The following is a 41101-nucleotide window of genomic DNA, read 5'->3' as shown; positions in this document are numbered from 1 at the left end:
CGCCGTGTCGCTCTCTGTAGAACGATTCCATTGGCACCCGTACGGATAGCATTCCCGTCGGCGCTGCCGCCATCTCAAGTTCTGACGCTCCCCATCCACATCGGGCGATGCCGGCTCTTGCCAGGGCACGGGGAAACCATTCTCGTAGCCACCAAGTTGCTTTCCCGAGCCGCTTCACGACGTTGGCCCATGTGGTGTATCTAGCGAACCGCGCGGCAACCTGCCGCCCGCAGGGCGCGAAGCGAAGCCGTTGACTTCGCGGCTGACTCTTCGCCGCTGTCCAAGAAGATAGGGCGGGATTCCCGTGGCATCGGATATCCCTGAATTGTCATCAGACGGGCGGTCAAGTCGGCGAACAGCCCCAGGTCTTTGGTCCAATGCCGAAAACCTTGATGCACACGAGGTCCTTCTACAGATCCAGCCTTCGCGATCATCGGGGCACTTCGCGGTCTCAGGCTGTGAGGACGTGCCGCACGGCGGGGGCGACGATCTCCCCGAATCGTCGGATGGAATCGTGGACCATCTGCTGTGGCATACCCCCGAGGTCGACCTGGCCGAGGAAGCGGTCGACGCCCAGCTCGGCACGTAGGTCCAGGATTTTCTCCGCGACCTGTAAGGGTTCGCCGACCATGAGCGCACCGCGTCGTGCCGCCAGCTCGACGGTGCTCGGATAATCCAGGTGCCAGCCTCGACCACCGTTCGTCACGGGCGAAAGATACCGCTGATAGTAGGGATAGAACTCGTCGACCGCGTGTCCGGGTGTCTCTCCCACATAGAAATGGCTTGTGATCCCGACGCGCAGCTGTTCCTCGGAGTGCCCTGCGGCGCTTCCGGCAGCGCGGTAGAGGTCGATGAGGCGCTTGGCGTGGTCGAGGGTCCCACCGATGAACCCTAGAGCCATCGGAAGTCCGAGCTGCCCGGCACGTTGGGCGCTCGCGGGCGTTCCGCCGACGGCGACCCAGACCGGGAGTGCACCGTGAGCTCGGGGGTTTACTCTCGCGTCGTACAGGGAGGGCCGGTGCTGGCCGTGCCATGTTACCTTGTCTTCATCGCGCAGCCTCAGTAATAGGCCCAGCTTTTCGGTGTACAGCTCGTCGAGCTGGTGGATGTTCTCGCCGAACAACGCGAAGGGCTCGGCGAACGCGCTGCGCCCGGCGTAGATCTCCGCCCTGCCATGGCTGATGAGGTCAAGCGTGGCGAAGTCTTGATAGACGCGAACGGGGTCGAGCACGCTAAGAACCGTTGCTGTGGTGGTGAGTCTGATCCTGCTGGTCGCCTGCGCGATCGCGGCGAGGTTGATCGCTGGTGACGACACGGCGAACTGGCGGCTGTGGTGCTCGCCGATGCCGAAGACGTCGAGCCCGTGCCGTTCGGCGGCGATGCCGTAGCTGATGATGTCATCGATACGGCTCGCGGCGGTTGCGCCGTCGCCGGGATAGATATCGGCAAGGGTGAAGACCCCGAGCTCCATGATGGTTGTCCTTAATGGTGTGGGCCGGTGCGGAGACGGAAGTGTCCCCGCACCGGCTGTAAGGGTTAGTCGATCGAGATGACGAGCTTGCCAAGCGTGCCAGCTGCAAAGTGTCCGAGGGCGTCCGGAGCTTCGTCCAGGTTGTATATCCGCTGAACAGTCACGGTCGTGTGCCCCTCAGCGTGGTTGCGAGCCACCCGCTGCAGGGTCGCAGTCGTTGGATTCGCGTAGATCGGCACTACGCGGATGCCCGCGACTGGCAGCTGATGCGGGTCCATTACCAGTGTGGAGACAAGCACCCCGCCGGGCTTCACTGCAGAGGACAGGGCAACTGGGTCCCCGGCGAAGTGCAGGACCGCGTCGACGCCCTCCGGATGCAGCTCGCGTACCTGAGTAGACACGTCGCCGGTGTAGTCCACGGTGCTCGCGGCGCCGAGATCGCGGACCTTGGCGACTTCCTCCCTGGCGTGCGCGGTGGCGACGGCGTGAGCGCCCGCGTTGACGGCGAGCTGAAGCGCCTGCTGACCAACCCCGCCGGTGGCGCCTGCGATCAGCACAGTCGAGCCCTCGCTGATGCCGGCCGCGTCAAAGGAGTCGGCCGCCGCGGTGCCGGCCAGCCCCAATGCAGCCGCCTCGGTGAAGTCGACGCCCTCAGGGATGCGGGCGATGCCCATCGACGTCGGCACGGTCACATACTCGCCGAACGATCCGTCACCGAGGACATCCTTGATGACGACCCCAAAGACACGTTCACCGATCGAAAAGCCCGCTACGCCGTCGCCGAGGGCGTCTATAGTGCCGGCGAAGTCCTTGCCGACGACGACCGGGAACCGATGCTCCATCATTCCCTTTAGTCGGCTGTTCGCCACCGATATATCGAATCCGTTGATCGAGGCCGCCCGCACCTGGACTCGGACCTCGCCTGGCCTAGGCTCGGGCATATCCACTTCAGTCACTTCAGGACCTCGGTCGAACCCGGTCAGTACGACAGCTTTCATGTTCCTGCCTTTCAGTCGGCCATGTGGTTATAAGAGTGGAGCAGTTGCTCCGATTGAAGCCAACGACAGAACCGGAGCAAATATTCCAGATTGATACAATGGCACTATGGATGAGATGAGCCCTGCGGATGCCAAGCCGCTACGTGCGGATGCCGAGCGCAACCGGCAGGCGATCATCTGTGCTGCCGGGCGCGTCTTGGCGGAGGAGGGCACCGCGGTCACGCTGGAGCACATCGCCGATACGGCTGGTGTCGGTGTTGGCACCATTTACCGCCGATTCGCCTCGATTGACGAGCTGGTCGCTGTGGTGCTTGAAGCGAAGATGACTCGCTATGCTGATCGCACCGAGCATGCCGCCAACCAGGCCCTCACTGAGCCGTGGGGAGCTTTCGCCGACTATGTGATGTACATGTTGGAGCAACAGGCCACTGATCTGGCCTTCAGCGAAGTCGTCTTGAACCCGAACACCGCGACGGCGCTGTTTCGCAGCGAAATCCGCCGCGCGCTGCACGCCTCTGTCCTGCTCGTCGACCGCGTCAAGGAGGCCGGGGCGGTTCGGGGTGACTTCGATCACAGCGACCTGTACCTTCTGCTCAACGCCAATGCAGGACTCATCCGGGGCGTCGACGGTGCGAAGTCGGGTGAATGGCGACGGTTTGGGTGCTACATGCTCCAAGCATTCCGAGAAATGGGCACGGAACCGCTTCCACCTCTCCCGTCGACGAGCCAGACCACCGGGCGTGCGAGCCGACTGCGTCGTGTCTGAGACGAGTGTCTATGACCTGTTAGGTAACTCTGCCAGCGGCAGTCTGGTGGCCCTGCGGCCCGTAAGGCCGAGACAACTGCCGACGACGTCGGCACGGGACAAGGCGGTGTCAACCGAGCTGCTGCCTGCCGCATCTCATTGATCATCACGTGGATGCGCCGCCCCACCCAGTTCTAGGGGTCCTCCGGCTTGCCAGATGCACGCGTGATGCCTGCCCGATAGATCAGTCGGTGACCGTCAGGGGAGCCGATGGTGCCGACGGTGACATGAGCGGTTGTCGCGCTCGTGGAATGGAAGTCAGAACGAGTATGGCCCGAAGCGCCCCCAGGCAATGAAGGCAGCGACAAGAAACAGGGCTGCGTTGAAGGTGATGGACCCCGGCTCGCGACGACGGAAGTGGGTCAATGCCGCCAGCCCCATGACCGCAGCCAGGCCCGTCGCGGCGAGTGGGGTCAGCAGTGGGGTGATTCCGAGCGCAGCGGGCAATATCAGTCCCACAGCTCCCAGGAGCTCTACGACACCGATGAACCGCACTGTCATCGGCGAGGAGTCCTCGACCCACGGCAGCATGTGTGCCAACTTCTCCTTGGGCTGGGCTGCCTTCATAATGCCGGCCGCCGCGAACATCAGCGCCAAGACGATCTGCAAGACCCACAAGATCACGTTCACTTCTGATTGCCTCCTGACTAGCGGAGCGATCGCTCCGATTACGCAGAGCATATCATCAGAAGTGGAGCAAATATTCCAGTTACTCGCTGGAAACCGCCCATCTGTTTCCGCGCGATATGACGGATATGCCGCAGCCGGCCGGTTCGGTGCCGACGCCCGATCGGCTCTCGTTGTCATCCCAAGGTTCGAAACATTGCTTTGGGTGCGGTCTGGTGCGAGGTATCTGCTCTCGTGACTCATCTCATGGTCTTGCGCCCGCGATAGGCGCGGACGTGTGCTCGGTTGGCGCAGTTGCCGGTGTCGCAGTAGAGCTTCGAGCGGTTCTTGGAGAGGTCGATGAGGACGGCTTCGCAGTCATCCCCGGCGCAGATTCGGAGTCGATTCAGTTCCTTCGAGCGGATGACGTCGACGAACGCCATCGCTGCCTCCGTGCCGATGCGTTCCGCGAGCGGGGCCTCCGGCGTGGTTGCGTGCAGGTGCCAGTCCCAATGGTCATGCTTGACGAGGTGGGGGAGTGTGCGCGATTCGCGCAGGATCTCGTTGATGAGCGCAACCGCCTCGTCTTCTGTGGCGTCCCACAGGGTCCTGAGGCGCGACCGCAGCGCGCGCACCGAGGCGAGTTCGTCGTCGTGCACGCGGGAACCTGCGAATTCCTCCTCCTTGAGGAAGTGGTCCAGGTCGGCGGCGGTGTTCACATGGTCGACGCCGTCGGGGTCGAGCGTGTTGACGAGGTTGACGACGCTGCGCAACGCGACTTCGGTGTCGTGGGCGAACATTACCCGTCTCCCTTTCTGGTGCGTCCCAGATGGTGCATTAACCCGGATGTCGATCGGCGTGTCGTTCGACGTTGAGGTGCCTCTTGTCCAGCCGATCGACCCTGCGAAGAGCCGGCCACGAATCGGAGCCCCTCGGCGAGCGCCAGCGCAACGTTGACTTCACGCATCATTCGGCATACCGTACTGATGTACGGCATATCGTACCAGAGTTCATGAATACGAATGCGACCATGAAACGAATGCGACGAGAAGGGGGATCCGACGATGACCCGTAGAACCCAGCATCCGCACCACACCACACAGGAGCAGGCCGACAGGGCGCAGGAGCTCCTTGACGCACGGGAACGCCGAGAACGTCCAGGCCGCCCGCTCGCAGAAGCGGGACGATCAGCGCCTCGCTGAAGCGTCCAACGCATGAGCAGACCCCGGGCCGACCCGATACGAGATCGGGGCAGGATGGGCAGTGGCGACAGTTCGATCAAGGCTGCCCTCACCGGCATGGCCACAGAAGCTTCCATCGTCGGGCTCTCGCACGACGTCGACCAAGGCATCACGGTCGAGCGCGACCAGTGGGGCAGAGCCTCCGAAAGGACGGCTACCACCTGCTCCGCGGGACTCAGCATTTGGGATGGATACCAGCGATAATCTTCTAGCTCGTGCCGGACGTCCCGCGGCATCGGACTCTCGGCAGGCAGGCTGAGCACGAAATACCGTCACCTCGTCGTCGGCGGCGGCATGCTGTTGATGACCGCGGTCGGCCGCCGGCAATCCCGGGGACGCCTGATGCTTCCGGTCCTGCTGGGCCGTCTTCGCGCTTGCCGGCCCGGCGGCTTTAGGTCTCGACGTGTGGGAGGAACAGGCCCGCCTGAGCGGATTGAACTCGCCGGAGGGGTCTCATCCGGCAGGCCGGGGCAGGGCGCCCGGGGTCGGTGACCCCGGCGCCGCCCACACGACCGCGTCGACTGCCCTGCGGTTGGCTTTGAGCCTTATCTGCTCCATGCGCTCTCAGCAGTCAGACCCAATCCCTCAGATCCCAACGTCGACTTCCGGGCCCTTCTTGGCCGATCGTGCGGCACGGGCACGGGGCAACCGAGTCATCAGGGCCGACACGGCGATCCAACCACACTGTGGGCAATTGGGCCGATCACAAGCGGCACGATGACGGCTGGTGGTGTCGATTAACCGTTCGAAAAATGGTGGTCAGGCTGTGGAGGCGCTGGTGAGGGCGGTGAGCGCGTCGAGCTGGGCCGGCTCCAGATCGACGTCTGCGGCCGAGGCATTGGCGCGGAGCTCGTCGATCGTCTCGGCGCCGACGATGGCGGATGCGACAGCCGGGCGGAAGAGCAGCCAGGCCAGCGAGACCTGATACGGCGCCAGTCCCCAGGCGCGGCTGAGCCGGTCGACTTCCCGGGCGACGGCGATCTCGGCCTCGGAGAATCCGGGTCCGGCGAAGCGCTGGTCGCCGGCAACATCCCGGTCGAGAACCCGAAGGTCCGCGAGCAGACCGCCGTGCAGGGGCGCATAGGGGACGATCGACAAACCGAACTGGCGGCAGGCTGGCGCGAGCTCGCGTTCGGCTGCCCTGTCGATGAGGTTGTACTTCACCTGGGTCGCGACGGGTGCCTGCAGCCGGCGATCGTCGGCGGTCCATAAGGCGTGGGTGACCTGCCATGCGGGATGGTTGGACAAACCGGCATAGCGGATCTTGCCCTGCCGAATCAGATCGTCGTACACCGCGAGGGTCTGCTCTAGCGGAGTGTTGGGGTCTGGATTGTGTGCGTAGTAGAGGTCGATGTAGTCGGTCTCCAAACGGCGCAGGCTGGTCTCGACCTGGCGGATGACGTGTCGGCGCGAAAGGCCGCCGTCGTTGATGCCGGGTCCGATATGCCCGTGCGACTTGGTGGCGATCACCACATCGTCGCGACGCCCGCGGAGTGCGCGGCCAAGGATCCGCTCAGCGGGCTCACGGTCGGCAGCGGCCGGGGCGCCCGGCCGGTCGAAGACCGGCATGTTGCCGTACACATCGGCGGTGTCGACGAAGTTGATGCCGAGGTCCAGCGCTGCGTCCACGACGCGACCGGCGTCCTGCGCATTCGGCGCCACACCGAACGTGGCCGTGCCGAGACAGATCCGCGACACCTTGACGCCGGTCGAACCCAGGACGGAGTACTGCATGGGCAACTTCCTTCTGTTAGTGATGGCGGGTGGCGGACGGCCTCTGGCCTTGAAGACTAACCGACTGGTAAGTTTCCGTCAACGGTGCCGGAAAACCGTGCCGGAATGTTGTGAGAGAGGTGATGGCCGTGCCGAGTGCCACAGGGTCCGCAGCCCGGGGTCCCTATCGCGCCGGGATCCGTCGGCGGGAACAGATCATCGCCGTCGCCATGGCGGTTTTCGGAGAGCATGGCTTCGCGGGCGGCTCGCTCCGCACCATCGCCGAACGCGTCGGGGTGTCCCATGCCGCGCTGCTGCAGCACTTCGGAAGCAAGGAGGGCCTTCTGGCGGCCGTGCTGCAGGAATGGGACCGCCAAACCGTAGAGACCGGACTCGCCGACGTCTCGGGGCTCGGCTACTTCCGACGGCTGCCTGAGGTCATGGGCGCACATCTGCACAACCGCGGCCTGCTCGAGCTGTTCACCACCATCGCCGCCGAAGCCTCCAGCCCCGCCCACCCGGCCCACGGCTTCATCCGGCGCCGCTACACCGACAACCTCGCCACGCTCTCGGCACACCTGCAGCAGGCCGTCGACGCCGGCGACGTCGCGCCACTCAGTCCTGCGGAGATCAACATCGAAGCGCGCCTTCTCACCGCCGTCCTGGACGGGATCGGGCTGCAATGGCTTCTCGACCCCTCGACCGATGTCGTCGCCAGCGTCACCGTCTACATCACCCGCACGATCGCGGACTGGGGTGAAGTAACCCGCTGAGACTCCAAGGGGTGCTGATCAAGGCTGGCGGCTACTCCCGCCGGGAACGAACAAGCTGTGGCATGCGCCAGGCCAATTGTATGAACGGCGAGCCCGGTCGGCACAGCAACAGGGCGCCCGAGCTGCACTAGGACCTTACCTTCGCCCAAGGGGTTCCGAGCCCAAACGGTCTTGCCCCTCAACGACACGGCTAGCCCAATCCAACAGACCCCCAGTGCCCTGGGCTGGGGCACCGGCTGCGCCACGGGACCAATGGAAGCCAAACAGAGCGCCTCGTTTCCATTGGTGTGGGCTGGCCGCTCGAGCGTTCGGGGTGCCCTCAATCCCGCCGCGCCCGGGATTTACCTTCGGTTGCGCCTCCGGCACGCTCGGGCGATCACCCTTGGACGTTGACGCTGCACCCTCATTCCATATACCGTATAGCCATACGGGAATCTGAATGAAAGGATGTCGACGGTGGACCGAAAAGTGGACCGGGAGGCGTTTGAGCGAGGCCTTCGTGAGGCGATGCCCTACACCAACATCCCCACGCTGTTGCTGTTGCTTCACCAGTTCACAGGCGACGATCGCTGGCTCGCCGAGCCATTTCAGCCGGAACGGAGTCGCGGTCTCGACGACAATGACTCTGGGGGTCTCGCACCGGAGATCCAGCGTCAGGTGCACGAGGCCGCCGCCGAGGCGATCATGGGCTGGTACGAAGGGAATCCGATCGCGAAGCCGACTCTGACCGGTGACGAGCTCATCAAGATGATGACGGTCACCGAGGCGGAGCCGATTCCAGCCGACTACGCGTCAGTAATGGTCGACAAACTCGCCAGATACGCTGGTTCTGCCTCCGAGCCAATCGAAGTCAAGGATGGCTTCCGTGCATTGATCGTCGGTGCCGGGATGTCCGGTGTGGCGGCAGCGATCAAACTGGAGCAGGCCGGCGTTCCGCACGTGATTGTCGAAAAGCAGGACCGAGCTGGCGGGGTCTGGTCGTCGCACCGCTACCCGGGAGCCGGGGTTGACACTCCCGGGCACCTGTACTCTTATACGTTCGCGCCGGGCGACTGGTCGATGTACTTCCCCCTGCAGGAGGAGATCCAGGGGTACTTCCAGCGGGTTGCCGAAGAGTCTGGGGTCGCTGAGAGGGTCCGTTTCGGCACAGAGTGCCTCAGCTCCCGCTATGACGAGGAGACGCACACCTGGCATTCCACGCTCCGCAATCCGGACGGAACCGAAGAGACCCTGATCAGCAACATCCTCATCACCGCGGTGGGCACGTTCACGACTCCTAAGCGTCCCGCGATTCCCGGGCTGGATACGTTTGAGGGTCCCGTGGTCCACACCGCCCGCTGGGACTCCGACGTGGATCTCCAGGGCAAGCGCGTTGCTGTGATCGGCAATGGTGCGAGCGCGATGCAGCTGGTCCCAGCCATCGCGGACACCGTCGGCCACCTGACGGTCTTCCAGCGGTCCAAGCAGTGGGCCGCACCATTCGAGAAGTTTCATAAGAAGGTACCCGAGCCGCTCCGGTTCCTCCTCCGCGAGGTGCCGCATTATGAGTGGCTGTGGCGGCTTCGGCTCAGTTGGATCTTCGACAGCGCCGTCTACGAAGCCCTGCAGAAGGACCCCAACTGGGAGCACCCCGAGCGATCCATGAACGCCAAGAATGATCGGCATCGGCGCTTCTTCATCCGCTATATCAACGAGCAACTAGAGGATCGGCCGGACCTGATCCCGAAGGTGACCCCCGACTTTCCACCTTTCGGCAAGCGGATGCTCTTGGATAACGGATGGTACAAGGCGCTCACTCGACCCGATGTCACTCTCATCGATGAAGGGGTCGCGCGTATCGACGGCAACCGGATCTACAGCTCGGGCGGCCAGGAGGCTGAAGTCGACGTCTTGATCCTGGCCACAGGCTATGACGTCGTCCGATACCTGTCCCCGGTCGAACTGATCGGGCGCGACGGCGTCAGCATCCGAGAGGCGTGGGACGACATCGACTCGCGCGCTTACCTCGGGACAGTTGTCCCCGGTTTTCCCAATTTCTTCATGCTCTACGGACCCAATACGCAGCTCGGCCACGGCGGCAGCTTCATATTCATCGTGGAATGCCAGATCGACTACGTCCTCAGTGCGCTGCGAGCAATGTCGGAGAACTCGATCGACGTGGTCGAGTGCCGCGAGGATGTGTACGACAAGTACAACGAGACGATCCAGGCGATGCACCAGAACATGATCTGGAGTCATCCCGGGATGTCCACCTACTTCCGCAATGAACGCGGGCGGATCATCACCCAGAACCCGTGGACGCTCGCAGACTTCTGGGCCTTGACCCGGTCCGCCGACCTCCAGTCGGACTATTCCACGCTGGAGGAGAAGCAGAAGCTCGAGAGGGTCTGAGCATACAAGGTGAAGACGGGATCAGTGCGGACAGGAGGAAGGATTTTTGACCAAGTCTGAACGGACTGCGGTGGTCGCCGGCGTGGGCGAGACGGAGTTCGCGCGTCACTCCGACCGCGCGGACGAGGAATGGATCGCTGAGGCGATCGCGATTGCCCTGGAGGATGCGGGGCTGACGCGCGACCGTGTCGATGGACTTGTGGTCGCTACGATCTCCATCCCGGACGATTCCGCGCATATCGCCGAGCATCTGGGATTCGAGCTGAACTTTGTGATGAAGGCCGACTACGGGGGGGCCAGCACACTTGCGGGTATCGCCCGCGCTCGCGCCGCTATAGAGGCTGGCCTCGCGGACGTGGTGGTCGTCGCGGCCGGTGGCAACCGTATCGACCTCCCAGCTCTTAGCCACGACCGAAGGACTGCCCCGTGGGACTACAGCCTGCGAAACTGGGTTGCACCGTTCGGATACGCTGAGCCGAATGGGTTCTTCGGCATGATCCAGCGCCGACACATGTCCGAGCATGGCACAACTCTCGAACAGCTCGGCAAGATCGCGGTGACCTTTCGGGATCACGCGCGGCTCAATCCCCGCGCCCTCCTGCGTGAGCCTATGACGATCCAGGACTATTTGGACTCCCGCCTCATCGCCGACCCGATCCGCCGCGCTGACTGTGTCATGCGATGTGCGGGCGGTGCCGCGGTCGTGGTGTGCGCCGACGCGATCGCGCGGGGACTGGCGAAGCCCCCGGTCTACATGCGCAGCTATGGCGAGCGGGTCAACCATCAGACGCGCGGTCCCGATCATCAGCGCACCGAGACCGGCTTCTCGGTGCTGGCCGACCGGATCTTCCATCGAGATTCTCGCGCCGACATGCACTTCGCCCAGCTCTATGACGACTACCCCATCGCAGTGTTGATGATGCTCGAAGACCTTGGCTTCGCCAAGAAGGGCGGCGGTGGGGCCTTCATCGAAAGGACGGATATCTCCATCGGTGGCGACTTCCCGTTGAACACGGGCGGTGGCCAGCTCTCGATCGGGCAGCCGAGTCTGGCCGGCGGCGCGATCCATGTCGTGGAAGCTGTGCACCAACTCAGAGGAGAAGCGGGCGAGCGTCAGGTGGACGGCGCAGCTCTAGGTCTTGTGACAGGCATCGGGATGCTGTCTTACTCGGGGAACCTCGCGATGGTGTGCGGGGCAGTCCTCGGGACGGAGGAGGCTGCATGAGCGAGCGACCCCGACCCACACCGGTCTCTTGGGATCGGGAATTCTGGGATGCGGCCGCAGAAGGTCGCCTCGTCGCTCAGAGCTGTCGCGACTGTGGGCGCCTGCAGCACTATCCCCGCCCAGCCTGCATCGACTGCCTCAGCCAATCTCGCGATTGGGTGACGTTGAGCGGGCTCGGCACCGTATGGAGCTTCTCTATCGTGCGCCAGGTCACGAGCCAGGCGTTTGCGCACGAAGTACCGTTCGTCCTCGCCGACGTCCAACTGGACGAAGGACTGCGGTTCATGTCGCGCCTTGATGAGCTGTCCGTGGAGATCGGCGATCGAGTGCGTGTCCGAATGAAGCCGATCCCCGAGGGAGGGCTCTGGCTGCCGTACTTCGAGCGGCTCGTTGACCCACGTTGATCGGGCGACGGCGCCCGTGGTGAGCCGGAGTATTCCACCGCCAGCCGAGTGGCACGCGGTCCCTTCCAGCACTATTCAGGGACCGCGTCCAAGGCTCACGAAAGACCCTTGACGGGATATCAACTTTCGAAATACCGTATAGATGTTCAGCATTACGGTCAGCCAGCAACAACGGCGAGAGGGGCCAACGCGGTTCCTCAGCCGGAAGGCGGCCCTCACGATTGAAAGACGAGGATGTCGATGGTCGGAGTACGCAATGGGGCGCGAGGAGCACGGATTGCCATGGCGGCAGGTGCTTTTGTGTCTCTCATCACGCTGAGCGCTTGTGGATCGGGCAGCGCAGCAACACAGGCTCACCACAGCGTCACGATCGGAATCAGCTTCTGGTCCCAGGACCAAAAGCGGTATCCGTTCGAGGCGCAATTGATGACGCAAGAGGCTGAGAAGAACGGCGACAAGGTCATCGTCAACTATGCCGATAACAGCGCCTCCACCCAGGCCAGCCAGGTGGAGAGCATGATGCAGCGGGGTATCGACGTGTTGATCATCGACCCGCTCGACCCCACTGCCGCAGGTGCCGTCGTTACCAAGGCGCAGGCCCAGGGGATCAAGGTCATTGAATACGACCAGACCGTGAAGGGCTCGAAGGCGGACTATGCGGTGGGACGCAACAACACTGACCTCGGCGTAGCGCATGCAAAGGCCGCCCTGGCGGCCGTTCCGTCCGGCAAGTACGCGATCATACGAGGCGACGAGGGGACGACGGCCGCGCACGTGATCGGGAAGCCCTACGACGACCTGATCAAGACTGACCCGAACGTCCAAGTGGTTTATGACAAGTACACGCCGAGTTGGTCCGCCGACGGCGCACAGAAGGAGGCCGAGGCCGCCCTACAGAAGGACCCCGACATCAAAGCTGTCGTGGTCACGTGGGATGAGGGTGCGCAGGCCGTCGTCAGCGCTCTGAAGGCAGATGGCAAGAAGCCGGGCGACGTCTTCATCACCGGCACGGATGCGTCAACGCCCAGCCTCGCCTACATCGCCCAAGGGTGGCAGGGCCAGACGGTCTGGACGCCGATCGATGAGATGGCCACTAAGGCAGCTGACATCGCTCACGCCTTCGGCACAGGCGTGAACCCCCCGGCCCCGGACGCCACGGTCGACGGCGTTCCGCAGGCCTACGTTCACATCACCAGTGTCACGAAGAGCAACCTGTGCGATTTCGTCACAAAGATCGCCCCGAAGGGGTGGGTTAATATCCATGACGTCTACGGCAAGGATTCCTGTGGCTGAGTTGCTGACGCACACAGGTCCACGCCCGCCCAGCGGGATCAGGCCGCCGGCTGTGCTCGCCGGCCGCGATCTCGGCAAGGTCTACGGGAACACCTCGGTGCTGCGGAAGGTCAACTTCACTTTGCACCAAGGGGAGGTACTCGCTGTCGCCGGTGAGAACGGCGCTGGCAAGTCGACCCTGATGAAGATCATCGCCGGGATCATCCCTGCGGGAGATCATGAGGGCACGGTCGAGCTTGAGGGGAGCGAAGTGAGGTTCGCCTCCGCGCGGGCCGGCACCGAGGCCGGCGTCGTCCTGGTGCCGCAGGAGCTTCACGTAGTACCGCACCTCAGCATCGCCGAGAACATGTTCCAGGGGAATCTGCCGGGGCGTTTCGGAATATACAGCGAGGGGCAGGCCATCAAAGAAGCGAGGGAAGCACTCTCGATCTTTGATCTCGACCTCGACCCCCGAGCTCCTGCGCGCACGCTCTCACCCCCGCAACGGCGACTGATCGTTCTTGCTGCGGCGCTGCATCGATCGGCCCGTGTACTGATCCTCGATGAGCCCACGGCCGCACTCACTGATTCCGAAGCGACAGTGTTGCTGGAATACCTGCAGCGCTTGCGCACGACGGGTGTCGGGATCATCTACATCACCCACCGATTGGACGAGCTCGACCAGATCGCGGACCGCGTCCTCGTACTCCGGAATGGAGCCACAGCGGCTGAGTTCGACCCAGTCCCACAGCGGTCCGATCTGGTGAGCGCGATGCTCGGGAAGACCCTCGAGTCGATTCGTGCCTTGAGAAGCGAGGCGACAGCAGAAGAGGTGGGCGCGCGCGTTCTGCAGGTGCGCGATCTCTACGTATACTCCAGCTACTCTGCTGGGCGCCCTCGAGTGCTCGACGCCAGTTTCGACATTTTCGAAGGCGAGATCGTCGGCCTCTACGGACTGGTCGGAGCCGGGCGCTCGGAACTCGCCCGTGCGCTCTACGGGGCTTGGCCGCATGCGGTCACCGGCGAGTGCGTCATCGGTGACACCGTGGGGCTTCCGTCGCGACCTCACCATGCTGTCAGACGTGGACTCGTGCTTCTGAGCGAGGACCGCAAGTCGCAAGGCGTGCTTCCAGGCCAATCGGTTGCGAGGAATCTCACCGCCTCAATGCTGAGTGAGCTGACAGGCCATCGGCTTCTGCTCGACGCGAAGAAGGAGCGCGCGCGCGTAGCCGAGCTGATGGACAAGCTCGGAGTGCGGCCCGCACGTCCCGGCCTGCCCATTGACGCCCTCAGCGGAGGGAATCAACAGAAGGTCCTGCTCGGGCGTTGCCTGATCGACGGGTTGAAAGTGCTCATCCTCGATGAGCCGACCCTGGGCGTCGATGTCGGGGCACGAAGGGAGATCTACACATTGATCCGCTCAATTGCGCGGGAAATGAAGGTCGGCATCCTCCTGATATCCAGCGATGTCGACGAGGTCCTTACTGAAGCCGACCGCACCTTGGTGATGTACAAGGGCAGGATTCGAGCCGAATATCCGCGTGGCTCGTCGTCACACGAACTGCTGTCGACCGCTACTGGAGCTGTGAGCTGAGAATGAGTACAAGTATCACCCCAACCGCCGAAACGACGGAGATCCCCATCCCGCCGACTTCACGCCCCAGGGCGTGGGCTTCCGTTAGGCGCATCTTGCTCTCGCGGGCAGGTGTGCTCCTGATTGCGACCCTCGCACTCGTGCTGTACTTCCAATTCGCCTCGGACGGCTCGTTCATTTCGCCTACGAACGCGTCGCTGCTCCTCCGGCAAACCGCCGTTGTGGCAGTCCTCGCCGCCGGCGTTGCCGTGCTGATCATCGTCGGCGAGATCGATCTCTCCATCGGAAGCGCGGCTTTTCTCGCTGGCCTGGTGGCAGCGCAATGCCAGGTCGCCGGGCTTGGAACGGTGGTGAGCATCCTCGCCGCGGTGGGCGCCGGCCTCATCATGGGCATCGTTCAGGCGATGGCGACTGTGTCGCTGGCGATTCCTGCCTTCATCGTGACGCTTGCCGGATTCCTGGTCTGGCGGGGCATCGGACTCCTATGGACGAATGCGGGCGCCGTCGGGCCGGTGAGCTCGGACTTCATAGCGCTCTCTGAAGGCAAGATGCCGCTGGCGATCGACGCGGCTCTGGTTCTGGTACTGGTTCTCGCCGCGGCGCTGCGTTGCTTCCGAGCGTTCCAGAACGCTAAGACGTCCGCGTCTCGAACCCCAGTGCGTGTCTACGCCCAGATCGTCGCCCTTCCCCTGGTGGGAGCGGCGGGTCTGATTTGGGTCAGCTCGGGCCGAAGCGGAGTCCCCTACGCCACCTTGTGGATCGCCGTCGTCGCACTGACACTCGGCACCATGTTGACCAAAGGCAAGTTCGGGCGTCAGATCTTCCTCCTGGGATCCAACCGTGAGGCAGCAATCTACGCAGGCATCAACGCCAAGCGCACGGTGATCATCACGTTCCTCATCATGGGCCTCATCTATGGAATCGGCGGAGTCTTGCTCACCGCGAGGGCAGGAACTTCGACGGCTGATGCAGGCACAACTCTAGAGCTCGTCGCCATATCGGCTGCAGTGGTCGGGGGCAACTCCCTGCGTGGCGGAGTGGGTTCCGTATGGGGAGCGGTCATGGGTGCATTCTTGCTGTCAACCATCGACAACGGCATGGCACTTCTCGGAGTCTCCTCGTACGCGCAGAACGTCGCCAAGGGCCTGATTCTGGTGATCGCAGTCGGATTGGACGGCTACTTCGTTCGACGTCGCCAAGGCAGGAGCTGAGCCTCGAAGAATGGTCCCTGGAGCGGGATGCTTCAGGGACTGGAATAAACGGAAGGAGCAGTTGTGGGTTTGCCTGATGGAGGAACTTCGCTGCTCGGCCTCACTGGCTGCGGTTGGCTCGCCTCGCACTTGCAGCGGCTCCGCAACCAAGGGGCATTGGAATGGACGGACATCCCCGCGTGTTCGTCCCTCAATGGAAGGCATGCTCAATGACAACAATCCCGTCTCGACCGGAGCAGGAACTCAAAGGCAAGCGAGCGCTTGTGGTCGGAGGCGGACAGACTCCGGGCTCGACCATCGGGAACGGCCGTGCCACAGCACTCCTTTTTGCCCGCGAGGGCGCGCGCGTCGTCGTCGCGGACCGTCATTTCGAGCGTGCCGACGAGACCGCCCAGGAGATCCTGGCGGCCGGCGGCGAGGCATATGCGGTCGCATCCGACATCGCGGACGCTCAGTCGGTGGCGTCGATGGTGGCGTTCGCCCATGAGTCATTGGGCGGCATCGATCTCCTCCACAACAACGTAGGGGTGAGTCTCGCCGGAGGTGACGCCGTGATTTCTGAGATCGAGATGGATGCGTTCGATCGCGTGATCCGGATCAACCTCAGCGGGATGGTCGCGACATGCAGGCACACCATCCCCCTCATGCAGGCGCAAGGCGGCGGATCGATCACCTGCGTCGGCTCGGTCGCCTCTTTGGTCGATACGCCGATGATTGCCTACAAGACCTCCAAGGCCGGAGTGGTCGCGCTCGTTCAGCACATTGCAATCCGACATGCGCCGGACGGCATCAGGGCCAACGCAATCCTGCCGGGATTGATGGAGACGCCTATGGCGATTGAGAATCGGGTCGGTATTCATGGCCAGAGTAAGGAGGATCTCATTCGAGAGCGGGACTCCCACGTTCCGCTACGGGGCCGCCAGGGAACAGGATGGGATGTTGCCGAAGCCGCAGTCTTCCTGTCGTCGGACCGGGCGCGATTCATCACGGGAGCGTCGCTGCCAGTGGACGGCGGTCAGGCACTGCGGGCGGGCTGAGTGCAGGGCCATGCCTCGCCAGCGGTCATCGGGCGGGTCCCGGTGCTGATGGCAGCCCCCTGCGGCTAGGATCGTATGGGGACCATGTGGGCGAGCCGCATTCGTGCTGAGCAGATAGGACGAACGGAATGGAGCCGAGCGAGATCCGGAATGCGGAGCACCGGACGGTTAGTCGTGCTATGGGCATTCTCGAGGCCGTTGTCGCCAATGAACCCCAGGGGCTCCGGCTCGGGGACCTTGCGGAGCAGGTGAAGGCGCCAAAGTCGTCGATCCATGGCTTGGCCAAGGGCCTTGTAGCGACGGGATACCTGAGAGAGCACCAGGGTCGCTACTACGAGGGCCCAGGGATCGCATTGCTCGCCCCTGGTCGCATGCGGCTGCCCGCCAACGCGCATCGCATCCTTGAACGGCTCTCCCTCGAGGCGGATGAGACAGCGATCTTGGCGGCCCGCGTGGGGGAATCGGTTATCAATGTGGACGTCGTAGAGTCCAGCCAGGTGATTCGGGCTACGCCCGTGCTGAACCAGCGCCGACCACTCTGGCCTACGAGCTACGGCAAGATCTTCCTTGCATTTATGGACGAGGCGAAGAGCGACGCATATGTCAGGCGGAACTTCCCCGACCCTGAGCGGCAGGAAGCGGTAATGGCGGAACTGGCTGAGATCCGAAAAACCGGAATTGCCTTCAACCGGGCCGAATCCATGCCGGGACTCCTCGGTCTCTCCGGCCCGATCATCGGTGAGGACGGTGTGACTTTCGCCATCGGCGTGGTCGGCCCCTCTGAGCGCATGCGGGGTCGCGATGCCGAGTTGATGCCGATCGTGGCGGCAGCGGCGGCTGACATCTCCATCCCTCTGACCGCCTGAGGCTTGCTTCAGCCGGTCTGTGGGCGGCCCTGGGGAAAGCCGCCCGGCCCCCGCAGGACCGCGTCCCCTCTCGCTGCCCCTTCGGTCAGCCTCCAGGAGGGCACTGCATCTCGGATGGTCGAACGCCCTTCCCGCCGCAGCTCTAAGGCCACAAGGCGCAGCTTGGCGACGTCTGATTACTGGAGGCCGCCTTCGATAGAGCCGAACCCGTTCTTGGCCTTGCAGTCTGTTCGGACAGGCGCGTGAAATCGACGCGGTGCTTGCTCGGGCGGACGAGGGGATGGCCACTCCGCCCCGGCACAGTGCCTCCCGGGTGATCTTGTTTCGAAGCTTCCGCGAGGGATGCGAGGACGCCATTCCTTGCGCTCTTCCGCTCAGATTCTGGTGCGCTCTCGTACTCCTACGGGATCCCTTTGGCCAGATTTGGGTGCAATGACCGACTCGCCCCGTTTGGTCGGTCGAGTCTTGACTGTTCCTATTTCTGTACGGATGATCGATATACTGAATGTGTTCGGTTCTCTTGGGGTTCCCGCCCTAACTGAACGCTTACGCCAGCCATGACAGGGGAGGAACCCGAATGAGCAGGACCATCGCCGAATCGGCAACGCGTCGCGACCCCGCGACGAGCGACGCGCCCTCAGCGTGGCTCTCTGCGCTGCGCGTGCTGTCGGTAGGGGAGACGACCGCGGTAACCACAGCCACCGGGATCCTGCGCGCGTTCGGCGCCGAGATCAGCGTCGTCGACGGCCTCGACGGACACTCGAACGGGCAGGACTACGACATCGTCCTCGTCGACCGCATCGAGCCGGTCCCGCACATGGCCGAATCGAGGGATGATGTCGCGGATTACCTCGACCATGTCGGGCGGGTCAATCGCGGTGTCTGGGTGAGCGCCAGCGCATTCGGCCTCGAGGGTGCACGGGCTGATGCATTCGGCTCCGATTTCGTAGCCCTTGCGGCTGGCGGGGTGCTGGGTCATTCGCGCGTGGGAGACGGCACCCCAGTCGTGCCTGCAGGAGACATTGCGCTCAAGCTCGTTGGAGTTGTCATTGCGATATCCGCGCTCCACGGTGTTCACCTTTCCCGCGAATTGGCAAAGCCCATCCATGTCGACGTCTCGGCGCAGGCCGCAGTCGTCGCGTCAGGTCTCTGCCTGGAGATGGCACACGCTCTCGGTCGGTGCCCGGATGATGGGGGAAGTTCTCGCTACGGCGCGCCCACAGGATTCTTCCGATGCGCGGAAGGGCAGATCTATCTTGTCGTGCTCGAGCAGCACCAGTGGGAAGCTCTCCAGCGGACGCTCTACCCTGCTCTCGATGACCTCGTCTCGATCGAGGACGGACGCCGCTACCCTGAGCGAGTGAACCACGCCCTCGAGGAGTGGGCCGCGACGCGTTCGAATTTCGAGTGTGAACGTATCCTCCAGGAGGCCGGTGTCCCCTGCACCGCGGTGAACTCGGTCGAAGAGTACCTCGAACGCGCCCAAGCTATCGGCAGGCCCTTGGGGATCGGGTCCAAAACGGCGAGCATGCCGGCACTCGTGCGGACTGAGGAGAAACGGACAGCAATCGCTGCCCGGCGTCCGCTGGGCGAGCTGCGGGTGCTCGACGCCGGGCACGTGCTGGCAGTGCCACTGGCCACGGCATGGCTGGGTGCCATGGGGGCACAGGTCAGCAAGCTCGAAGATGCGGCACGCCTCGACGTGTATCGGCGACGTGGCCCGTTCGTTGATGGCGAGTCCGGCCTCAATCGGAGCGCGTATTTCAATCAGGTCAACTACTGCAAGCAGCCTCTCGAGGTGACAGTGGACGCGGCCGGATCGAGTCTCGACCTGGAGCCATTCGACGTTGTCGTGCACAACGTCAGCCCGCGCCGGGCAAAAGCCGTCGGAGTTGACGGGGGCGCGGTGGCTGCAAAGGACCGTCCTAGGCTGTCCCTATCCTCCAGTGGCTTCGGCGGTACAGGCGAGTGGGCCGGATACCGGGCCTACGGGCACAACATCCACGCGTTCGCCGGTCTCGTGAGCGCGACGCAGGATGATGCTGGACTCATGGCCGACGTCGGCACCCCATGGGCCGATCCGCTGACGGGGGCGGTTACCGCCACATGGATCCTCGCATGGTCTTTGGCGGATGAGCACAACTCGGTGACGAGCGTCGACCTCTCTATGACCGAGGTGATGGCATCCGAGCTGGTCGACCTCATAGGCGTGGATCCAGATCGCTACTACGAAACACCCGGCTCTGGACTCGACTTCTTCGTCAGGTTCGGCGCCGATCTCGCCGCGGTCTCGTTTCGCACGCCGGAGGATGCTGCCATGTTCCATGAAGCGACGGGGACGACGGCTCCGGTGGGATTGCGAAGGGGGGCAGAGCTGCTCGCAGCGGATCTCGGGCTCGACCGCTCGCTTGATGCCCGCGGCTTCGCCGCCGTGCTGCGAGAGCGGTATGTGCCGGCTTCGCTCGTCGAAGACGCGCAATCCCTCGCCGCTGACTCCTTCTTTCGCTCCACCGGCATCATCCAGCAGGTCGAGAGCCAGACGCTGGGCAATTACGAGGTGACCGGGTTGCCATGGAAGATCATCGGAAGGGACAGGACGCCGCTCACGAGCGCACCCGAGCGGATGTGAAGTCGAGATTCTGCCTCAGCCATATTCGGCGTCGTAGACCAGCGCAGTGTTTCCACAGCCAGGCGGGCTTGGGGTGGCCACGCTTACGAGATGAGCAGCTTAGTGCGTTCTGGTGGCGGCACTATGGGGCTACCCCGGGTCCTGGTCGCCCCGACGGACGTCGCCCCTGGCTGACGCGGGCATCAGTGGGACCACGCGCATTCAGGGGCCGCCCGATGGTGAGGTCGTGGAAGAAGGCCTGCCAGCCAGTCGGCCTCGATCCGTCGAGGTCTGCGGCCATCAAGACAGGTCTCTTCCATGCGTTTTGCTAGAGACGGGTTGCCTGGCAGACGGCGGGAGCTTCAGAGCTCGCGGCGTCGGCGAGGGTTGTAGGACCGCGACGTCCTCTCCGCAATCCAGTTGAGATGTCCGCGGGGAACGTCGCGGCTGAGCACCAACTCGACGTCGACACCGGCCTCTGCGAGGGCGAACGGCTCGCCGCTATGGCGGAGGCTGTCGAATTCGCAGCTATCTACGAGGGTCGGCGGGAAGATGGAGAGGTCGTCTGCGAGCGCGGTGAACGCGTGGGGAGGCGCTGCCATTCACATGCCTACGAGCACAGCGCCATCGAGGTTCCATGACTGCATGGCGGCCGGGATTGTTATGAGGATCAGGGATGCCTGAATCAGGACGTGATACGCGTGGGCGCGGAGCTGGGGCTCCACCTGTAGGAACTCGGGCGAAATCCGACTCGAATAGTGCCCGAATGGGGGACGCCAAGCCGCGGGGCAGCACCTCGCCCAGCGTACCGAAGACATCTACTCGCGTGGTCAGCCGCTTCCTTGGCCCTCCGCATACATGCGAAGGCGCACGTCCCGCGCCCCCTTCATGTGCCTGATCGCCAGACGCTGGGCCTTCTCCGGGTCCTGAGCCTCGATGGCGGCAAGCAGTTCCTCGTGCTCGCCGAGGGCGGCTTCCCAGCGCTCGTTGTCGGTCAGGGTGGTCGAGGAGTAGCGGATGAGGTGTGTGTTGAGCCGTTCCAGCAGGTCGAGGAGGGTGGCGCTGTGGCTGGCGTGCCACAGCGCCGCATGGAAGTCACGGTTGGTCGATTGCCGTCTTCCGACGTCGGCGTCGGCCTTGGCCATGGCGTCTTGGGCGGAACGGAGACGAATCCGGTCCAATTCCGTCGCCCTTAATGCTGCATGGTGCGCTGCCGCGCCCTCCAGTGTTATTCGCACGTCGTAAATGTCGAGGATCTCCTCGGGCGACGTTGCGCGGACGATCATCCCCCGAGCCGTACGCTCGACGAGCCGCTCGATCTCCAGGCGGTGGAGGGCCTCGCGAACGGGGGTGCGCGAGATGTTGAACTCGGACGCCAGCGCATTCTCGCCCAGAAGGTGCTCAGGAGGGAACCGGCCGCTCAGAATCGCCTCGCGGATCTTCCGGTAGACGCTCGTCGCCATTTCGCTCCTTCCTCCGCGCGCTATGCGACGAATCTAGCCGCTTCGCAGCGACCGCTGCTTAGGCTACGCACCCGGCACGGCGGCCGAAGACCATCCCGGCGGCGAGGCCGGAGCCCCCCGGGTAGTTCCCTGAGAAGAGGCCGCCCAACATCTCGCCGCACGCGAACAAGCCAGCAATCGGACGACCTTCCCCGTCGAGCACGCGCCCGTCGAGGTCGCCACGTACGCCTCCGAACGTGAAGGTGATGCCGCAGGTCACCGGGTACGCGTAGAAGGGGGGCGTTTCGAGAGGGGAGGCCCAGTTCGACTTCGGGGGCTCTACATCTGCACGGCGGCCGTCCTTGACGGTGGGGTCAAGCAGGGTATCGGGATCGATGGAGGCGTTGAAAGCCTTGACGGTTCGCGAGAGTCCATCCGGATCGATGCCTGCAGATGCAGCGAGGTCCTCCACCGAGTCGGCGATGTGCACCCCGATCCCGGGCATGTCGTACTCCTCAGTACGCAGGCTCGGCCGGAGCGTCGCGTCGAACAGCTGCCACGCGATGGAGCCTGGCTGGCGGAGGATTTCGCGACCGTACTTTGCGTAGGTGTAGTTGCGGAAGTCGGCGCCTTCGTCGAGGAACCGCTCGCCGCTGCGGTTCACGATGATTCCCAGAGGGTAGCTCTGGCGTGTGAGGCGGTTTGTGAGTTCGCGGTTGGACTCGTTGTGCTCAGCCTCTGCATCCCATTGCACCGAATGGCATGTTGTCCAGTCGCCGCCCTTCGCCGCGCCGAGCTCGAGGGCTGCGGCGAGCATGTCTCCGACATTGTACGGGGTGCCGCGGACCTTGGCGTTCTCCCAGCCCTCACCGAGGTGTTCCCGGCGCCAGGAAGCGTTGGATTCGAAACCGCCGGCCGCGAGCACGACGCTCTCGGCGCGGACTTGGTGCTCGATCTGGTCGCTATCCGTGTATCGCACGCCGACGACGCGACCATTTTCCACAATGAGCGACCGCGCCCGTGCGCCGTAGCGGATTTCCTCGCCGAGACGGTTGGCGACGATCGTGTGATCGGCGATCAGTCCTTCGCCGCCGCCGACGTTGCCGATGTGCAGACCGCCCCAGAAGAGGTAGCTGCCGTCGGCACGCTGGTAAGCCTGGCGCTCGTACATCAGGCGGTACCGCAGTCCAAGCCCCTGGAGCCATCGGACCGCGTCCTGCGCCTCATGGACGAGGACATCGGCCATTGCAACGTCCGTACGGCCGGCGGTCACCTTCACTAGATCCGCCATGTACTCCTCGGAAGAGTACGGGGGGACCTCGGTGACGTCGTGGCGATCGTCGGGCTCGATGAAGGAGTGCAGGTCGTCCAGCCCGCCGTGGGGAATCCGGGTTGCCCCCGCGGTGTAGAAGCTGTTCCCGCCTGCCGTTTCGCTCGTACCGCGCTCCAGGAGCAAGACGCGGCGACCGCGCTCTGCAGCGGCATGAGCAGCGGAGAAGCCGGCGTTGCCGCCGCCGACGACGATCACGTCATAGGTGTCAGTGGAAGTTTCGGGCATGGGTGTTTCCTCTCGGTCAATCCCGCGTGGCGGGCACAATCTCCCGGTGAGCGATCCTCCTCCAAGGAAGGTCTGACCTCACACCTTTGTTCTCAGGCTTTGATGGCGAACGGGTCGCGGACGGTGTCGGACAGGTCGATCAGTACGTTCTTGGTGCGCAGGTATTCGTCTAGCGCCTCCAGGCCCCGCTCCCGTCCGTACCCGGACCGCTTGACGCCGCCGAAGGGCGCTTGGGCCGCGGAGTACCGGTAGGTGTTTACCCACACGGTGCCGGCGACAAGCTCGCGCGCGACCCGGTGGGCGCGCGACAGATCCTTCGTCCAGACCCCCGAGGCCAAGCCGAACTCTGTCCCGTTGGCGATGGCGATCGCCTCTTCCTCGTCATGGAAGCGGGTCACGGCCAGCACTGGGCCGAACACTTCCTGCTGGGCGAGCCGGGATTCCGGAGCCACCTCTGTGAAGATGGTTGGCTGCACGTAGGATCCCGCGGGAAGTGAGGGGTTGTCTGGCACGCCGCCGCCGACGAGGAGGCGGGAGCCGTCAACGAAGGCATCGTTCACCATGCTGAGGATCCGCTCCTGTTGGAGCGCGGAAGCGACTGGCCCCATCTGAGTTGTATCCGCTCGGGGGTCGCCGATGATGATGCGCCGCGCGATGTCCGCGATGCGCTCGGTGACAATGTCTGCGATGGAGTCGTGCACCAGGAGTCGGCTGCCAGCGATGCAGGTCTGTCCGCCGGCGGCGAAGATGCCTGCGACGGCACCGGTTACAGCGCGGTCGAGGTCGGCGTCTTCGAACACGATGTTGGCGCTCTTTCCGCCGAGCTCCAGGGTCACCGGTACGAGCGTGCCAGCTGCAGCGCGCCCGATCGCCTGCCCTGTCGCTACCGAGCCGGTGAAGCTGATCCGCCCCACTCGCGGATCCGTCGTCAACGCCACGCCCGCTTCGAGGCCGCCCGTGACGATGTTGACGACTCCGTCCGGGAAACCGGCCTCGGCGACCAGGTTTGCAAGGCGGAGGGTTGTTAGGGGTGCGATCTCGCTCGGCTTGACCACCACGGTGCAGCCAGCGGCGAGGGCAGGGGCCAGCTTGTTCGCCAGGAGCTGCATGGGTGAGTTCCACGCCGTGATAAGCACGGCGACGCCGACCGGCTCCCGCGATGTGTAGTCGAAGGTGTCCCATCCGTCGAGCGGGACGGTGTGACCGTACAGTTTGTCGGCCGCCCCTGCGAAGAAGCGATAGTTGCGGGCGGCAAAGCGCGCCTGGGTGGAGGTCTCCCGCAGCAGCTTTCCGTTGTCGGTTGTCTCCAGCAGGGCGAGCTCGTCGCTGTTCCGGTCGATGAGGTCTGCCAGCCGGTGCAGGAGCCGGGCACGTTCGCTCCCGGATACCTTGCGCCATGAGACGAAGGCTCGCTCCGCCGCAGAGATCGCGTCGTGGACCTGCGCGGCCGTCGCGTCGGCGACCTCCGCGAGGTGGGATCCGTCGATAGGACTCGTGACGGTGATCGTCCGACCGTGGTCTAGGGGCACGCGGGACGCGTCGATCAGCATGCGAGTGTCGGGCAGGCTTAGCGAGGTCACTTAGGCTCCGATCTCTGCGAGTGCTTTGTCGAGGTGCGGCCGGAATGCCGCGGGGTGTTCGCAGATTGGGAAATGGCCTAGGCCCGGCATCATCCAGAACCTGGCGCCGGGGATTTGCTCTGCCGTCGCCTGCGACATTGCCGGCGTGCAGGAGTAGTCGAACTCACCAGTCATCATGACCACCGGACAGATGGACGTGTCGATGAGGTTCACGATGCCTCTTCCGTCCCAGCCGCCGGAGTAGAAGTCGATGTCTCCCGCGAAGGTACGGTGGCCGCCCTGCGAGTATCCTCGCCAGATGAGGTCACGCATCGAGGCGGGAGCAGTCGGTGCGATGAGACCGTCGATCCACTCGGGCACGAAGATGCTCTCGTTCACCTGCGGGTGGCCTGCCCAGGGCGTGACCCGCCCAGGGACGTACTCGCTGGCCTCGCACGCGATCACCCCGCCGAGGCGGTCCGGAGCACGGTAGGCCATGAGCAGGCAGGCCTCGCCCGCCATGGATGCGCCGACCAAGATTGGCCGCTCGAGTCCCAGTGCATCGATCACCCCGAGGATGGCGTCCGCATAACGATCGGGCGTGAGGCTCCACGACCCGAGCGGGCCGGGCAGCGCGTCGGAGCGACCATGGCCGGGCATATCGAAGGCGATCACGCGCCGACGGGCAGTGAGTTCGGCGTCGGCCATGAGGGGATGAGCCTGCCTCCCGTCCGCACCGGCCGTGTGGAGGACTAGCAGGGGCGTGGAGGAGCCCGTGCCAGCCTCCTCCACATAGAGGTCGACTCGGTCGCCGTCCACTGTCACCGGCACATGGCGACCGCGTATGCCGCTGCGGTCGAGTACAGGGTCAGGTGCCCGGTCGATCGGTCGATCGACCGATTCGCGGGCGAGCTCCAGAAGGCGCCGTACGACGTGGGCGTGCTGGCCGAACCGGATTTCGTCGCCCTCGATGCGGGTTCCATTGACTCGCATCAGCATGGCCAGGAAGTGGTTCATCGTCGGGGCAGGTGTGCCCGAGAGGAGCTCGTTCCACGCGACCGCGGGGGCGACGAGGGTGACGTCGGCATTTTCTGTCTCATCAAGCCCTCCCGGCGTCACCCTCACGGTGACTCGCTCGTTGCCATCCGTGAAGGCGATGCGGAGATCGGCGTTGCGTCGGAACTCCCGCAACTGCGCGTCCTCCTCTGCGGCGCGTCGCCATGAATCCCGGCGTTCTGCGAGCACCGACAGCCCGCCGGCATGCGAGTGGTTTGGATCATTCGTCATCGAAAGGCCTCTCGTCTGGAGTCGTCACGACTTGGCTTGGATGCAGCTGTATACAGATCCACGCTACACCGATCGCGATTCATCTCCTATACTACATTGTGTATGGGCGTTCGGTATTCTGAAGATGTACGCTGTGGTTGGAAGGAACCGGATGTCGCAGTCGGCGGTCTCCGAAGAGGGAGAAACAGAGATGAGTTCAGTGTTCACGACGGATCACGACACGATTTTCATTGGTGGGCGGTGGGCCGCTCCCGCGAGTGGGAAGCGCATCGAGGTGATCTCGCCGCTGACTGAGCAGCGGATCGCATCCGTCCCCTCTGCCTCGCGCGAGGACATCGACCGCGCTGTCGCAGCCGCGACCCTCGCGCTCAATGAGGGCCCTTGGCCCACCATGACCCTCGAGGACCGCATCGCCATCCTCCAGCGGTGGCGGGAGCTGATCGTTGAGCACAGCGAGGAGCTCGCACAGCTCATCACAGACGAGATGGGCGCCCCGATCACCCAGTCGCGTGAGATCCAAGTGGCCAATCCGGTCCTCATCGTCGATGCTTATGTCCAGACGGCCCGGGAGTACCCGTTCCGCTCGGTCCGCCGATCTTCGAACGGGCAGGCGCTCGTGATGCGCGACCCCGTCGGCGTGGTCGCCGCTGTCGTTCCCTGGAATATGCCCGCATCGCTTATCGCTCAGAAGGTCGTGCCGGCACTGCTGGCGGGATGCACTGTCGTCCTCAAGCCGGCGCCCGAGTCCCCGCTCGATGCGTACCTCCTCGTCCGGCTCTTGGAAGAAGCGGGACTGCCGTCTGGGGCGATCAACCTCGTAGTTGCCGATCGAGAGGTCAGCGAATACCTAGTGTCGCATCCGGGAATCAGCAAGGTGACCTTCACCGGATCGAGCGCCGCCGGGCGGCGCATCGCAGAGATCTGCGGTCACGATTTCCGCAGGCTCACGCTCGAACTCGGTGGGAAGTCGGCGGCGGTCGTGCTCGATGACGCCGATCTCGATGTCGTGATGTCGTCGCTTCGGCTCGGCGCCTTCCGGAACAACGGCCAGATCTGCAGCCTCAAGACGAGACTCGTGGTGCCGGCCTCCAAGCAGGCCGAGTTCCTCGGACGCCTCGACGCGATGGTCAGCTCAATGCCGGTCGGAGATCCCCACGACGACCTGACGGAGATTGGGCCGCTCGTGAGCGAGCGCCAGCGTGCCCGTGTCGAGGAGTACATCCGCAAGGGCTCCCACGAGGGTGCGCGGCTGGTCCGCGGAGGCGGTCGACCGGCGGGCTTGGAACGCGGCTGGTTCGTCGAGCCGACAGTCTTCGCCGATGTGGACCCCAACGCGACCATCGCCCAGGAGGAGATCTTCGGCCCTGTTGTGGCGGTGATCCCCTATCGAGACGAAGACGAGGCCATCGCAATCGCGAACAACTCCACCTACGGCCTCAATGGCGCGGTGTTCACGACCGATGTCGAACACGGCGTGGAGGTGGCCCGCCGCATCCACACGGGCACTGTGGAGCTCAATGGCAACCCGTCCGGATTCCTCGCTCCCATGGGGGGCGTCAAGTCCAGCGGGATGGGCCGCGAATTCGGCCCCGAGGGACTCGACCCGTTCGTGGAGCTCAAGGCGATCGGGATCTCGCGCGAGTTGGCAGCCCGGCTCTAGCCATGGGCGCGGCGAGAGGCGACGGAGGCTGACGGGCTTATGCAGGGAGTGTTGTTCAACGGAGAGCGCACGCTCGAGATCCGGGACTTCCCGGATCCCTCTCCGGGCCCGCAAGACGTCATCATCGAGATCCGGGCGTCCGGGATGTGCGGCTCGGACCTTCACCACTATCGGGGCCCTCGTGAGACCGCTCCGACGGTGATTGTGGGACACGAGCCCGCAGGGGTGATCGTCGAGGCCGGTGCCGAGGTGCCGGCCTCGTGGATCGGCCGATCAGTCATGGTCCATCACTATTTCGGCTGTGGTCGATGCGATCAGTGCCACGCAGGATGGCCTCAGCTGTGCCGCGAAGGCCTCCAGGCGATGGGCCACCACGTCAACGGTTCACACGCGTCGTTCGCTCGCGTTCCGTTCCGGGCTGTCCTGCCCATGCCGGAGGGGCTTTCATTCCTGGCTTCGGCGGCGATCAGCTGCGGTTCAGGGACGGCCTGGGGTGCGCTCGAGCGGATCGATCTCCGCGGGTCCGACACCATCGTGATCTTCGGACAGGGCCCTGTCGGGCTCGCTGCCACCCAGCTCGCATCGGCTATGGGGGCGCGCGTGATCGCCCTCGACATCGAGCCCCACCGCCTCGAGCGGGCCCGCGAGTTCGGCGCGGCCGAGGTCATCAACCCCACCGAGGCCGAATCGGTGCGCGATGCGGTGCTGGAACTCACGAACGGGCGGGGCGCCTCCAAGAGCCTTGAAACGTCAGGATCCCCAATCGCCGTGAACCAGGCTCTCGAGGTCCTTGGCCTGTGGGGAGTTGCATGCTGGGTCGGACGCGGATCGCGTGCACAGGTCGATCTCAGTGATCACCTGTGGAGCCAGATCACCGCCAAGACATCATGGACCATGTCCGTACAGTCGATGACCCGCCCCGCCGATCTCGTGGTCGAGCGCGGCATCGAGGTCGACGCGTTGTTCACGCACAGATGGAAGCTCTCCGACGCCGCCCAAGCCTACAAGGTGCTCGACACCCAAAGCACCGGAAAGGGCGTCCTCTTGCCCTGAGCGTCCCGCACAGGCGGGATCACGAACATCAGCAAACCTTCAAGGAAGTTTTGATCGGCGTCGTGATCGACACCGGAAGAAAGGCGTAGAACATGTACGAGGCGAAGACCCTGGTGGACCACGGCCCGAACGGGCGCTTTACATTCCCCGAGGGAACACGGTGGCACGAAGGACGCTTCTGGTTCTCCGATCTGTACACCGAATCCGTCTACTCATGCGAGGAGGACGGTTCCGACGTGCGGATCGAGGCATCCGTGCCCGGCACTCCTGTCGGCCTTGGGTGGCTGCCAGACGGCCGCCTCCTTATAGTGGCGATCGACGACCGGCAGCTGCTCCGCCGCGAGCATGACGGATCGCTGGTCGTACACGCGGACTTCGCCCCCCACCTCCAGTCTGATGGCGATGCGCCGAACGACATGATCGTCGCCGACGACGGCACGGCATACATCGGCATGTTGGGCTTTGATCCGCGCGCGGGCGCGCCGTTCAACCCCGGACCATTGCTGCGGGTGACGCCGGACGGCGTCGTGTCGGCAGTCAGCGAGCCCATGTACTTTCCGAACGGCATGGCGATCATCGACGGTCGGACCCTGGTCCTGGCCGAATCGTGGGGGAATCGGTTATCCGCGTTTGACATCGCCAAAGACGGCTCGCTCTCCGAGCGCCGGGACTGGGCGCGACTCGGTGAGCTTCCCGACACAAGCGACCAGACCAAGGTCTTCGATCAGCTTGTGGCTGCGTGCGATGGAATTTCCGAGCCCGATGCCGAGGGAGCCGTGTGGGCTGCTGACTACACTCGCCCTCGTGCGATCCGGGTAGTTCCCGGAGTTGGAATCGTCGACGAAGTCCGGACAAGCGGAGGCCTTCACGCCTACGGCGCGACTCTCGGCGGCGCGGACGGCAGAACACTGTTCCTCGCCACTACCGCCGCGGACACCGATCCTGCGCTGCGCCGCAGCGAGCCGGTCGGGCAGATCCAGGTCGCTCGTGTCGATGTCCCCGCAGCGCGTGTGAACAACGCGCGGGACAAATCAGAACCGCGCGCTTACGAAAGGAGCGACGCATGAACCCCACGTATAACTTCAGAGACCAGGTGGCCCTCATCACCGGTGCGGGATCCGGAATGGGGCTGGCCACCGCACAGGCTTTCGCCGAGGCCGGTGCCGCCGTCGTGCTCGCTGACGTCGACGAGGCCGCGGTAAGGGCCGCGTCCGAGGCGCTCAACGAAGGCGGGCACAACACGATTGCCGTCGTCTGCGATGTCGCTGACGAGACCTCGGTCGCCGCAACGGTCGAGCGCGCGGTGGCCGAGTTCGGGCGCTTGGACATGGCCTTCAACAACGCGGGCATTCAGATTCCACTGAGCGACGCCGCAGACGAAGAGCTCGAATACTTCGAGAAGGTACACGCCGTCAACCTTCGGGGAGTCTGGGCGTGCATGAAGCACGAACTCAGGCAGATGCGGGCCCAAGGGAGCGGGGCGATAGTGAACTGCTCGTCGCTCGGTGGGCTGGTGGGAGCGGCGGGCCGAGCGTCCTACCACTCATCAAAGTTCGGGGTCATCGGACTGACTCAATCCGCAGCCCTCCAATACGCTCCGCGCGGCGTACGGATCAACGCCGTCTGCCCCGGCACCATCGTCACCCCGATGGTGACGGCGATGTTCGGCAACGGAGAACTGGACCGTGAGCGGGCGTTGGCGATCACGCCGATGGGCCGATTCGGCAAGCCCGAGGAGATCGCATCCGCGGTGCTCTGGTTGTGCAGTCCGGGCGCGAGCTTCGTCGTCGGTGCCGCACTGCCCGTCGACGGCGGCTACGTTGCCCAGTAGTCCGGAGGCCGCTGCGGACGCCATGCACGCTTCATCACGAGTACGAGAGAGGGGCGAGCGGTGCTGCAGACGATAATCCAGCGGCTCGGCAGCTTCGCCGCGGAAACGGCTTTCGACACCCTTCCTTTTGAGGTGATCGATGAGGTGAAGCGATTGCTCTTGGACTCGATCGGCTGCGCCATCGCCGCGCAGAGCTCGGATCGAGGCCGGATCGGGGTCGAGTTCGGGATGCTGATGGGTGCGCGCTCCGAGGAGGCAACGATCCTCGGCAGTCAGCAGCGCACGAGCGCGTTTGGAGCCGCCTTCGCCAACGCCGAGCTGATCAACGCACTCGACTTCGACGCGGTACTCCCGCCCGGCCACGTCGTCCCGTTCGTGCTGCCGGGAGCGCTCGCCCTGGCCGAACGTGAACACCGCAGTGGGCGAGAGCTCATCGTTGCTGTCGCCGTAGCCCATGAGGTGAGCTACCGGATCGGCAAGGCGATGGACTATGTGCGGGATATGTCCGAAGGGCGGATGACTCACCCTCCCGTCTTCGGGTATAGCAGCTCTGTATTCGGCGCGGCCGCTGCGAACGCAAGGCTGCTCCGGCAGCCCGGGCGCATGGCTGCGTTCACGCTTGGAATCGCGGGCAGTTCGGCTCCGGTGAACGCCATGTGGTCTTCGAGTCATCGCATTCACGCCGCGACCACCAACTACGCACTCACAGGCAATCTCGTCCTCACGGCGTTGACCGCAGCGCACCTTGCCGCGAGCGGCCATACCGGAGATCTCGAAATCCTGGATGATCGCGAGTTCGGTTTCCCCCGCTTCATCGGTACCACTCGGTGGGAGCCTGGAGCGATTACCGCGGAACTGGGGTCAGCCTGGAGATTCCCCCGGGAGCAGGCGTACAAGATCTATCCGCATTGCCGGGTGCCGGCCGCGCTCCTTGACGCAATGTCGGAACTCGTCGCAGTCAACGACATCGCACCGGAGGAGATCGAGTCGATCGAGGCCTGGGGCGAACCGCAGGGGCTGTATCCGGTGTGGGCGAACACTGAGATTCTCAGCCCTACCGATGCACTCAATAGCACCGCATATGGACTTGCCGTCAGCGCGCATCGGATCTTCCCGACCCGTCGGTGGCAGGACGACGAGGTCATCTTCGATCCCTCCATTCAGGCACTCGTGTCCCGAGTCCGGCTCCACTCCCATCCCGGGTATACGGACGCGCTGGCCGCTGATCCCTCCAGTCGCTTGTCGAAGCTCGAGGTCACCGCGAGAGGCGAAAGCTTCGTGGCCGAGCGACGCTTCCCGAGAGGGGCACGGACGTCCGACCCATCCACCGAGATCTCGACCGACGAGCTCATCGCGAAGTTCAAGGACAACACGGGACCGACACTCTCCGACCACGATGCGGAGCAGCTTACGAGGGGGATCCACGCCCTAGAGGATGTCGATGACGTCGCCGACCTTATCAACAGCGCGAGGCCCTCATGAACGAAAGGGAGACACGAGTGAACGCCCCCGCCATCGACCTGCGTCATTCGACACCGGCGGGAACGATCTACGCTGGCCCCCGCTCAATGGCGGCCCTCGGTCGCGAGCTTGAGCGCGCGCGCTGCCGATCCGTTGTCGTCGTGACCAGTCCGTCGCTAGCCGATGCACCGTCTTATCGGTTGGTCGTTGAGACGGTAGGCAATCGGATTGCCGGCGCATTCACACGCGTGAGACAGTTCAGCCCGACGGATGTGGTCACAGAACTAGCGAATGTCATTGCCCAGGCCGAAGCTGATGCTCTTGTCGTCCTAGGAGGGGGATCCGCGATGGTGACTGCGCGCGCGGCGACTGTTCTCGCCGGCGAGAGCCGCCCCCTCGAAGAGCTGCTGACGCGTCGCGACGATCATGGCAAGGTCATCAATCCGCGAATGCCACAACCGAAGCTCCCCATCTGGATCGTGCCGAGCACGCCGACGCCCGCGATGGCGAAGGCGGGAGCGGCACTCAGGGACCCGGTGATGGGCAGGCGGGTTGCCGTCTTCGACCCCAAGGTGCGCGCTGCCGGGATTGTGCTTGATCCGACCGTCCTTTCGTCGTCCCCCGCCGGGCTGTTCGTGGCGACCGCGATGAATGGGCTGTCGATGGGGGTTGAGGGTTTGCTGGCAACTTCCGGCGACCCCTTCGCTGAGGCGCTTCTCTTCCAAGGCGTCCGGGAGATCGTCGCCAACCTGGGGGCGGTGGCCGAACACACGGATCAATTTGAACCACGAGCGCGAGTTGCGATGGGAGCGATCCTCGCCGGGCAGGGGAGCGACTACTCGGGCGCGGGCCTGGCTCTTGCCCTCTCTCACGAGCTTGCTCCCAAGTCTACGGTGGCGGGCGGAGTAGTGGAGACCATCCTCCTTCCGCACACCGTCCGCTTCACCGCGGCAGTGGTGGCCCATCGCGTGCCTGTCGTGGCGGCCGCTCTGGGCGCAGTGGAGCACACGATCGACGGAATCGAGATCGCGCTGCGCCAATTCGGAGAAGCGTTGGGGCTGCCTGAGCGTCTCAGCCAGATCGGACTGACGGAGCCAAATCTCCAGGCCGCCCTTGAGCACGCAGTCGAAGACTGGGCAATGAACGCACGCATGCCTCGGCGCGCAGGTCTAGACGACCTCGAAATGATTGTCGATAGCGCGTGGTGAGCCGCAGTATTGGGTCACCGCCATCTACGCTGCACGACCCGAAGGCCTCCTGTTCAGCTCAACGCTCAGGCTCTTCACAAGCGTTATCAGCAGCAGAGGCTGGCACGAGGTCCTGCATGGACGTCGATTGTGCCCTCGTCTCGGGGCGTAGTTCAGGACGTAGACGAAAAACAGCTGCAACATTGACGACAGCGAATCCACCCTGATGGGCTGCCTAGGCCCCAGTGTAGGAGAGGAGGGCCAGATGGCCGGATCAGGCTGGACGCTTGAAGATCTCGAGCTCAGCCAGCCGGCCCCGGTCACAGGCCACGTGAAGGTCCGGGTGCGGGTTCGCAACGTGACCACACGACAAGGCATGCGACAAGTCCTGCTGTACGCTGAGCGGCGCTTATCTTCCGTCCAGCGACTACCCCGCTGGCCGGTCGGGAACGCTCTGGCCAACGCTGGCCCTGGGAGTGCGGTTGTCGTCGACATCTTCATCGGGGCACGGTGCTTCGCCCACTGGGACAACGGCTGGACCATTGAACCAGGCATTTTCAGGATCCGCGCGGGATTCTCTGCTGACGAGCTCACCCTGACGGGGATGGTCTACATCGGTCCACCACCCTTGTCCAATCAGTCGGACCTGTGCAGCTGAACCAGGGCGCCGACTTCGAAGAATGAAGGCTTCTTCTCGGCGTGCCCGCCACAGACGCAACGCCGACGAGGCACTCGTAGGCCTCCCGATCAAGAAGGTGAAGTAACCACCATGTCCCAGAACACCGCAGACTACGCCCAACTGACCAGAACAGTGGATTACGCAGCTCTCATCGCGCGCCTCTCTCTCGAGGAGAAGGTGCACCTGCTCACGGGCGAGACGGCGTTCACGCTCCCGGGCAACGACACTATCGGGCTTGCCCCGTTGGCGTTCTCCGATGGTCCGACAGGCGTACGGGGACTCAAGTTCGCCGGGGGGGACGCCGTCGCCCTCTTCCCCAATGCGACCCTCATCTCTGGCTCGTGGGATGATTCCGTCGCCGAGGAGGTGGGCCGAATGCTCTCGGAGGAAGCGCACCGCCAGAGAATCCACGTAGTGCTCGGCCCGACCATCAACCTCCACCGCTCCCCTCTGGGAGGGCGCCTCTTCGAGGCCTACTCCGAGGATCCGTACCTGACCGGGCGCACCGGATCCGCGTATGTACGGGGCATGCAGGCCGACGGCACGGCGGCGTGCCTCAAGCATCTCGTGGCCAACGAGTCCGAGACGCTGCGCAGCTTCATGGACTCGCGCGTCAGCGAGACGGCGCTCCGCGAGGTGTACCTACTGCCTTTCCAGATGGCCGTCGAGGACGCCGGAGTGTGGTCGATGATGGCCGCGTACAACGACGTCAACGGAGTTGCGGCGACGGAACAGAACCACGTCCAGAACGAGATCGTCAAGGGCGAGTGGGGCTGGGATGGGCTCATCATGAGCGACTGGTTCGCGACCAAGCGCACGGTCGCGTCCGCGAACGGGGGACTGGACCTTGTCATGCCCGGGCCTTCCGGTCCGTGGGGGGAGCGTCTTGTCTCCGCCGTCCAGCGTGGGGATGTTGCCGAGGCGACCGTGGACGACCACCTCACCCGCCTCCTACGGCTTGCCGAGCGCACGGGTGGGCTGCGAGCGAGCGGCAGCGATCGCCGCGCGAGCACGTTCAATGCAGGCATGCCCTCCCCGGACTCCTCACTCCGCAGGGAGCAGCTTCGTCGCATCGCGAGCCGGGGGATGGTCCTCGTCAAGAACAACGGCGGCACATTGCCGCTGATGGGCACAGGCGATGTCACGCTCATCGGCCGTCACGCCGTGGCCACCCAGGACATGGGCGGCGGTTCCGCCCAAGTGAACCCGCCCTACCAGTCCACTGTTGCGGAAGGCCTCACCGAACTCCTGGGCGACCGGCTCACTGTCGTCGACGGCGTCGCCGTGCGCGCCCGTCCCGTCGCCGCGGCACCGTCCTTTGTGAGGGACCCCGATACCGGCGAGCATGGTGTCCGGGTGACGCTCCTTGCCGCAGATGGCCGGGAGATCTCGAGCCGCCATGAGGACGGCACGGCGATCACTGTGGGATGGGACGACGATCTCGAGGAGGCGCCCGCCGTCGTTATCTTCTCTGCAGTCCTGGCAAATGAGGCTGGTCCAGTACGCCTGGGAGGGATTGGCGCAGGCCACTGGACGATTTCGACCACCACTGGGCCGATTGCGGAGGCGGAGCTGGCAGTCGCCGGGGTCGACCCTGGCGAGACGATGATTTGCCAACCGGCTTTCACCAAGACCCTAGATCTTCCGGAAGGTGCCGTGGTCACCGCCCGGTACGAGTTCAAGGCACTTGACTGGCCTCAGATGCTTGCCAACAACCCGGCTCTGGAGCTGGCCGAGGAGAGCCATCTGCTCGAGACGGGGTCCTACGGCCTCGTTGCTCTGGTCGCCGAGCCTGCCGTCCGGACGGACGACGCTGCCATCGCCGAGGCGGAGAAAGCAGCCTTACAGGCCGGAACGGCGATCGTGGTCGTCGGCCTGACAGAGGAGGATGAGACCGAAGGCTCGGACAAGACCACGCTCGCCCTCCCCGGTCGGCAGGACGAGCTCGTCCGCTCCGTCGCCGCGGCGGCTGAACGCACGGTCGTCGTCGTCAACGCGGCCACCCCGGTGCTCATGCCGTGGCTCGACGAGGTCGATGCCGTGTTGATCGCTGGGCTCCCTGGCCAGGAGGGGGGACGAGCGATCGCGGCCGTGCTTACGGGCGGGGCAGAGCCAACCGGGCGGCTTGTGACCACTTACCCTGCTTCAGACAGCGCGGCCCCGGCATGGACCGTTACCCCCGGTGAAGACCTTGGCCTGGAGTACGCGGACGGCACAGCCGTCGGCTACCGCGGCTGGCACGCGGGAAACGCGCCTGAGCCCTTGTTCTGGTTCGGCCACGGCCTCGGATACGGGTCATGGGAATACGGAGAGCCACGGCTCGTCTCCGAGGACGCCGTCCCGACACTCCAAGTCGAGGTGACCAATACCGCTTCGCGCCCATCGCGGGAAACGGTTCAGGTGTACTTCGACCCGGCCGAGCCTGGCCAGCCGGTGCGGCTCGTCGGATACGCCGGAGAGGAAGTGGCGCCTGGCGCGACAGTCTCCGTGACTGTCGCGTGCGATCCCCGTCTCTTCCGACGCTGGGATGAATCCAGTGGCAGCTGGGTTCCGATGACAGGGCAGGGCTCATTGCTCGTGGCGCGTGGGCTAGGCGACGTGAGAGCACGAATTCCAATGCCGTAGACGCCCTAGAGCCAGAGGGAGAAGGGGCCCAGCAGTGCCACATGGGCTGAGCGTAGTTGCCGGACGCCGAGAACCCGACCTCATCCACCTCGTTCGTCCTGAGAGAAGAAAGGCACAACCTATGGCACTCGTCCTGGTTACAGGTGCTTCTACCGGCCTTGGACTCGCAACGGCACTCGGGTTGGCAGGCGCCGGACACGATGTCGTCCTGCATGCCCGCAACGCCGACCGCGTCAAGAACCAAAGCGTTCGCAAACGCATGCGCGAAGTCATTTACGGTGACCTCGCCGACTTGGATCAGACTGCCGGTCTCGCGGCGCAAGCGAACGGCATCGGCCATTTCGACGCCGTCATCCATAATGCCGGTGTCCTCAAAGGGCCGGATGTGTTCGCGGTCAACATCGTCGCGCCCTACGTGCTCACTGCGCTGATGACACCGCCGAGCCGATCGATCGTACTCAGCAGTTCGATGCATATGTCAGGTACGACCGATCTCGATTCAGCCAACTTCTCTAGCCCCGGCGATCGGGGTCGCGCATACGAGGACTCCAAGCTCTATGTCACAGCACTTGCGATGGCCCTCGTTGATCGCCGCCCCGATTCGCTCGCGCACGCAGTGGATCCGGGCTGGGTGCCGACCCGGATGGGCGGTCCCTCCGCTTCGGACAGCCTCGAAGAAGGGCACCGCACCCAAGAGTGGCTCGCCACGGCCGAGGAAGCCGAATTCTCCCCGCGCACCGGCGGATATTGGTATCACCGCAAGTCGCGCCAGCCGCATCCCGCAGCCGGCAATACCGAGTTCCATCACGAGCTCCTGGACAAACTCGAAGCGCACACAGGCATCGCCCTCGCCGGAACGACTCCCTGACTAGTGCCTCGGCGTGGATGCGAGACCTGCCGTGGCGAATTCGGGCGCCGGGCAATAAACGATAATCTGAAAGAAAGGGACAAGCACGATGGAATACCGATATTTGGGGCGCTCAGGCCTGAAAGTCTCGACCGTTACATTCGGAACGATGATGTTCGGCGGCGCTGGCTTTTTCGCCAACGCAGGCACCACCACTGTCGAAGAGGCGAAGCGGCTGCTGGATGTCGCCCTCGACCATGGGGTAAATCTGCTCGACACCGCGAACGTATATTCCTATGGGGTCTCCGAAGAGATCCTGGGCCAGGCGCTCAAGGGCCGGCGGGACCGGACTTTGGTCGCGACGAAGGTGCGCATGCGCATGGGCGATGGGCCTAACGAAACGGGCCTGTCGCGGCACCACATTATCGCCCAATGCGAGGCGAGCTTGCGTCGCCTGGGCACCGACCATATTGACCTATACCAGGTACACGAGTGGGACGGACAGACCCCGCTCGAGGAGACGCTCGAGGCGCTGGACTCCCTCGTGCGATCGGGCAAAGTCCGCTACATCGGCAGCTCGAATTACGCGGGATGGCAGTTGATGAAGGCGCTTGGCGTTTCTGAGCGGAAGGGCTACCAGCCTTTCATCTCCCAGCAGATTCACTATACGCTCCAAGCCAGGGAGGCCGAATACGAGCTGCTTCCGATCGCCGAAGATTCAGGAGTCGGGGTGCTGGTGTGGAGCCCGCTGGCCGGCGGCTTGCTGTCGGGCAAGTACCGTCGCGGCAAGCAGGCGCCTGAAGGCTCGCGCCAACTCACGGCCTGGGACGAGCCGCCGGTACGCGACGATGACGCTCTGTATGACATCGTCGAGGAACTGGTCGAGATCGGAGATGCCCGCGGCGTGTCGGCAGCTCAAGTGTCCTTGGCGTGGTTGCTGGGCCGTCCTGGTGTCTCGTCGCTGATTGTCGGGGCCCGCACAGAGCAACAGCTCGTCGACAACCTCGCGGCGGCCGACCTGCAACTCACCTCAGACGAGCGTGAACGCTTGGACAAGGTGTCTGCCCCGCCGCTCATCTACCCCTACTGGCATCACGCCAAGTCGGCCTCCGACCGCCTCGGCCCGCACGACATCGTTCCCGGGGAAGCGCTCCGGGCGTGAAGTAGCCTGTATCCGGGGAAGCCCCATCGTGACGACGCCGTGATGTGGCGTCTCGTCAACGTTGGCATTGGAGTCGCAGGCCATGCGACTTGCTGTCATCGTGACGCTCCGTAAGAACGCCAATAGGTTCCGCGCACGCTAATGCCGAGGAAGCGCCGCGGCGGCGGCCAGCCAGTGAGAAGGCAGAGGCTGCCGCCTCTTCGTGAATTACGGGTCCTCTTGGGTCAGGCGGGGGTAATCCTGACGGTCGCGGCCCGGGGGCGGGCTGCGAGCATCGGGGGAAGGTACTCGCTGTTGGCGTACTTTGCGCGGTAGGCAGCGTCGACGTCGTCGTTCACGGCGGGGTTTGCAGCATGGAAGCGCACGTCGTAGGTGCCGCCGGCGGTGGTGATGCGCCCCGCCCCCTGGTTCATCGCCGCCTTGTACCAACGTGAGTTGGCCCCATTCCAGGGGCGCACGTAGAGGCTCTCGTCGACGACGACTGACCAGATCCACGTCGGGGTGCCGTAGGTGGTGCCGTCCTCCCGGAACGGAGCGATGTGCAGGTCGTCGGTCGCCGCAATCCGGGCGAGAGTGTTGGTGTCCCATTCAGTCATTGTGAGGTTCCTCTCGAGCAGTCAGGGCCGTAGGCAGAATTGATCGGGGTCCAGCTCGGGGCCCTTCCGTAAGGAGTCGGCTCGCTACAGCTGCGCAAAGAGCAACGGCGGCCGCGGCCAACAGGCTAGTTGCGACGCCGGTCTGGAACCCTGCCGGATCGGCCAGCAGCGCCCCAAAGACGGCGACGGCCAGGGCACCGCCGATTTGTCTGCTTGCGTGGAAGACGCCGCTTGCGGTGCCCGAGAGGTGCCCAGGAACGCTGTTGAGCAGGACGCCGCTGATGGGCGGAATGACAAGCGGTCCACAGAGACCCACGAGCACCAGAAGGCTCGAGATAAACCACACGGGAACGTCCGAAGGTAGCACGGCTAGCCCAATCGTGCCCGCGGTCATCGAAAGGAAGCCGAGCGGGATCAGCCGCTTTGCGCCGAATCGTTCGACGATACGCGCGCTGAAGGGCGTCAGGATGAATCCGATCAGCATCATGGGCAGGAACGCGATTCCCGTGCCGAACGACGTTAGCCCACGGTATTGCTGGAGGTAGAGGCTCATTACGAACGGGAGCCCGTAGTTCCCGATCATGAACGCGAAACCCGACGTCGAGGCCACCGCGACGACCGGGGACCGGGCGAGCGCCAGCGGCACCATCGGATGGCGGACCCTGGTCTGGGAGAGGGCAAACGCCACGAGTGCCGCAACGCCGACCGAAAGGGCCGTCACCACCTGCGGGGCTGCGAAGCCGACCGCTCCGGCCTCGATGATCCCGTAGGTCAAGCCGCCCATGGCGAGCACTGCCGTCGTTTGCCCCACCCAGTCGAATGGCACCTCGCGGCGGGGCGACCGGCGGGCACGTGCCAACAGGATCAAGGCCATGATCCCGACGGGAAGGTTGATCAGGAAGATTAGCCGCCAGCTCACGAGGTTCAGCAGCCCGCCGATCACCGGGCCAGAGGTCGAGGCCACGGCACCGCCCATCGCCCAGATGGCGACGGCGCGAGCCCGGCGAATGGGATCCGGGAACGCCTGACCTATGAGCGCCATCGACGCGGGCATCATGACAGCGGCCCCGGTTCCTTGGATGAACCGCGCCGCCACGAGGGCGCCCAAGCCTGGAGCGAGGCCGCAGGTCACCGAAGCGGCGACGAACAGGACCACACCGACCCCGAAGGCACGGCGCGCTCCGAGGCGATCGGAGAGCGCCCCAGAAGAGAGCAGAAGGGCTGCGAACGCGAGGGTATACCCATCAACGATCCACTGCAGTCCCGTCATCCCGCCACCGAGCTCAGTTCGGACAGTCGGCAGCGCAACATTGACGACCACAGCGTCCAAGGTGATGACGAAGAAGCCCAGCACCGAAGACATGAGGGTACTGCGCGCGACGGCAGGACGGACTGCTTGAGTGTCCCGCGTGTGTGGGGCCAAAGGGCTCCCTTTCTCCACAGATGTCTCCTCAGTGATTCGGTGCTTCATCGCAAGTCCGAACCGTCGGCGTTGGACCGGGCCCGGACTGGGTACCTACCCTCGGTCGGTCCGGGCTATCTGCGTGGGCATGGCGTCGCGGCCCTGATCTCCGAGCCATCGGCTGCTTCTAGGGCGGCGAGAGTTCGGTGCCCGGCGCTGCCGTCCTCCGCGTTCGACGCCGATAGCCGTCGGCTTAACGTGTCGGGCGCAGTCTCAGCGCGGAGAAACAGCAGCACGCCGTCAGGCTTCGGCTCTCGACTGTGGTTTCCGCATGGAGGGAAATTCGGTGGCTGCCCAGGATGCAAGCAGCCGTAATGCCTCTTCAGAGGGTGACCCGGGCTCTGCGCTGTAGGTGGTAAGCGTGAGGCCGGGCTCCGATGTCATCTCCAGTCCCTCGTAGGCGACGGTGAGCTCGCCGACAACGGGATGACGGAAGGTTTTGAATCCGGTGCCATAATGCAGGACATTGTGGGCGCT

Annotated in this window: 33 protein-coding genes and 1 pseudogene; 21 read left to right on the top strand and 13 right to left on the bottom strand. The window is 64.4% G+C overall.

Translation table 11 applies throughout. From position 1 onward, the window contains the following. Positions 1-451: 451 nt before the first annotated feature. On the bottom strand, positions 452-1471 hold the full coding sequence (locus tag ACLN58_RS02595) for an LLM class flavin-dependent oxidoreductase (protein ID WP_415853716.1): 1020 nt from the start codon (positions 1469-1471) through the stop codon (positions 452-454). 65 nt (positions 1472-1536) lie between these two features. Further along, complete coding sequence (locus tag ACLN58_RS02590) at positions 1537-2412, bottom strand: NADP-dependent oxidoreductase (RefSeq protein WP_415853717.1); 876 nt, start codon at positions 2410-2412, stop codon at positions 1537-1539. Positions 2413-2575: 163 nt separating this feature from the next. Here ACLN58_RS02590 and ACLN58_RS02585 point away from each other — a divergent pair, with 163 nt between their 5' ends. Beyond that, entirely contained in the window at positions 2576-3235 is a 660-nt protein-coding gene (locus ACLN58_RS02585) for a TetR/AcrR family transcriptional regulator (protein WP_415853715.1), read from the top strand. Positions 3236-3532: 297 nt separating this feature from the next. Here the strand turns inward: ACLN58_RS02585 and ACLN58_RS02580 are convergent, their stop codons facing one another. The 3 genes from ACLN58_RS02580 to ACLN58_RS02570 form a co-directional block, all read right to left on the bottom strand. Further along, the gene (locus tag ACLN58_RS02580; RefSeq protein ID WP_415853714.1) at positions 3533-3904 is read right to left on the bottom strand and encodes a DoxX family protein; all 372 of its coding nucleotides are present in this window, start codon (positions 3902-3904) and stop codon (positions 3533-3535) included. Between the two features lie 236 nt (positions 3905-4140). Beyond that, on the bottom strand, positions 4141-4680 hold the full coding sequence (locus tag ACLN58_RS02575; RefSeq protein WP_415853713.1) for a CGNR zinc finger domain-containing protein: 540 nt from the start codon (positions 4678-4680) through the stop codon (positions 4141-4143). A 1200-nt stretch (positions 4681-5880) separates the two neighbouring features. Then, a complete protein-coding gene (locus ACLN58_RS02570; RefSeq protein WP_415853712.1) occupies positions 5881-6855 on the bottom strand; it encodes an aldo/keto reductase in 975 nt (324 codons plus the stop codon). Between the two features lie 128 nt (positions 6856-6983). Between ACLN58_RS02570 and ACLN58_RS02565 the strand changes: the two genes are divergently transcribed. The 10 genes from ACLN58_RS02565 to ACLN58_RS02520 all read left to right on the top strand — a co-directional run bounded on the left by ACLN58_RS02565 (position 6984) and on the right by ACLN58_RS02520 (position 20236). Continuing rightward, positions 6984-7607 (top strand): TetR/AcrR family transcriptional regulator, encoded by a 624-nt coding sequence (locus ACLN58_RS02565; protein WP_415853711.1) that lies wholly within the window; start codon positions 6984-6986, stop codon positions 7605-7607. Between the two features lie 447 nt (positions 7608-8054). Then, the gene (locus ACLN58_RS02560; RefSeq protein WP_415853710.1) at positions 8055-9998 is read left to right on the top strand and encodes a flavin-containing monooxygenase; all 1944 of its coding nucleotides are present in this window, start codon (positions 8055-8057) and stop codon (positions 9996-9998) included. A gap of 46 nt (positions 9999-10044) precedes the next feature. Continuing rightward, the gene (locus tag ACLN58_RS02555) at positions 10045-11223 is read left to right on the top strand and encodes a thiolase family protein (RefSeq protein ID WP_415853709.1); all 1179 of its coding nucleotides are present in this window, start codon (positions 10045-10047) and stop codon (positions 11221-11223) included. Continuing rightward, a complete protein-coding gene (locus ACLN58_RS02550; protein WP_415853708.1) occupies positions 11220-11627 on the top strand; it encodes a Zn-ribbon domain-containing OB-fold protein in 408 nt (135 codons plus the stop codon). Before ACLN58_RS02555 ends, ACLN58_RS02550 begins: the two co-directional genes overlap by 4 nt. Before the next feature lie 282 nt (positions 11628-11909). Continuing rightward, on the top strand, positions 11910-12920 hold the full coding sequence (locus ACLN58_RS02545) for a substrate-binding domain-containing protein (protein ID WP_415853707.1): 1011 nt from the start codon (positions 11910-11912) through the stop codon (positions 12918-12920). Then, positions 12913-14493: a sugar ABC transporter ATP-binding protein gene (locus ACLN58_RS02540; protein ID WP_415853706.1), complete on the top strand. Its 1581-nt coding sequence runs from the start codon at positions 12913-12915 to the stop codon at positions 14491-14493. The genes ACLN58_RS02545 and ACLN58_RS02540 overlap by 8 nt, the downstream gene beginning before the upstream one ends. Before the next feature lie 2 nt (positions 14494-14495). Next, positions 14496-15704: a sugar ABC transporter permease gene (locus ACLN58_RS02535; protein ID WP_415853705.1), complete on the top strand. Its 1209-nt coding sequence runs from the start codon at positions 14496-14498 to the stop codon at positions 15702-15704. Positions 15705-15913: 209 nt separating this feature from the next. Next, positions 15914-16741: an SDR family NAD(P)-dependent oxidoreductase gene (locus tag ACLN58_RS02530; RefSeq protein ID WP_415853704.1), complete on the top strand. Its 828-nt coding sequence runs from the start codon at positions 15914-15916 to the stop codon at positions 16739-16741. Between the two features lie 128 nt (positions 16742-16869). Beyond that, on the top strand, positions 16870-17607 hold the full coding sequence (locus ACLN58_RS02525) for an IclR family transcriptional regulator (protein ID WP_415853703.1): 738 nt from the start codon (positions 16870-16872) through the stop codon (positions 17605-17607). 577 nt (positions 17608-18184) lie between these two features. Beyond that, positions 18185-20236: a CoA transferase gene (locus tag ACLN58_RS02520; RefSeq protein ID WP_415853702.1), complete on the top strand. Its 2052-nt coding sequence runs from the start codon at positions 18185-18187 to the stop codon at positions 20234-20236. A gap of 341 nt (positions 20237-20577) precedes the next feature. Here the strand turns inward: ACLN58_RS02520 and ACLN58_RS02515 are convergent, their stop codons facing one another. From ACLN58_RS02515 to ACLN58_RS02495, 5 genes are all read right to left on the bottom strand, one after another. Then, positions 20578-20817 (bottom strand): hypothetical protein, encoded by a 240-nt coding sequence (locus ACLN58_RS02515; protein ID WP_415853701.1) that lies wholly within the window; start codon positions 20815-20817, stop codon positions 20578-20580. Positions 20818-21045: 228 nt separating this feature from the next. Then, positions 21046-21678 (bottom strand): GntR family transcriptional regulator, encoded by a 633-nt coding sequence (locus tag ACLN58_RS02510; protein WP_415853700.1) that lies wholly within the window; start codon positions 21676-21678, stop codon positions 21046-21048. A gap of 58 nt (positions 21679-21736) precedes the next feature. After that, complete coding sequence (tcuA, locus tag ACLN58_RS02505) at positions 21737-23215, bottom strand: FAD-dependent tricarballylate dehydrogenase TcuA (RefSeq protein ID WP_415853699.1); 1479 nt, start codon at positions 23213-23215, stop codon at positions 21737-21739. A gap of 92 nt (positions 23216-23307) precedes the next feature. After that, positions 23308-24795, bottom strand: coding sequence for an aldehyde dehydrogenase (locus tag ACLN58_RS02500; RefSeq protein ID WP_415853698.1), 1488 nt, complete (start codon positions 24793-24795; stop codon positions 23308-23310). After that, positions 24796-26061, bottom strand: a complete 1266-nt coding sequence (locus ACLN58_RS02495) for an alpha/beta fold hydrolase (RefSeq protein ID WP_415853697.1) — start codon at positions 26059-26061, stop codon at positions 24796-24798. 190 nt (positions 26062-26251) lie between these two features. Here ACLN58_RS02495 and ACLN58_RS02490 point away from each other — a divergent pair, with 190 nt between their 5' ends. From ACLN58_RS02490 to ACLN58_RS02445, 10 genes are all read left to right on the top strand, one after another. Next, positions 26252-27721 carry an aldehyde dehydrogenase gene (locus ACLN58_RS02490; RefSeq protein WP_415853696.1) on the top strand — a complete coding sequence of 490 codons (1470 nt, stop codon included), beginning with the start codon at positions 26252-26254 and terminating at the stop codon, positions 27719-27721. A 51-nt stretch (positions 27722-27772) separates the two neighbouring features. Continuing rightward, positions 27773-28774: a zinc-binding dehydrogenase gene (locus ACLN58_RS02485; protein WP_415853695.1), complete on the top strand. Its 1002-nt coding sequence runs from the start codon at positions 27773-27775 to the stop codon at positions 28772-28774. A 92-nt stretch (positions 28775-28866) separates the two neighbouring features. Further along, positions 28867-29841 (top strand): SMP-30/gluconolactonase/LRE family protein, encoded by a 975-nt coding sequence (locus tag ACLN58_RS02480; RefSeq protein ID WP_415853694.1) that lies wholly within the window; start codon positions 28867-28869, stop codon positions 29839-29841. Further along, positions 29838-30605: a glucose 1-dehydrogenase gene (locus ACLN58_RS02475; protein ID WP_415853693.1), complete on the top strand. Its 768-nt coding sequence runs from the start codon at positions 29838-29840 to the stop codon at positions 30603-30605. Before ACLN58_RS02480 ends, ACLN58_RS02475 begins: the two co-directional genes overlap by 4 nt. Positions 30606-30665: 60 nt before the next feature. Then, the gene (locus ACLN58_RS02470; RefSeq protein WP_415853692.1) at positions 30666-32087 is read left to right on the top strand and encodes an MmgE/PrpD family protein; all 1422 of its coding nucleotides are present in this window, start codon (positions 30666-30668) and stop codon (positions 32085-32087) included. Between the two features lie 17 nt (positions 32088-32104). Continuing rightward, positions 32105-33274 (top strand): iron-containing alcohol dehydrogenase family protein, encoded by a 1170-nt coding sequence (locus ACLN58_RS02465; RefSeq protein ID WP_415853691.1) that lies wholly within the window; start codon positions 32105-32107, stop codon positions 33272-33274. A 244-nt stretch (positions 33275-33518) separates the two neighbouring features. Further along, a complete protein-coding gene (locus ACLN58_RS02460; protein WP_415853690.1) occupies positions 33519-33911 on the top strand; it encodes a hypothetical protein in 393 nt (130 codons plus the stop codon). Positions 33912-34022: 111 nt separating this feature from the next. Further along, the gene (locus ACLN58_RS02455; RefSeq protein ID WP_415853689.1) at positions 34023-36557 is read left to right on the top strand and encodes a beta-glucosidase family protein; all 2535 of its coding nucleotides are present in this window, start codon (positions 34023-34025) and stop codon (positions 36555-36557) included. Between the two features lie 121 nt (positions 36558-36678). Beyond that, positions 36679-37425, top strand: coding sequence for an SDR family NAD(P)-dependent oxidoreductase (locus ACLN58_RS02450; RefSeq protein WP_415853688.1), 747 nt, complete (start codon positions 36679-36681; stop codon positions 37423-37425). Between the two features lie 88 nt (positions 37426-37513). Then, on the top strand, positions 37514-38566 hold the full coding sequence (locus ACLN58_RS02445) for an aldo/keto reductase (protein WP_415853687.1): 1053 nt from the start codon (positions 37514-37516) through the stop codon (positions 38564-38566). Positions 38567-38790: 224 nt separating this feature from the next. On the opposite strand, the gene ACLN58_RS02440 is transcribed toward ACLN58_RS02445, so the two are convergent. The 3 genes and pseudogenes from ACLN58_RS02440 to ACLN58_RS02430 form a co-directional block, all read right to left on the bottom strand. Further along, positions 38791-39162 carry a DUF2255 family protein gene (locus ACLN58_RS02440; protein WP_415853686.1) on the bottom strand — a complete coding sequence of 124 codons (372 nt, stop codon included), beginning with the start codon at positions 39160-39162 and terminating at the stop codon, positions 38791-38793. Beyond that, positions 39155-40525 (bottom strand): MFS transporter, encoded by a 1371-nt coding sequence (locus ACLN58_RS02435; protein WP_415853685.1) that lies wholly within the window; start codon positions 40523-40525, stop codon positions 39155-39157. Before ACLN58_RS02435 ends, ACLN58_RS02440 begins: the two co-directional genes overlap by 8 nt. Positions 40526-40864: 339 nt before the next feature. Beyond that, a pseudogene (locus ACLN58_RS02430) lies at positions 40865-41101 on the bottom strand (transcriptional regulator); the annotation flags it as partial.

The organism is Sinomonas sp. G460-2, from assembly GCF_047759905.1.
GTDB lineage: Bacteria > Actinomycetota > Actinomycetes > Actinomycetales > Micrococcaceae > Sinomonas.
Note: the sequence above shows the minus strand (reverse complement) of the source record. Positions and strands in the feature narration are given on the sequence as shown.

Excerpts from the sequence above, each read along its gene's own strand:
- ACLN58_RS02595 (WP_415853716.1), bottom strand. The coding sequence starts at position 1,471 with ATGGAGCTCGGGGTCTTCACCCTTGCCGATATCTATCCCGGCGACGGC.
- ACLN58_RS02590 (WP_415853717.1), bottom strand. The coding sequence starts at position 2,412 with ATGCCCGAGCCTAGGCCAGGCGAGGTCCGAGTCCAGGTGCGGGCGGCC.
- ACLN58_RS02585 (WP_415853715.1), top strand. The coding sequence starts at position 2,576 with ATGGATGAGATGAGCCCTGCGGATGCCAAGCCGCTACGTGCGGATGCC.
- ACLN58_RS02575 (WP_415853713.1), bottom strand. The coding sequence starts at position 4,680 with ATGTTCGCCCACGACACCGAAGTCGCGTTGCGCAGCGTCGTCAACCTC.
- ACLN58_RS02570 (WP_415853712.1), bottom strand. The coding sequence starts at position 6,855 with ATGCAGTACTCCGTCCTGGGTTCGACCGGCGTCAAGGTGTCGCGGATC.
- ACLN58_RS02560 (WP_415853710.1), top strand. The coding sequence starts at position 8,055 with ATGTCGACGGTGGACCGAAAAGTGGACCGGGAGGCGTTTGAGCGAGGC.
- ACLN58_RS02550 (WP_415853708.1), top strand. The coding sequence starts at position 11,220 with ATGAGCGAGCGACCCCGACCCACACCGGTCTCTTGGGATCGGGAATTC.
- ACLN58_RS02545 (WP_415853707.1), top strand. The coding sequence starts at position 11,910 with ATGGCGGCAGGTGCTTTTGTGTCTCTCATCACGCTGAGCGCTTGTGGA.
- ACLN58_RS02535 (WP_415853705.1), top strand. The coding sequence starts at position 14,496 with ATGAGTACAAGTATCACCCCAACCGCCGAAACGACGGAGATCCCCATC.
- ACLN58_RS02530 (WP_415853704.1), top strand. The coding sequence starts at position 15,914 with ATGACAACAATCCCGTCTCGACCGGAGCAGGAACTCAAAGGCAAGCGA.
- ACLN58_RS02525 (WP_415853703.1), top strand. The coding sequence starts at position 16,870 with ATGGAGCCGAGCGAGATCCGGAATGCGGAGCACCGGACGGTTAGTCGT.
- ACLN58_RS02520 (WP_415853702.1), top strand. The coding sequence starts at position 18,185 with ATGAGCAGGACCATCGCCGAATCGGCAACGCGTCGCGACCCCGCGACG.
- ACLN58_RS02515 (WP_415853701.1), bottom strand. The coding sequence starts at position 20,817 with ATGGCAGCGCCTCCCCACGCGTTCACCGCGCTCGCAGACGACCTCTCC.
- ACLN58_RS02510 (WP_415853700.1), bottom strand. The coding sequence starts at position 21,678 with ATGGCGACGAGCGTCTACCGGAAGATCCGCGAGGCGATTCTGAGCGGC.
- tcuA (WP_415853699.1), bottom strand. The coding sequence starts at position 23,215 with ATGCCCGAAACTTCCACTGACACCTATGACGTGATCGTCGTCGGCGGC.
- ACLN58_RS02495 (WP_415853697.1), bottom strand. The coding sequence starts at position 26,061 with ATGACGAATGATCCAAACCACTCGCATGCCGGCGGGCTGTCGGTGCTC.
- ACLN58_RS02490 (WP_415853696.1), top strand. The coding sequence starts at position 26,252 with ATGAGTTCAGTGTTCACGACGGATCACGACACGATTTTCATTGGTGGG.
- ACLN58_RS02480 (WP_415853694.1), top strand. The coding sequence starts at position 28,867 with ATGTACGAGGCGAAGACCCTGGTGGACCACGGCCCGAACGGGCGCTTT.
- ACLN58_RS02475 (WP_415853693.1), top strand. The coding sequence starts at position 29,838 with ATGAACCCCACGTATAACTTCAGAGACCAGGTGGCCCTCATCACCGGT.
- ACLN58_RS02460 (WP_415853690.1), top strand. The coding sequence starts at position 33,519 with ATGGCCGGATCAGGCTGGACGCTTGAAGATCTCGAGCTCAGCCAGCCG.
- ACLN58_RS02455 (WP_415853689.1), top strand. The coding sequence starts at position 34,023 with ATGTCCCAGAACACCGCAGACTACGCCCAACTGACCAGAACAGTGGAT.
- ACLN58_RS02450 (WP_415853688.1), top strand. The coding sequence starts at position 36,679 with ATGGCACTCGTCCTGGTTACAGGTGCTTCTACCGGCCTTGGACTCGCA.
- ACLN58_RS02445 (WP_415853687.1), top strand. The coding sequence starts at position 37,514 with ATGGAATACCGATATTTGGGGCGCTCAGGCCTGAAAGTCTCGACCGTT.
- ACLN58_RS02440 (WP_415853686.1), bottom strand. The coding sequence starts at position 39,162 with ATGACTGAATGGGACACCAACACTCTCGCCCGGATTGCGGCGACCGAC.
- ACLN58_RS02435 (WP_415853685.1), bottom strand. The coding sequence starts at position 40,525 with ATGTCTTCGGTGCTGGGCTTCTTCGTCATCACCTTGGACGCTGTGGTC.